At 71.2% G+C, this 50,623-nt stretch carries 41 protein-coding genes, 1 pseudogene and 1 riboswitch (1 of these 43 running past the window's edge); of the genes and pseudogenes, 28 read left to right on the forward strand and 14 right to left on the reverse strand.

The genetic code is table 11. The features are described from left to right. Positions 1–806, reverse strand: partial view of a (Fe-S)-binding protein gene (locus EIW28_RS22870; RefSeq protein ID WP_125250033.1) — the beginning only. Its footprint begins 1,366 nt before the window's first position; only the first 806 of its 2,172 coding nucleotides appear in the window; its start codon is at positions 804–806; its stop codon lies beyond the left edge, outside the window. 380 nt (positions 807–1,186) lie between these two features. On the opposite strand from EIW28_RS22870, the gene EIW28_RS22875 reads away from it, so the two are divergent. The 4 genes from EIW28_RS22875 (at position 1,187) to EIW28_RS22890 (ending at position 10,389) form a co-directional block, all read left to right on the forward strand. Further along, positions 1,187–2,881 (forward strand): FG-GAP repeat domain-containing protein, encoded by a 1,695-nt coding sequence (locus tag EIW28_RS22875; protein WP_158630513.1) that lies wholly within the window; start codon positions 1,187–1,189, stop codon positions 2,879–2,881. 260 nt (positions 2,882–3,141) lie between these two features. Further along, a complete protein-coding gene (locus EIW28_RS22880) occupies positions 3,142–4,872 on the forward strand; it encodes an FG-GAP-like repeat-containing protein (RefSeq protein ID WP_125250035.1) in 1,731 nt (576 codons plus the stop codon). Positions 4,873–5,027: 155 nt separating this feature from the next. Beyond that, positions 5,028–8,567, forward strand: a complete 3,540-nt coding sequence (locus tag EIW28_RS22885; protein WP_125250036.1) for an FG-GAP-like repeat-containing protein — start codon at positions 5,028–5,030, stop codon at positions 8,565–8,567. Positions 8,568–8,622: 55 nt separating this feature from the next. Beyond that, positions 8,623–10,389: an FG-GAP repeat domain-containing protein gene (locus EIW28_RS22890; protein WP_125250037.1), complete on the forward strand. Its 1,767-nt coding sequence runs from the start codon at positions 8,623–8,625 to the stop codon at positions 10,387–10,389. Positions 10,390–10,443: 54 nt separating this feature from the next. Here the strand turns inward: EIW28_RS22890 and EIW28_RS22895 are convergent, their stop codons facing one another. The 5 genes from EIW28_RS22895 to EIW28_RS22915 all read right to left on the reverse strand — a co-directional run bounded on the left by EIW28_RS22895 (position 10,444) and on the right by EIW28_RS22915 (position 16,479). Next, positions 10,444–11,520 carry a LacI family DNA-binding transcriptional regulator gene (locus EIW28_RS22895; RefSeq protein WP_125250038.1) on the reverse strand — a complete coding sequence of 359 codons (1,077 nt, stop codon included), beginning with the start codon at positions 11,518–11,520 and terminating at the stop codon, positions 10,444–10,446. A gap of 31 nt (positions 11,521–11,551) precedes the next feature. Then, entirely contained in the window at positions 11,552–12,976 is a 1,425-nt protein-coding gene (locus EIW28_RS22900; protein ID WP_125250039.1) for a GH1 family beta-glucosidase, read from the reverse strand. After that, a complete protein-coding gene (locus tag EIW28_RS22905) occupies positions 12,976–13,914 on the reverse strand; it encodes a carbohydrate ABC transporter permease (RefSeq protein ID WP_125250040.1) in 939 nt (312 codons plus the stop codon). Before EIW28_RS22905 ends, EIW28_RS22900 begins: the two co-directional genes overlap by 1 nt. Further along, complete coding sequence (locus EIW28_RS22910; RefSeq protein ID WP_125250041.1) at positions 13,911–14,846, reverse strand: carbohydrate ABC transporter permease; 936 nt, start codon at positions 14,844–14,846, stop codon at positions 13,911–13,913. The genes EIW28_RS22905 and EIW28_RS22910 overlap by 4 nt, the downstream gene beginning before the upstream one ends. A gap of 289 nt (positions 14,847–15,135) precedes the next feature. Further along, positions 15,136–16,479 carry an ABC transporter substrate-binding protein gene (locus EIW28_RS22915; protein WP_125250042.1) on the reverse strand — a complete coding sequence of 448 codons (1,344 nt, stop codon included), beginning with the start codon at positions 16,477–16,479 and terminating at the stop codon, positions 15,136–15,138. Between the two features lie 521 nt (positions 16,480–17,000). On the opposite strand from EIW28_RS22915, the gene EIW28_RS22920 reads away from it, so the two are divergent. Further along, entirely contained in the window at positions 17,001–19,613 is a 2,613-nt protein-coding gene (locus tag EIW28_RS22920) for a glycoside hydrolase family 48 protein (RefSeq protein WP_125250043.1), read from the forward strand. Positions 19,614–19,838: 225 nt separating this feature from the next. Here the strand turns inward: EIW28_RS22920 and EIW28_RS22925 are convergent, their stop codons facing one another. Then, the gene (locus EIW28_RS22925; protein ID WP_125250044.1) at positions 19,839–20,375 is read right to left on the reverse strand and encodes a DUF1349 domain-containing protein; all 537 of its coding nucleotides are present in this window, start codon (positions 20,373–20,375) and stop codon (positions 19,839–19,841) included. A 484-nt stretch (positions 20,376–20,859) separates the two neighbouring features. Here EIW28_RS22925 and EIW28_RS22930 point away from each other — a divergent pair, with 484 nt between their 5' ends. The 10 genes from EIW28_RS22930 (at position 20,860) to EIW28_RS22975 (ending at position 32,003) form a co-directional block, all read left to right on the forward strand. Continuing rightward, entirely contained in the window at positions 20,860–21,279 is a 420-nt protein-coding gene (locus tag EIW28_RS22930; RefSeq protein ID WP_125250045.1) for a hypothetical protein, read from the forward strand. Positions 21,280–21,495: 216 nt separating this feature from the next. Beyond that, complete coding sequence (dnaK, locus tag EIW28_RS22935; RefSeq protein WP_125250046.1) at positions 21,496–23,337, forward strand: molecular chaperone DnaK; 1,842 nt, start codon at positions 21,496–21,498, stop codon at positions 23,335–23,337. Next, on the forward strand, positions 23,337–24,137 hold the full coding sequence (grpE, locus tag EIW28_RS22940; protein WP_125250047.1) for a nucleotide exchange factor GrpE: 801 nt from the start codon (positions 23,337–23,339) through the stop codon (positions 24,135–24,137). Before dnaK ends, grpE begins: the two co-directional genes overlap by 1 nt. Before the next feature lie 93 nt (positions 24,138–24,230). Next, on the forward strand, positions 24,231–25,355 hold the full coding sequence (dnaJ, locus tag EIW28_RS22945) for a molecular chaperone DnaJ (protein ID WP_125250048.1): 1,125 nt from the start codon (positions 24,231–24,233) through the stop codon (positions 25,353–25,355). 74 nt (positions 25,356–25,429) lie between these two features. Continuing rightward, a complete protein-coding gene (locus EIW28_RS22950; RefSeq protein WP_125250049.1) occupies positions 25,430–25,690 on the forward strand; it encodes a hypothetical protein in 261 nt (86 codons plus the stop codon). Positions 25,691–25,731: 41 nt separating this feature from the next. After that, on the forward strand, positions 25,732–26,172 hold the full coding sequence (locus EIW28_RS22955; RefSeq protein ID WP_125250078.1) for a heat shock protein transcriptional repressor HspR: 441 nt from the start codon (positions 25,732–25,734) through the stop codon (positions 26,170–26,172). A gap of 124 nt (positions 26,173–26,296) precedes the next feature. Continuing rightward, positions 26,297–27,676 carry a hemolysin family protein gene (locus EIW28_RS22960; RefSeq protein WP_125250050.1) on the forward strand — a complete coding sequence of 460 codons (1,380 nt, stop codon included), beginning with the start codon at positions 26,297–26,299 and terminating at the stop codon, positions 27,674–27,676. Next, positions 27,673–28,692 carry a hemolysin family protein gene (locus EIW28_RS22965; protein ID WP_125250051.1) on the forward strand — a complete coding sequence of 340 codons (1,020 nt, stop codon included), beginning with the start codon at positions 27,673–27,675 and terminating at the stop codon, positions 28,690–28,692. The genes EIW28_RS22960 and EIW28_RS22965 overlap by 4 nt, the downstream gene beginning before the upstream one ends. Positions 28,693–28,840: 148 nt before the next feature. Then, complete coding sequence (locus EIW28_RS22970) at positions 28,841–30,166, forward strand: cell division protein DivIVA (protein ID WP_125250052.1); 1,326 nt, start codon at positions 28,841–28,843, stop codon at positions 30,164–30,166. A 220-nt stretch (positions 30,167–30,386) separates the two neighbouring features. Continuing rightward, positions 30,387–32,003 (forward strand): beta-N-acetylhexosaminidase, encoded by a 1,617-nt coding sequence (locus EIW28_RS22975; RefSeq protein ID WP_125250053.1) that lies wholly within the window; start codon positions 30,387–30,389, stop codon positions 32,001–32,003. A 199-nt stretch (positions 32,004–32,202) separates the two neighbouring features. Here EIW28_RS22975 and EIW28_RS22980 read toward each other — a convergent pair whose 3' ends face one another. Then, positions 32,203–33,111, reverse strand: a complete 909-nt coding sequence (locus tag EIW28_RS22980) for a C40 family peptidase (RefSeq protein ID WP_125250054.1) — start codon at positions 33,109–33,111, stop codon at positions 32,203–32,205. 36 nt (positions 33,112–33,147) lie between these two features. Then, positions 33,148–33,302, reverse strand: a riboswitch (cyclic di-AMP (ydaO/yuaA leader). Between the two features lie 206 nt (positions 33,303–33,508). On the opposite strand from EIW28_RS22980, the gene EIW28_RS25515 reads away from it, so the two are divergent. The 4 genes from EIW28_RS25515 (at position 33,509) to EIW28_RS23000 (ending at position 34,764) form a co-directional block, all read left to right on the forward strand. Next, positions 33,509–33,859, forward strand: coding sequence for a metal-sensitive transcriptional regulator (locus tag EIW28_RS25515; RefSeq protein WP_125250055.1), 351 nt, complete (start codon positions 33,509–33,511; stop codon positions 33,857–33,859). A 51-nt stretch (positions 33,860–33,910) separates the two neighbouring features. After that, positions 33,911–34,120 carry a heavy-metal-associated domain-containing protein gene (locus tag EIW28_RS22990; protein WP_125250056.1) on the forward strand — a complete coding sequence of 70 codons (210 nt, stop codon included), beginning with the start codon at positions 33,911–33,913 and terminating at the stop codon, positions 34,118–34,120. A 92-nt stretch (positions 34,121–34,212) separates the two neighbouring features. Further along, entirely contained in the window at positions 34,213–34,395 is a 183-nt protein-coding gene (locus EIW28_RS22995) for a hypothetical protein (RefSeq protein WP_125250057.1), read from the forward strand. A 12-nt stretch (positions 34,396–34,407) separates the two neighbouring features. Next, the gene (locus EIW28_RS23000) at positions 34,408–34,764 is read left to right on the forward strand and encodes a hypothetical protein (RefSeq protein ID WP_125250058.1); all 357 of its coding nucleotides are present in this window, start codon (positions 34,408–34,410) and stop codon (positions 34,762–34,764) included. A gap of 106 nt (positions 34,765–34,870) precedes the next feature. Here the strand turns inward: EIW28_RS23000 and EIW28_RS23005 are convergent, their stop codons facing one another. From EIW28_RS23005 to EIW28_RS23015, 3 genes are read right to left on the reverse strand one after another with little or no spacing between them, the layout of a single operon-like run. After that, complete coding sequence (locus EIW28_RS23005) at positions 34,871–35,758, reverse strand: sugar ABC transporter permease (RefSeq protein ID WP_125250059.1); 888 nt, start codon at positions 35,756–35,758, stop codon at positions 34,871–34,873. Beyond that, complete coding sequence (locus tag EIW28_RS23010; protein ID WP_125250060.1) at positions 35,755–37,296, reverse strand: ABC transporter permease subunit; 1,542 nt, start codon at positions 37,294–37,296, stop codon at positions 35,755–35,757. Before EIW28_RS23010 ends, EIW28_RS23005 begins: the two co-directional genes overlap by 4 nt. 39 nt (positions 37,297–37,335) lie before the next feature. Continuing rightward, a complete protein-coding gene (locus tag EIW28_RS23015) occupies positions 37,336–38,574 on the reverse strand; it encodes a sugar ABC transporter substrate-binding protein (RefSeq protein ID WP_125250061.1) in 1,239 nt (412 codons plus the stop codon). Between the two features lie 154 nt (positions 38,575–38,728). Between EIW28_RS23015 and EIW28_RS23020 the strand changes: the two genes are divergently transcribed. The 5 genes from EIW28_RS23020 (at position 38,729) to EIW28_RS23040 (ending at position 42,347) form a co-directional block, all read left to right on the forward strand. Beyond that, positions 38,729–39,730: a LacI family DNA-binding transcriptional regulator gene (locus EIW28_RS23020; RefSeq protein ID WP_125250062.1), complete on the forward strand. Its 1,002-nt coding sequence runs from the start codon at positions 38,729–38,731 to the stop codon at positions 39,728–39,730. A gap of 14 nt (positions 39,731–39,744) precedes the next feature. Next, positions 39,745–41,301 (forward strand): glycoside hydrolase family 13 protein, encoded by a 1,557-nt coding sequence (locus EIW28_RS23025; RefSeq protein ID WP_125250063.1) that lies wholly within the window; start codon positions 39,745–39,747, stop codon positions 41,299–41,301. Positions 41,302–41,485: 184 nt separating this feature from the next. Then, entirely contained in the window at positions 41,486–41,725 is a 240-nt protein-coding gene (locus tag EIW28_RS23030) for a FitA-like ribbon-helix-helix domain-containing protein (RefSeq protein WP_408612239.1), read from the forward strand. After that, positions 41,722–42,156: a type II toxin-antitoxin system VapC family toxin gene (locus tag EIW28_RS23035; protein WP_197717432.1), complete on the forward strand. Its 435-nt coding sequence runs from the start codon at positions 41,722–41,724 to the stop codon at positions 42,154–42,156. Before EIW28_RS23030 ends, EIW28_RS23035 begins: the two co-directional genes overlap by 4 nt. Then, the gene (locus EIW28_RS23040; RefSeq protein WP_125250065.1) at positions 42,153–42,347 is read left to right on the forward strand and encodes a FitA-like ribbon-helix-helix domain-containing protein; all 195 of its coding nucleotides are present in this window, start codon (positions 42,153–42,155) and stop codon (positions 42,345–42,347) included. Before EIW28_RS23035 ends, EIW28_RS23040 begins: the two co-directional genes overlap by 4 nt. Before the next feature lie 81 nt (positions 42,348–42,428). Here the strand turns inward: EIW28_RS23040 and fbaA are convergent, their stop codons facing one another. After that, positions 42,429–43,451, reverse strand: a complete 1,023-nt coding sequence (gene fbaA, locus EIW28_RS23045) for a class II fructose-bisphosphate aldolase (RefSeq protein WP_125250066.1) — start codon at positions 43,449–43,451, stop codon at positions 42,429–42,431. 187 nt (positions 43,452–43,638) lie between these two features. On the opposite strand from fbaA, the gene EIW28_RS23050 reads away from it, so the two are divergent. Continuing rightward, positions 43,639–43,839: a hypothetical protein gene (locus EIW28_RS23050; RefSeq protein ID WP_125250067.1), complete on the forward strand. Its 201-nt coding sequence runs from the start codon at positions 43,639–43,641 to the stop codon at positions 43,837–43,839. 66 nt (positions 43,840–43,905) lie between these two features. Here EIW28_RS23050 and EIW28_RS23055 read toward each other — a convergent pair whose 3' ends face one another. Then, a complete protein-coding gene (locus EIW28_RS23055) occupies positions 43,906–45,984 on the reverse strand; it encodes a S9 family peptidase (RefSeq protein ID WP_125250068.1) in 2,079 nt (692 codons plus the stop codon). Between the two features lie 150 nt (positions 45,985–46,134). Between EIW28_RS23055 and EIW28_RS25520 the strand changes: the two genes are divergently transcribed. Both EIW28_RS25520 and EIW28_RS23065 read left to right on the forward strand, forming a co-directional pair. Then, entirely contained in the window at positions 46,135–47,244 is a 1,110-nt protein-coding gene (locus EIW28_RS25520; protein ID WP_125250069.1) for an ATP-binding cassette domain-containing protein, read from the forward strand. Further along, positions 47,241–49,115, forward strand: a complete 1,875-nt coding sequence (locus tag EIW28_RS23065; RefSeq protein ID WP_125250070.1) for a YhgE/Pip domain-containing protein — start codon at positions 47,241–47,243, stop codon at positions 49,113–49,115. The genes EIW28_RS25520 and EIW28_RS23065 overlap by 4 nt, the downstream gene beginning before the upstream one ends. Before the next feature lie 189 nt (positions 49,116–49,304). Here the strand turns inward: EIW28_RS23065 and EIW28_RS23070 are convergent, their stop codons facing one another. Then, the gene (locus EIW28_RS23070; RefSeq protein WP_125250071.1) at positions 49,305–50,060 is read right to left on the reverse strand and encodes a TetR/AcrR family transcriptional regulator; all 756 of its coding nucleotides are present in this window, start codon (positions 50,058–50,060) and stop codon (positions 49,305–49,307) included. A 92-nt stretch (positions 50,061–50,152) separates the two neighbouring features. On the opposite strand from EIW28_RS23070, the pseudogene EIW28_RS23075 reads away from it, so the two are divergent. Beyond that, a pseudogene (locus EIW28_RS23075) lies at positions 50,153–50,530 on the forward strand (VOC family protein); the annotation flags it as partial. Positions 50,531–50,623: the final 93 nt, after the last annotated feature.

Genomic DNA, 50,623 nt, shown 5'->3' on the forward strand with positions numbered 1-50,623 from the left:
CCGTCGGCGTGCCGCTTGAAGTAGAGGTTGAAGAACGCCGTGACCCGGTGCCAGCCGATGCCCATCGACGGGATCAGGGCCAGCATCAGGAAGAACGTCCACGACACGAGGATGTCGAGCCCCGCTACGAGGGTGATCGCGGTCAGCAGCGACTCCTCCGACGCCCCGCTCCACACGCCCGCGATGAGCGAGGAGACCGGCGAGGTCCACTCGTGCTCGATGTCGCCCAGCGCCACCTTGAACGTGCGGATCGCCATGTGCGACAGGACGATCGTGGAGATCGTGGCCTCGATGTAGAACGCCATCCACTGCCGCGAGTTCTCGAACCGCGACGACGAGCGCCGCTGCCCGGCGTCCGAGGGCGTCCCCTGCGGCGGCACCCGGTGGGCGCGCGGCTGCCGGAACATCCGGATGACGAAGAGCGTGAGGATCGCCAGGCCCGTGAGCACGGTGAGCAGCTCCGAGACCAGCAGCCACGGGCCCCAGTGGCCCACGATCGGCAGGCTCCACTCCGGGTTGATCACCTCGAAGTACGACTGCGCGAGCGCCGGGAACAGCAGGAAGAACCCGAAGAACACGGCCCAGTGCGCCGCGCCCACCCAATGCCACTTGAGCATCCTGGTGTGCCCCAGGGACTCCCGCAGCATCGTCCTCACCCGCGTGCCGCGGTCGCCCTTCCTGGTCAGGTCCGGCGACCCGAGCCTGACGAGCGCGAGCATCCCCAGCCCGGCGCGGACGAACAGCCCGATGGCGAGCGCGGTGTACGCGAACGCGATCACGGCCGTGACGATCTGGACGACTCCCATGGCGACCTCTCGACGGTGCTTTCACACGTGCTGTCAGACGACAGTGCGGTGCTGCCGATCACGATACATGTTACTGGTCGGTAGCCACCTTGTCGAACGGCACGGTCGAATGGCAGGGGCGAATGGCAGGGGCGAATGGCAGGGCCGAATGGCACCGCCGAACGGCACGGCTGAACAGTGCGGGTCGAACGGCACGGTTGAACAGCACGGTTGAACAGCACGGTCAAGCGGCGCGGCCGAAGGGCGAGGCCGGACCGCGGGTCGGACCGCGGGGCCGGAACGCCTGCCGCAGATGCAACCGCTTGCGCCGGGCTCGCGTGTATGACAGGCCGCCAAGTCGGCTCCGCCCCGTCAGTCCCGACAACCCCACAGGACTTCGCATGCACGCCTCCCCGCCACCCCTCCCGCGCTCCCGCGCCGCGGCGGCCGTCGCCGCCGCGGCCGCCGCAGTCCTCCTCGGCGTCCAGGTCGCGGCGTCCGCCGCGCCCGGTGCGGCGGACGCCGGAGCCGCCCAGGCCCCCCTCGCCGGGAACGGGCTCAGGTTCGACTACGACCAGGACCACCTCCACGACCTCGTCACCGTCCGCCGCTCCGACGGTGCGCTCCTGCTGCACTCGGGCTCGGGCGCCGGGACGTACGCGGACGGCGTCGTCGTCGGCACCGGCTGGGGCGGGCGCGACGTCGTCATGGCCGGCGACCTGACCGGCGACGGCGTGCCCGACCTGCTCGCCCGGGAGACCGCGACCGGCGCGCTCACCCTGCACCCGGGCGACGGCGCCGGCGGCTTCGCGGCCGCGACCGGCGCGGGCACCGGCTGGAACGGGATGGGCGCCATCACCTCGGCGGGCGACTTCGACGAGGACGGCGACCTCGACCTCCTCGCCGTGCGCGAAGCGGACGGGCGCCTGTACTTCTACCCCGGCGACGGCGCGGGCGGGTTCGGCTCCCGCACCGCTATCGGCACGGGCTGGAACGTGATGGACAGGCTCGCGACCGTCGGCGACTTCAACGGCGACGGCTTCGACGACCTGTACGCCCACAGCGTCCGCGACGGCGTCCACTACCTGTACCCGGGCAGGGCGGACGGGTTCTTCGGGGCCCGCGTCTCCCTCACCCAGAGCCTCGACCCTGGTCAGCTCGGCACGGCGTTCACCGAGGTGACCGGCGGCGGCGACGAGGACCTCGTCGGGCTCGACCCCAGCTCCGGGGAGCTGCGGCACTTCACGCTCACCACCAGCGGCCGGGTCGGCGAGGTCACGTCCTCCGGCACCGGCTGGGGCCGGTACCGCCTCGCCACGGGCGCCGCGGACCGCGCGTACGACTTCGACGGCGACGGCAGGTCCGACCTCGTCGCCCAGCGCGGCGACACGATGTACGTCTACCCGGGCACGGGGGCCGGCGGGGTCGGCTCCCCGGTGTCGCAGGGCGTGGTCGTGTGGGCCGAGTTCCTCACCCACCTCGCGACCGCCGGGAGCCTCGACCACGACGAGACCGCCGACGTCCTCACCCGCGACTCCGACGGGCAGCTGGTCCTGCGCTGGAACGACGGCACCGGCATCGAGGGCACCGGGCTGGTCGTCGGCGGCAGCGGCTGGAACTCGATGGGCGTCATCGTGGCCGGGCACGATTACGACTCCGACGGACGGGACGACGTCATCGCCGCGGACGCCGGCGGCGCCCTGTGGCTCTACCCGGGCGCCGACCACTCCGAGCTCGGCCCCCGCGTCGCGATCGGCTCCGGCTGGACCTCGATGCGCGAGGTGACGGCCCCGGGCGACCTCGACCACGACGGCCGCGCCGACCTCCTCGCGATCAGGAAGTCCGACAACTGCATGTACTTCTACGCGGGCAGGGGCAACGGCACGTTCGCCGCCGGCGCCCAGGTGAGCTGCGGCTGGGGCGGCTACGACGAGGCCACCGCAGTCGGTGACCTCACCGGCGACGGCCGCGCCGACCTCGCGGCCCGCCGCGCCTCCGACGGCGCGCTGTTCCTCTACGCGGGCGACGGCAGCGGCGACCTCGGCGCGCGCACCCAGATCGGCACCGGCTGGAACGCGGTGGACCACATCGCCTGACGGCGGTTCGACGGAGGCCGCGACCGGACCGGTCGCGGCCTCCGTCGTCCTCCCCGGGCCGCCGGCACCTGACGTCCACCGTGGATACACCGGCCGTTCACGCCGGGACCGGTCGCCCCAGGGCGGTGACCGGGCCTCCCTCATCCGTTCGGCCCCTTTCGGAACCGAAGTGCGTCAAGTAGCACTGAGTGAGCGTCCTCTATACAAGGCCGCGGAGACGCGGCCGGAACCGGACCCCCTTATCCGACAGGATGCTTGCAATGCAACGGAACAGCACCCGGAGGCGCCGCCTCCTCCGAGCCGCGGCGCTCGCCGCCGGCGCGGCCCTGATCGCCGCGCCGGGCACCGCCGCCGCCCAGACCGCCGAGGCCGAGACCGCACCTGGCTCCGCACCCGACTCCGCGTCCGACGCCGCACCTGAGACCGCCGCCGCCGAGACCAGCCGCGACTACGACGGCGACGGCCACGACGACCTCCTCACCATCCGCCGCAACGGCCGGCTGATCCTCCACGCCGGCAACGGCGACGGCACCTTCGACCCCGGGGTCGCCCTCGGCCACGGCTGGGGCGCCTACGACATGAGCGCCGCCGGCGACCTCACCGGCGACGGCCTCCCCGACCTCCTCGCCCGCGAGAACGAGACGGGCGCCCTCTACACCTACCCCGGCGACGGCGCGGGCGGCTTCACGGCGCGCCTCCCCGCCGGCTCCGGGTGGAACACCTACGGCATGTTCACGGCCGCAGGGGACTTCGACGGCGACGGCGTCGTCGACCTCCTCGGCGTCCGCGAATCCGACGACGTGCTCCACCTGTTCCACGGCCTCGGCGACGGCAGGTTCGGCGCCCGCACCGTCGCCGGGTCGGGCTGGGACGGATGGGACTCGCTCACCACCCTCGGCGACGTCGACCAGGACGGCTGCGACGACGTCCTCGGCCGCGAGCAGGCCTCCGGGCAGTACACCGTGTTCCTCGGGAACTGCGCGGGCGGCTTCGGCGCGACCGTGGCCTCCGAGGCCGCGTTCACGCCCCGCGCCGGAGGCTACGCCTCCGACGTGGCGGGCGGCGGCGACTACAACGGGGACGGCCTCGGCGACGTCCTCGCCGTCGACGGCCGCTCCGGCGAGCTGTCCCTCACCACCCTCACCGGCGACCCCGAGCCCGTCGTCGACGCCGTCGGCCTCGGCACCGGCTGGAGCGACGAGCGGCTCCCCGCCGTCCCGGCGGACTGGAGCTACGACTACGGCGTCGACGGCAAGACCGACGTGTACGCGCGGCGCGCCTCCGACGGCGCGCTGATCTCTTACACCGGCAACGGCAGCGGCTCCTTCAGCAACGTCTACCAGGTCGGCACCGGCTGGGCGGGCCTGACGCTCGTCGAGACCGCCGGCGACGTCGACGAGGACGGCTTCCAGGACGTCATCGCCCGCAGCGCCGACGGCGTGCTGTGGCTCTACCGCGGCACCGGCGACGCCGGCGGGCTGACCGGGCCCGTGCGGATCGGCAGCGGCTGGAACAGCTTCGACGCCATCGTGTCCGGGCACGACTTCAACGGCGACGGCTGGACGGACCTCGTCGCGCGCAGCGCCGCCGCCGGGACGATGCACGTGTACTCCGGCCACGGCGACGGCACGTTCGAGCACTCGCTCCAGTTCGGCGTCGGCTGGGACGCCCTGCGCGACCTCACGATGGCCGGCGACCTCGACCACGACGGCCGCGCCGACCTCCTCGGCGTCCGCGAGTCCGACGGGTGCCTCTACCTGTACCGGGGCAACGGGAGCAGCGTCTCCGAGGCCGTGAAGGTCGGCTGCGGCTGGGACGGCCTCGACGCCATCGCCGCCGTCGGCGACTTCAGCGGCGACGGCCACGCCGACATCGTCGCCCGCCGCGCCGCCGACGGCCACCTGTTCTTGTACCGCGGCGACGCGAACGGGAACTTCACCACCCCGATCCGCATCGGCACCGGCTGGAACGGCGTCGACGCGATCGCCTGACGCGCCACCGCGACGGCCCGGCCGCCGACCCCGCGAGGGCGGCGGCCGGGCCGCCTTTCGTCTACCGTGGAACCGTACGCAACCGCGCGACTCCCAGACGCGTGTACGAGACGGCGCGTCCCGCGCCCCCACCCCCCGAACCCCAGGACACCCGCATGCACACACCCCATAGGCGACCGCACCGCACCGCCGCCCTCACCGCCGCCGCGGTGGCGGCGGCCCTCCTCGCCGTCCCGGTCGCCGCGGCCGCCCAGACCGGAGCGACCGACTGCGCCGCCCTCGGCGCCGAGCCCTCGGCGACCGGCCTCGTGGCCGCCCTGGAGACCGCCGTCGCCTGCCAGGTCGAGGTGCGGATCGCGAACGCCTCCAGCCCGCACGAGTCCCTCTGGGCGACCCCGGACGGCCGGATCCACCTCGTCCAGACCGCCGACCCCGTCCAGGACGACGCCGCCGGCGAACCCGCCGACACCACCCTCGTCGAGGCCGACGGCACACTCTCCCAAGCGAACTCGCCCGTCGAGTTCGCCTTCAACACCGCCGCCGGCGGCGACTGGCTCATGCGGACCGAGCTCGCGACCCTCGACTGGACCGGCGACCAGCCCGCGCCCGCGGCCTCCGGCAGCACCGCCGTCTACGAGGGCCTCGCCGCCGGCCTCGACCTCGAAGCCCGGGCCGCGGCCTCCTACGTGGACCTCCGCTTCACGGCCGCCGACCCCGGCGCGTGGCAGGCGCTGGCCGCCGGCCTGGTCCTCGACCCCGTGAACGACGCCTCGATCGAGGACGGGACCGTGTACGTGTACGACCTGGAGGGCGTCGACGGCGAGCAGACCAGCGCGTTCACCGTGCGCGACGCGAACGGGGCCGCGGTCGCCGCCACCCCCGCGTTCGACGGCACCGGGCCGCTCGCGCTCACCGTCGACGAGGCCTTCCTCGCCGACGCGGCGTACCCGCTCACCCTGAGCACCCAGTGGGTCCGGCACGTCTACGGCGTCGCCGAATGGGGCGCCGTCACCTCCGCCGACACGGACCTGACCCTGTTCCGCGGCGAAGCCGGACTCGACCAGCCCTACTTCGAAGCCGCAGGCGAGACCGGCGACGCCCTCGTCGGCGCCTACTGCGACGCGATCGCCGACGCCGCGTGCGAGACGACCGCGCAGGCCGCCTCCTACTGGAACTTCTGGAGCAGCCGCCCCCACCGGCTCACCCCCTCCTCGGCGCCGTCGCTGACGTACACGCTGGAATCCGCGGTCTTCAGCGTCGAAGCCGCCGCAGGGGCGGCGTGCGTCGCCCCCGACCTCGGGTACGTCCAGATCTACGAGCCCTCGTCGTCCTGGGCGCACCTCCCCGAGCCCTACGCCGGCCAGGCCCCGATCGCCGGCGAGTGCGTCGACGGCACCGCCGTATACGCGGTCGACCGCCTCAACATCGGCAACACCACCCTGACCGCGTTCGCCATGACCGAGAGCGCGGCGACCGCCCGCTTCGACGGCGGCACCGCCCGCCTCGACGCCTACTTCGCGATCGGCAGGAGCTACACCGTCTCCAGGAACGCCTGCCCGGCCGCCGACCAGGACGACTCGACCGTGACCTACGGGAAGTTCACCACCGACTTCTGGCGCCCCGACCTCATCGACCCCGGCCTCACCTGGACCGCCACCATCATCGACGACGCCACCGACGAGACCGTGTTCACCACCGCGCCCGCCGCGGTCGCCGAAGGCGCCAACCCGACCGCGACCGTCGAGATCCAAGACGGCGTCTTCACCCTCGTACACGAGATCACCGGCCCTGGTGGGCAGTCCAAGACCTGGTCCTGCGCCCTCCGCATCGACACCGACGCCCCCGACATCATCGACATCGACGTCGCCGAAGGCCCCCACTACGTCGGCGAGACCGTCCCCGTCCAGGTGACCATCGACGACGAGTCGTACGCGTACGGCTCGGTGCGCCTGTGGTGCTCGGCCTGGCTCAACTGCTGGGGCGGGCAGGACGTGACCAGCGGCGACCCGGTCGAGATCAGGGTCCAGGCCGTGAAGACCCACACCTCCGTCACGGTCTCGGCCACCGACAAGGCCGGGAACCAGACGGTGAAGACCTTCACCCTCACGGTCACCGCCCCGAGCAACGACTACGACGTCGACGGCTACCAGGACCTGGTCACGGTCCGCCGCGCCGACGGCAGCCTCATGTTCCACAGGGGCAAGGGCGCCGCGGGCTTCGAGTCCCCGGTGTCCCTCGGCACCGGCTGGGGCCCCATGGACGTCGTCATGGCAGGGGACCTCACCGGCGACCGCCTCCCCGACCTGCTCGCCCGCGACACCCGCACCGGCGTCATGTACACCTACCCCGGCGACGGCGAAGGCGGCCTCGAACCCCGCGTCCAGGTCGGCACCGGCTGGAACCTCATGGCCGACTTCACCTCCGCGGTCGACGTCGACGGCGACGGGAACATCGACCTCGTCGCCGCCTCCGACCGCACCGACAAGCTGTACCTGTACCCCGGCCTCGGGAACGGCCGCTTCGGCGCGCGCAGCACCATCGCGAACACCTCGCTCACCGAGTGGTCGGCCTGGGACAACCTCACCACCGTGGACATCTGCCGCGACGGGACCCCGGACCTGCTCCTCGACTGGACGCCGCTGTCGGACAGGTACGACATCCTCTGCCTCGACGGCGACGGCGGGATCGAGTGGACGCGGAGCCTCGACGAAGACCTCGTCCCCGGTTCCGAGGACGACGGCAACCGGTACGTCCAGATCGTCGGCAACGGCGACTACTCCGGCGACGGCGTGGGCGACCTCCTCGCCGTCGACGCCCGCACCGGGAAGATGGTGCTCCGCAGCTACGACGCCTACCCGTTCGAGCTCGAAGAGGCGATCACGGTCGGATCCGGCTGGGCCGGATACGAACTGCCCGTCGCCGAGGACGAGCGGTCCTACGACTACTACAGCGACGGCAACAGTGACGTCCTCGCCTGGCGCAAGTCCACCGGCGTCCTCTACCACTACCACGGCACCGGTGCGGGGCTCAGCGGCGTCGGCCACTTCACCGAGAACCTGGGCGGCGCCAACCTGGTCGAGACCGCCGGGGACATGAACGGCGACGGCCGCAACGACGTCCTCGTCCGGTTCGCCGACGGCGCCCTGTACGCCTACCCGGGAACCGGCCAGGCCTACTACGAGACCGGCCGCATCAAGGTCGGCACCGGCTGGAACGCCATGAGCGCCATCGTCTCCGGGCAGGACTTCAACGCCGACGGCAGGGTCGACGTGCTCGCCCGCGAGCAGGCCACCGGAAAGCTCTGGCTCTACCCGGGCACCGGCGCGGGCACGCTCGGGTCGCGCGTGCAGATCGGGTCCGGGTGGGAGAAGCTCCGCGACATCGTCGCCGCGGGCGACCTCGACCACGACGGCCACGCCGACCTCCTCGCGGTCCGCAAGTCCGACAACTGCCTGTACCGGTACGACAGCACCGGGACCGGCGCCCTCCAGAGCGGCGTCAAGGTCGGTTGCGGCTGGGCCGGGCTCGACGCGCTCGCGTCCGTCGGCGACTTCGACAACGACGGTCGCGCCGACTTCATCGTCCGCAGGACGTCCGACGGGAAGCTGTTCCTGTACAAGGGCACCGGCACGGGCGTCTTCACCGCCGCCGTCGCCGTCGGCTCCGGCTGGAACGCGATCGACATGATCGCCTGACCGCTGCCGCAGCCGCGGCAGTGCCAACTCGCTCGACACACCGGAGGACCACCCCATGCACCCGCCCCCTGGACGGCGCCGCCGCCTCACGGCCGCCGCTGCCGCCGGCGCCGCCGCCGCGCTGCTCACCGCACCCGCCGCCGGCGCAGCGACCGTTGCTTCCGAACCGACCGGCGGCCCCGATCGGGCGTCGTTCGCCGTCGTCGACGGCTCCGACAGCCGCTCCCTGCCCGCGGCGGCGAACGCGTACGACTACGACGGCGACCGCCTCCAGGACCTTTACACGGTCCGCAAATCCGACGGAGCCCTGCTCTTCCACGCCGGCAACGGCGACGGGACCTTCGCCGCCGCGGTCGCGAAGGGCACCGGCTGGGGCGGTTTCGACGTCGTCATGGCCGGCGACCTCACCGGCGACGGCGTCCCCGACCTCCTCGGCCGGGACGCGCGCACCGGGACGCTCTTCACGTACCCCGGCAACGGATCAGGGGGCCTCGGCGCCCGCATCAGCGCCGGCACCGGATGGAACGCGCTGGGCGCCTTCACCTCCGGCGGCGACTTCGACGACGACGGGGACCTCGACCTCTATGCCGTCCGCCGACCGGGGGACGTGCTGCGCTTCTACCCCGGCAACGGCGACGGCACGTTCGCGGCCCCCTGGGGCGTCGACCTCAACCAGGTGCCCGACCAGGTCTGGGACGAGGCGGCCGCCCTCGGCACCATCGGCAGCGTCACCGGCGAGGGCGGCCCGGACCTGCTGCTCTACACCTCGGACGGCGGCCTGCACCTCCTGCGCACCGAGAGCTCCACGATCCTCGACTATGAGCACTCGGTGTCCCGCGAACCCCAGGACAGGCAGCGGTTCCGGCAGATCACCTCGGTCGGCGACCAGACCTCCGACGGCGCCGCGGACCTCGTCGCGACCGACTCGCGCACCGGCGAGCTCGTCATGTTCGCCAGCGATCCGGTCTACGGCTTCACGATCGAGCCCGTCGCGGGCGGCGCCGGCGAGGCCGGAAGCTACCGGCTCCCGGCCACCGACCTCGACCGGACCTACGACTACGACCTGACCGGCACCGCCGACATCATGGCCCGCCGGACCGGCGGCACGGACATGGCCTTCTACCCCGGGACCGGCACCGGGTTCGGGCCGTCCGCGCCCCTGAACATCTACTTCGGCTGGGAGGACCTGATCGAGTCCGCCGGCGACATCGACGGCGACGGGTACGCCGACCTGCTCGCGAGGTCGACCGGCACGGGCGAGCTGAAGGTCCTCCCCGGCATCGGATCCCCCGGATACCTCGAGCTCCAGTCGCCGGTCGTCCAGGTGGGCACCGGCTGGCACCGGATGAGCGCGATCGTGTCCGGCCATGACCACGACGGTGACGGCGCGATCGACATCGTCGCCCGGGAGGCGTCCACCGGCGTCCTGTGGCTCTACCCGGGCGACGGCGACGGCACCGTCGGCACCCGCGTCAAGATCGGGACGGGATGGAACGGCATGCGGGAGATCACCGCCGCCGGGGACCTCGACCACGACGGGCACGCCGACGTGCTCGCGGTCCGGAACTCCGACGAGTGCCTGTACCTCTACCGCGGGAACGGCGACGGCACCCTGCGCTCCGCGGTGAGGGTCGGCTGCGGGTGGGCGGGTCTCGACGCGCTCACCGCCACGGGCGACTTCGGCAACGACGGCCACGGCGACCTCCTCGCGCGGCGCACCTCCGACGGCGGGCTGTTCCTGTACCGGGGCGACGGCACCGGCGGCTTCACGGCGGCCGTCCCCGTGGGCACCGGCTGGAACGCGATGGACCTCATCGTCTGACCTGCGGCACCGCGAGGGCCCGGCTCCAGCGGGAGCCGGGCCCTTCGCCGTTCGCTACGCGGACTCGCGGACCACGATCCTCGTGCCGAGGATCGTGACGAGGGGGCCGGCCTCCTCGCCGCGGATGCGGCCGCACAGGAGGCGGGCCATCTCGCGGCCCATGGTCTCGGTGGGCTGGTGGACCGTGGTGAGGGGCGGGTCGGCGACCTCGGCGAGGGGGGAGTCGTCGAAGCCGACGAGGGCGAGGTCGTCGGGGACGCGGATGCCGCGCTCGCGGGCGACGCGGAGCGTGGCGATGGCGAGGGGGTCGGAGTTCGCGAAGACGGCGTCGAGGCGGCCGGCGGTGTCGAAGAGGTGGCGGGCGGCCTTGATGCCGCTGGCCTCGTCGAAGCCCTCGGCGACGGAGACGAGGGCCTCCTCGACGGGGAGGCGGTGGCCGCGCAGGCCGTCGCGGTAGCCGTTGAGGCGGTCGACGCCGACGGCCATGTCCTGGGGGCCGGCGATGATGCCGATGCGCTGGTGGCCGCGCTCGGCGAGGAACTCGACGGCCTGGCGGGCGCCGGAGCGGTTGTCGCAGTCGACGTAGGCGACGGGCCGGAAGCCGACGGGGGTGCCGCAGAGGACGATGGGGATGCCGGCGTCCTCGAGGCGCTCGGGCAGGGGGTCCCCGGAGTGCGAGGAGACCATCATGACGCCGTCGACGTGCTGGCCCATGAGGTAGGACTCGAGGTCGGTGCGGTTGCCGTCGCGGGGGGCGAAGGTGAGCATGAGCCGCATGTTCTCCTCGGCGAGCTGCTCGGTGATGCCGCGCAGCACGCCCGCGAAGAACGGCTCGGACCACAGCCACTCCTGGGACTCGGTGACCACCAGCGCGACGGTGTCGGTCCGCTGGGTCACGAGGGTCCTGGCCGCCTGGTTGGGGACGTACCCCAGCTCCTTGATGGCGGCCAGGACCGCGGCGCGGGTGTCCTCGGCGACCTTGGGGGAGCCGTTGATGACGCGCGAGACCGTGCCCCGGCCGACGCCGGCGTGGCGCGCGACCGTGTCGAGCGTGGGGCGGCCGCCGCTGCGCCTGCGGCCGGCGCGCTCGGCGGGCGCCTCGCCTGGCGCCTCAAGTCGGGTCTCGGTCATCGTGCATCACCTCGGGCTCTGTCGCGTGGAACTATTCTGCCTCACGGTTCGAACGCGCGCGTCGCACCAGGTCGCCGTACCAGCGCCCGGAGTCCTTGACGGTGCGCTCGCCGGTCTCGAAGTCGACGTACACGAGACCGAACCGCTTGGTGTAGCCCCAGGCCCACTCGAAGTTGTCCGCGAGCGACCAGGCGAAGTACCCGACCAGCGGGACGCCCGCGTCGAGGGCGTCGGCGCAGGCCGCGAGGTGGCGGGCGACGTAGTCCTGCCGCTCGGGGTCGCGGACGCGGCCCTCGTCGAGCTTGTCGGGGAAGGCCGCGCCGTTCTCGGTGACCGCGAGGCGGACCTCCGGGTAGGTGCGGTGGAGGCGGGTGAGCACCTCGGTGAGCCCGGCGGGCTCGATCTCCCAGCCCATGTCGGTGACGGGGAGCCCGGCGGGGACGAAGCCGATGTGCTCGTTCGCCGGCCACGCCGAGCCCGCGCCGGTGGGGGCGGCGGAGGCCGACGCCGACCCGCCGTTCCCGGTGACGGTGAAGCGGCTGTAGTAGTTCACCGACAGGATGTCGATCGGCGCGTGGATGGTCTCCAGGTCGCCGTCGCGGATGAAGTCGAAGTCGGTGACGGCCTTGAAGTCCTCGACGACGTCCTCGGGGTAGGCCCCGCGCAGGGCCGCGTCGGTGAACCAGCGGTTCTGGACGCCGTCGACGCGGCGGGCCGCGTCGAGGTCGCCGGGGTCGTCGGTGGCCGCGTGGATCGGGTAGAAGTTGATGCCGATGCTGACGGTGGCCTCGGGGTCGGCGTGCTTGATGGCGCGCGCGGCCAGCCCGTGGCCGAGCATGAGGTGGTGGGCCGCGGCGATGGACGCGGCGGGCTCGCGCCGCCCGGGGGCGTGCTCGCCGGAGGCGTAGCCGAGGAACGCCGCGCACCACGGCTCGTTCACCGTGATCCAGTGCTTGACGCGGTCGCCGAGCGCGGTGTGCGCGATGAGGGCGAAGTCGGCGAAGCGCAGCGCGGTGTCCCGCACCGGCCAGCCGCCCTTGTCCTCGAGGGCCTGGGGGAGGTCCCAGTGGTAGAGGGTGATCCAGGGGGTGATGTCCTCGGCGAGGAGGGCGTCGACGAGGTCGGAGTAGTAGCGCAGGCCGGCCGGGTTGACCCGCCCGTCCCCGTCGGGGCAGATCCGGGGCCACGACAGGGAGAACCGGTAGCTGCTGAGGCCGAGGGACTTGATGGCGGCGACGTCGCCCGCGATGTTTCGGTAGGAGTCGATCGCGGTGTCGCCGTTGGAGCCGTCGACCACGCGGCCGGGCTCGTTCACGAACGAGTCCCAGATGGACTTGCCGCGCCCGTCGGCGTCGGTCGCGCCCTCCACCTGGTACGAGGACGTCGCCGCCCCCCATGTGAACCCTGCTGGGAACCGGGCCGCCAGTGCGGCGGCCCCTTCGTATCCGTTGCTCATTACTTGGACGAACCTTCCATGATGCCGCTGACGATCTGCCGTCCGAACACGACGAACAGGATCGCGATGGGAATGATCGAGATCAGCGTGCCGGTGAAGATCATCGACAGGTCCGCTGACCACGTTGCGGTCGACAGCTGCCGGATGGCGAGCTGGATGGTGGGGTTCTCGCCGCTCAGCACCATGAACGGCCAGAGGAATTCGTTCCAGTTGAGCATGAAGGTGAGCAGGGCGAGGACGACCATCGCCGGCCGCAGGGCCGGGAGGACGATCCGCCACCAGATGCCGAGCGTGGTGGCCCCGTCGATGCGGGCGGCCTCGATGATCTCGTCGGGGACGGCCTGCTCGACGTACTGGCGCATCATGAAGATCCCGAACCCGTTGATCAGGAACGGCAGGATGACGGCCTGGAGGGTGTCGAGCCACTGGAGCTCGACCATGACGATGTAGAGCGGGACGATGCCGAGCTGCTGGAGCGGCACCATCATCGAGAACAGGACCGTGCCCATGAGGACCTTGGAGCCGCGGAACCTGAGCTTGGCGAACGCGAAGCCGCCGAGGGTGGAGATGAGCACGACCGAGAACGTGACGATGCCGGTGATGATCATCGAGTTCCGCAGGCCCAGCAGCAGGTTCGCCTCGGGGTCGGTGAGCGCCTGCTCGAGGTTCGTCAGCAGGTTCGGGCCCGGGAGCAGCGCGGGCGGGAAGCCGGCGGCGTTCGCGGTGGTGGTCGAGGCGATGACGATCATCCAGTACAGGGGGAAGATCGACAGGGCCGCGACGGCGAGGAGGCCGAGCCGGGTCAGGACGGTGGGCGCGTAGACGCCCTCGCCGGACTCGACGGGGCGTCGCTTCCGGGCGCGGCGCGGGGGCTTGGGCGGCTTCGCCGGGGAGGCGGCGGCCGGCGCGGCGGGGCGCGGGGCGGTGGCGGTGCTCATTTGTTCCCCTGGATGCGGTTGACGATGAGGAAGTTGATCGCCGCGACGACGCCGATGACCAGGAACAGCAGCCATCCGGCCGCGGCCGAGACGCCGTAGTTGCCGTGCGTGCGGAGGATGTCGACCAGGACCATCGCGGTGGTCTGGTACTGCCCGTCGGTGCCGCCGAGGAGCCTGCCGGAGTCGAACATCATCGGCTCGACGAACAGGGTCATGCCGCCGACGGAGGACACGAACACGGTGAAGATGAGGACCGGCTTGAGCTGGGGGACGGTGATCTTCCAGAACTGCTGCCGGGGGGTGGCGCCGTCGACCGTCGCGGCCTCGTAGAGGTTGCGCGGGATGGTCTGCATGGCGGCCAGGAAGATGAGGGAGTTGTAGCCCATCCAGCGCCAGTCCACCATGGACGAGATGGCGATCCAGGAGCTCCACCGCTCGGCCTGCCAGTCGATCTTCTCCATGCCGATGAGCTCGAGGAAGCCGTTGACCATGCCGTACTCCTGGCCCCAGATGCGGGCGAAGATGACGCCGACGGCGACGACGGAGGTGACGATGGGCGCGAGGATGAGCATCCGCCAGAGCATCGGGCGGCGCAGGCGCTTGTTCAGGGCGTTCGCGACCAGCATCGCGCACACGAGCTGCGGGACGGTGGCGAGGAGGAACATGCCGAGCGTGTTGAACACCGACCAGTTGAAGCGGTCGTACTCGAACAGCAGGAACTTGTAGTTGTCCAGGCCCACGAAGGCGGGGTCGGCGCCGCCGAGCTTCCAGGCGTGGAGGGAGGCGTACAGCGTGTACCCCATGGGGAAGACGCCGAAGATCGCGAAGAGGATGAAGTACGGCGAGACGAGCGCGTACGGGGTGGCCTTGATGTCGGCCTTGGAGGCCCAGAGCCGCCACTTCGGCGATCGGGCTGCGGTTTCGGTGGTCATGGACTTTCCTTGCGGTCGAGAGCGGTGAGCTCATCGGCTGGCGCGGGCCGCTTCCGGAGGAAGCCGGCCCGCCGCGGGTTGGGGCGCGGCGGGCCGACACGGTGCCGCCGGGAGGGGGTGGAGACCGGGTCCTGGGGCGGGGCGCCGGGCCGATGCCGGGCATCGGTCCGCCGCTCGGTCTCGCCCCGGCGGCACGGGGCCGAGTGCGTCCGGCCGGGGGCCGGCGCGCGTTCGGCCCGGGGCCGGTCCGGCGGCGGCAGGGTGCCGCCGGACCGGCCCGCGGGAGCGGTTAGAGGCCGCTGCCGGCGAGTTCGATCGCCTCTTCGGCGGCCGACTGGATCTCGGTGAAGGCGTCCTCAGGGGCGAACGTGCCGTCGACGACGCCGTTCAGGACGGTCTCGACCGCGCCCTTGACCGGCGGGTGGTAGTACGAGTAGGTCAGCGGCGGGAAGTTCTGCACCGAGGCGGCCAGGATCTGGCCGGTCGGGGCGTCGCTGAAGTACGCGTTGGTGGAGTCGGCGACCTTCGGGTCCGCCTGCGCCGCAGGGGAGGACGGGAAGTTGCCGACGGCCTCGAAGACCTTGACCTGCTGCTCGGGGGCGCTCAGCCACGCGGCCAGCTCGGCGGCCTCCTCGGGGTGCTGCGACTGGGCGGGGACCGCCAGCCACGAGCCGCCCCAGTTGCCGCCGACGCCCGGCGCCGCGGCCATGTCCCACTTGCCGGCGTTGTCCGGGCCGGAGTTCGGCTCGATGACGCCGCTGGGCATCCAGCCCGGGCACGGCATGACGGCGAAGCCGCCCTCGGCCTGGGCCGCGATCCACTCCTCGCTCCAGGAGACGAAGTTGCCGATCGCGCCCATCTCGTGGAGTTCGAGGATGGTGCCGACCGACTCCTGCACCGCCGGGGAGTCGAGGGTCAGGTTGCCGTCGGCGTCGACGTACATCTGGCCGTCGCCCTGGCCGGCGAGCTGGCCCAGCAGCATGTTCTGGAGCTGGGTCGGGCCGTCGAGGAAGGCGACGCCGGTGTCGGCGTCCACGTACTGCTGGGCGAGGGCCTTGAAGCCGTCCCAGGTGGACCACGCGGCGGCGAGCTCCTCGCGGTCGGTCGGCAGGCCCGCGGCCTCGAAGAGGTCCTTGCGGTAGCACATGCCCATGCCGCCGACGTCGGTGCCGAAGCCGACCTGCGTGCCGTCGGGGCTCTGGCCGAGGGCCCACTTCCAGTCGACGTAGTCGCTCGCCCGGTCGGAGTAGTCCTTGCCGAGGTCGTACCAGTGCTCGGAGTTCGAGAAGAGCTGGACGACGCCCTGCTCCTCGATCCCGACCACGTCGCCGGCGCCGGAGCCGGTCTCGAGCGCGGTCTCCAGGGTGGGCCGGTACTCGGCGTCCCAGTTGACGCCGTCGCCTTCGATGACCACGTCGATGTCGTCGTGGAGGGCCTCGTACTCGGCCTCCAGCCCGGCCTCGGTGTACCCGAAGGTGCCGAACAGGGAGACGACGAGCTCGATCTTGCCGTCCTCGGTGAGGCCGTCGTCGTCGGCGCCGCTGCCGCCGCACGCGGCTGCGGTGAGCGCCAGCGCGCCCGCGGCGGTCGCCGCGAGGGCGATCCGGCCGTGCTGTCGATTGAGGAGATGCATCTTTGCGGGTTCCTTCCAGGCGCCTCGGCGGCGCCATGTGTTTCAGAGGGGTTGAGGGACTCGATTCCGGTTGGTGCCCTGAGCGGTGGTGGTGCGGGCCGCCATGAGTGCGCGGCGGCCCGCGGACTGAAACCGCCGAGGCGATCGCCCTTGGGAGCGATACCAGGATCGTACGGGAGCGTGTTCCATGACGCAAGCCCGGGTGTGAGGGTCGTTACGACTTCGTTGCCCTCGTGATCTTGAGGTGCGGATCGAGGATCGCGAATCCGTAACTATGAAACCGGAATACCACCTCAATTAGCAGGGAAAACACCTGGCAAATGGCAACGGTTTGCCTCGTCTGAGGAGAAATTTAGAGATGTCAATGTATTGACATTGAGGGCGGCTGCTTGGGAGCATGGCCTGGGAGCGCTTCCGCATCTCGGTCCGTTTCGTTCCACTCGTGCGATTCACTGGCCGTGAACCCGGCATGAGCGCTCCCATGAAAACGGACATACCACCCACGTTCAGGAGTAGCCAACATGGATTCCGACAATCTGGCCCCGCCGCGCCGGCGGGGCCGTCGATGGCGCCGGACGGCCGCGGTCACGCTGCCGCTCGCGCTCGTCGGCACGTTCGCCGCGGTGGCCGCGCCGCCGGCCTTCGCCGCCCAGTACTGCGGCGGCGTCCAGTACAACGTCGTCTCCAGCTGGGGCTCGGGCTTCCAGGCCAACGTCGTGCTCACCGCGGGCACGGCCGGGCTCAACGGCTGGGACATCGAATGGGACTTCCCGGCCGGCACCACCGTCCAGAGCGCGTGGAACGTGGGATGGAGCCAGAGCGGCACCACCTTCACCGGCTCCGACGTCGGCTGGAACGGCAATATCGCGGCCAACCAGAGCCGCGAGGTCTTCGGCTTCATCGGCGCCGGCCCCTCGACCGCGCCCACCGGCATCACCGTCAACGGCGAGTCCTGCGACGGCGAGGAGCCGGTCGAGCCCGAGCTCGAGGTCGACCGCGCGAACGTCGTCGTCGACGCCGGCGCGACCTCCTCGATCGAGGTCGGCTTCTCGGCCGCGACCTCGGCCGCCGCCACGGTGACCACGACCCGCACCTCCGGCTCGACCGACATCTCGGTCGCCTCGGGCGGCTCGCTGTCGTTCGCGGCCGGCGACACGAACCCGAAGCCGGTCACGTTCAGCGCCGCCGCCGGCGCCGAGGCCGGCGAGTCGGCCGTGTTCACGGTCGCCTCGCCCGGCTACGCGTCGCTCCAGGTGACGGTCACCGTCGCCGACCTGGGCGAGGTCACGGAGAACGAGGAGCGCTTCCTCGCGATGTACGACCAGCTCACCGGCGCCGACTCCCCGTACCTGCACGAGACGGGCGTCCCCTACCACTCGGTGGAGGAGCTCATCGTGGAGGCGCCGGACTACGGCCACGAGACGACCTCCGAGGCCCTGAGCTACCTCCAGTGGCTGGAGGCGGCCTACGGCCAGGTCACCGGCGACTGGTCGGGCTACAACGAGGCGTGGGACATCACGGAGCAGTACGCGATCCCGGACCTGAACCCGACCTCGTACAACCCGTCCTCCCCGGCCTCGTACGCGCCGGAGTCGGGTGACGTCACCGACTACCCGACCCAGCTCGACTTCAACGCCTCGGTCGGGACGGACCCGCTGGGCCAGGAGCTGCGGAACACCTACGGCTCCAACCAGATCTACGGCATGCACTGGATCCTGGACGTGGACAACGCCTACGGCTTCGGCGAGTGCGGCGACGGGACCACCGAGCCCGCGTACATGAACACGTTCCAGCGCGGCTCGGCCGAGTCGACGTGGGAGACCGTCGCGCACCCCTCGTGCGAGACGTTCGACTTCGGCGGCCCGAACGGCTACCTGGACCTGTTCGTGGGCGACTCGCAGTACTCGCGCCAGCAGCGGTACACCGCCGCCCCGGACGCCGACGCGCGCGCCGTCCAGGTCGCGTGGATGGCCCAGCAGTGGGCGCAGGAGCAGGGGCAGTCGACCGCGATCTCCGGGTCGCTCGACAACGCCTCGAAGATGGGCGACTTCCTGCGGTACTCGTTCGCGGACAAGTACTTCAAGCAGATCGCCGGCGACTGCATCGGGATCAACAACTGCCCCGACGGCAGCGGCAAGAACTCGTTCCACTACCTGCTCTCCTGGTACTACTCCTGGGGCGCGGGCATGAACGGCGACTGGTCGTTCCGCATCGGCGGCTCGGGCGTCCACCAGGGCTACCAGAACGTCATGGCCGCGTACGCGCTCTCCGAGGGCGGCCTCCAGCCGAACTCGCCGACCGCCGACGACGACTGGGCCGCCAGCCTCGACCAGCAGCTCGAGTTCCTCGAGTGGCTCCAGGTGCCGCAGGGCTCCCCGGGCGCCGGCGCCATCGCGGGCGGCGCGACGAACAACTGGGGCGGCCACTACGGCACCCCGACCACGAACGCCGAGTTCGAGGGCCTGTACTACGACGAGCAGCCCGTGTGGCACGACCCGCCGTCGAACCGCTGGTTCGGCTTCCAGGTCTGGGGCATGGACCGCGTCGCGCAGTACTGCATGGAGACCGACGACCCGCGCGCCTGCAACCTGCTCAACGAGTGGGTGGCGTGGGCCCTGTCGGAGTCGGAGATCAGCGCGACCGACTACAGCCTCCCGGGCGACCTGGAGTGGAACGGCGAGCCGGGGGCGGGCCTGTCCGCCTCGGTGATCAACATGTCGAAGGACCCGGGTGTGGCCGGCGCCTTCGCGAAGATCCTGTCGTACCACGCGGCGGCGACCGGCAGCACGGCCTCGCAGACGGCCGCGGCGAACCTGCTGGACTCCCTGTGGGCCGCGAACGACGGCGTCGGCGTGACGCAGACCGAGGCCCGGGCGGACTACTGCCGCTTCGGCGACGAGGTCTACATCCCGCCGGGCTGGACCGGCACCATGCCGAACGGCGACGTGCTCGAGAACGGCGTCACCTTCATCGAGACCCGGTCGTTCATGACCGAGTTCGAGGGCTGGGACCAGGTCCAGGCGTACATCGACGGGGGCTGCACCGGCCCCGCGCCGGAGTTCAACTACCACCGCTACTGGCACCAGGTCGAGGTCGCGACGGCGTTCCAGACGTACGCCGCGCTCTTCGAGTAGGAGCCCGATGAACGGCGCGGCCGGTCGCCGATGTGACCGGCCGCGTTCGGCTGCGCCGTGTTCGATTGCGCCGTGTTCGGCTGCGCCGCCGCGGTTCTCGTGCCGCAGCGCTGAGCACACAGGTCCGGCCCGCCCGGAAGTTCCGGCCCACCGGGCCCGACCTCTATGCTCAGCGGCGTCCAGCACCCCTCTGCTGGACCGCTGAAGCGTTGCGCCGCAAGGGCTTCACTCGACGTCGATGTCGAGGTCCATGCCGGCGTCCCAGAAGGTCTCGGCGACCGGGCGGGTGCTGGCGATCCCGGCCATGGCGGGGACGCCGCCGGGCAGGTACGTGGAGGCGATGGTGGTGTAGTCGACGCCGTCGTCGGCGTGGGAGACGGTGACGGTGTCGCCGGACCTGATGAGCCGCAGCCAGATCTCGTCGGACTCGGTGTCGACGGGGAACAGCGACCAGTCGGTGCGGCCGCGGGTGGTGACGGTGCTGATGAGGTGCTGGCCGCCGAGGTACTCCGCGCCGGTGCGGACCCAGTTGGACTCGTCGACGCGGATGGCCAGGGACGCCTCGGCGTGCTGGTGCCGGTGCTCGGGCCGCAGGCGCAGCGCGATCTCGCCGTCGCCCTTGAGCTCGAGGCCGTAGATGTAGACGTGGTCGCGCTGGGGCTCGCTCCCGGCGCTGCGGACGAGGGTGGTCTTGTTCTCGAAGTAGGGACTGATCACTCCACCGTCAACCGTCCATTGTACTTCTTCTGAAGGAGACTGCATGGTTCCATGATGCCACACGCGAAAAGGTCGTTTCTAGACATAACGGTCGCGGTAACCCAAAGTTAATCCCTCGTTAGACTCGGTTACAAGGCCGAAATACCAGCTCAACGCCCATTTGCATGCGGCGAAAGCGGTTTGCGTTACGCCGCTTGGACAGCGTTGGCATATTCACTGGAGTCTTGTTTCGGATCGATTGTCCCGCAAGCGGACTCATTGCGCGTGAATGGCGCGCCGTCCCTTCCGTCCCGGGGTTTGAAGGCGACCGGTCCAGGCTACTACCGATGCGCCAATGCCGCCTCCCGAATGGGAGCGGCATTCCCGTTCCATGTGATTCGCGCGCGAATGCGAGTTCGCCTCCGGTCAAGCGGCGACGGGGCGGACTAGGCTGCCGAGGGCTCATACCCGTGTCCTCTCGGGCTACTCGACCGTTAATCCGGATAGAGGAGTACGCAGGCACGGAAGCGAAGGCGAATGAGGAGATAGCGTGAGCATGCAGCATTCAGCGAGGCCGGGAACGCAGCAGTCGGAAGCGCCCGAGGGGCGCGGCCTGCCGCGGCAGGACCGCACCGCTCCGCCTCGCCGCTCGCGCCACACCGCCGAACCCGCCCAGGGCTCCATGGTCGTCCCGATCCCCGCCCGCTCCCGTCGGGCCCGCCGCGAGCAGCCCTCGAAGCTCTTCTCCCTGGAGGAGCCGCCGCCGCTGGAGGCGCCGGCCGGGATCACCGAGATCACCGGGTGGAACCTCGCCGCCGTGATGTGGCGCGACCACCTGCCCGAGCAGCTGCTCGGCATCGACTGCGCCTCCTGCAAGCAGGCGTGGCCCTGCGACACCTGGAAGATCGCGGACGACCTGCTCACCGAGTGCTGCGAGGCCGCCGGCGGCGCGCCCGCCCCCACCCGCTAGCCCCGCCGGTCCCGCCCGCCCCGAAGTTGAGTCGACCCGACTCAACTTTAGTGTATTTCGTCACAATACCTGTGATCGCCTTGACAGTCCCGGCCGCCCTGATGAACATTGAGTCTATCCGGCTCAACTTGGTTCGGGGTTCCCGCCCGGCCGCTTGAGACAGAGACAAGTCCCCGGCAGGCGGGGGCATCTGTTCGACTACGTCAGGAGATCAACATGGCACGTGCGGTCGGCATCGACCTCGGCACGACGAACTCCGTGGTCAGCGTCCTCGAAGGCGGGGAAGCCACGGTCATCACCAACGCCGAGGGGGCCAGGACCACCCCGTCCATCGTCGCCTTCGCCAAGAACGGCGAAGTCCTGGTCGGCGAGGTGGCCAAGCGCCAGGCGGTCACCAACCCCGACCGCACCATCCGCTCGGTCAAGCGCCACATCGGCACCGACTGGGCCGTGGACATCGACGGCAAGTCCTACACCGCGCAGGAGATCTCCGCGCGGATCCTCATGAAGCTCAAGCGCGACGCCGAGGCGTACCTGGGCGAGAACGTCACCGACGCGGTCATCACCGTCCCGGCGTACTTCTCCGACGCCCAGCGCACCGCCACCAAGGAGGCCGGCGAGATCGCGGGGCTGAACGTCCTGCGCATCATCAACGAGCCGACCTCGGCCGCGCTCTCCTACGGCCTGGACAAGGGCGAGGAGGAGCAGACCATCCTCGTCTTCGACCTCGGCGGCGGCACCTTCGACGTCTCGCTGCTGGAGATCGCCGACGGCGTCATCCAGGTGAAGGCCACCTCCGGCGACAACCACCTCGGCGGCGACGACTGGGACGACCGGGTCATCCAGCACCTGGTGAAGACCTTCAACGGCCAGTACGGCGTGGACCTGTCCAAGGACAAGATGGCCATGCAGCGCCTCAAGGAGGCCGCCGAGAAGGCCAAGATCGAGCTGTCGTCCGCGACCCAGACCTCGATCAACCTGCCGTACATCACCGCCGGCCCCGACGGCCCGCTGCACCTCGACGTGTCGCTCTCGCGCGCCGAGTTCGAGCAGATGACCTCCGACCTCCTCGACCGCTGCAAGAAGCCGTTCGAGCAGGCCGTGAAGGACGCCGGGATCAACGTCTCCGAGATCGACCACGTCATCCTCGTCGGCGGCTCCACCCGCATGCCGGCCGTGTCCGACCTGGTCAAGCGCCTCATCGGCCGCGACGCGCACAAGGGCGTGAACCCGGACGAGGTCGTCGCGATCGGCGCGACCCTCCAGGCCGGCGTCCTCAAGGGCGAGGTCAAGGACGTGCTGCTCCTCGACGTCACCCCGCTGTCGCTGGGCATCGAGACCAAGGGCGGCATCTTCACCAAGCTCATTGAGCGCAACACCACGATCCCGACCAAGCGCTCGGAGGTCTTCACGACCGCCGACGACAACCAGCCGTCGGTGCTCATCCAGGTCTTCCAGGGCGAGCGCGAGATCGCGGCGTACAACAAGAAGCTCGGCACCTTCGAGCTCACCGGCCTCCCGCCGGCCCCGCGCGGGGTCCCGCAGATCGAGGTCACCTTCGACATCGACGCCAACGGCATCGTGAACGTGTCCGCGAAGGACTCGGCCACGGGCAAGGCCCAGTCGATGACGATCTCGGGCGGCTCCAGCCTCGCCAAGGACGACATCGAGCGGATGATGTCCGAGGCGCAAGAGCACGCCGAGGAGGACCGCCAGCGCAAGGAGGAGGCCGAGGCCCGCAACATGGGCGAGTCCCTGGTCTACCAGACCGAGAAGCTCCTGGCCGAGTCCGGCGACAAGATCCCCGAGGACCTCAAGGGCAAGATCAACGACGCCACCGGGTCGCTCAAGGGCGCCCTCGGCGGCTCCGACATCGAGGCGATCAAGCGCGCCACCGAGGAGCTGTCGAAGGTCAGCCAGGAGGCCGGGCAGGCCATGTACGCGGCCGCGCAGGCCGACCAGCAGGCCGCCGCCGGCCCGCAGCAGTCGGCCGGCGCCGCGGGCGCCGACGACGTGGTCGACGCCGAGATCGTCGACGACGACAAGGACCAGAAGTAGTGGCCGAGGAGAAGAAGGACGCCGACGACGCGCAGCCGCCCGAACAGCCCGACGAGGGCGCCTCGGACGAGGCCGAGCTGACGGTCGACGACATCCTGGCCGCCGCCTCCGACGACGGCCAGGCCGCCGACGACGCGGTCGCGGTCCTCCAGTCGACCCTGGAGGAGCGCACCCGGGACCTCCAGCGGGTCACCGCGGAGTTCCAGAACTACCGCAAGCGCGTCGAGCGCGACAAGGCCCGCGCGGGCGAGCTCGCGACGGCCGGGGTGCTCCAGAGCCTCCTGCCGGTGCTCGACGACCTCGACCGGGCCCGGGACCACGGGGACCTGAACGGCCCCTTCGCGTCCGTCGCCGACCAGCTCGTCAACGCGCTCGCGAAGCAGGGCCTGGAGTCCTTCGGGGTGAAGGGCGACCCGTTCGACCCGCAGATCCACGAAGCGGTCGCGCACATGCAGATGCCCGACGTGGACGGTCCGACCTGCATCGACGTGATGCGCTCGGGCTACCGCCTCGGCGAGAAGCTGCTGCGCCCGGCCCTGGTCGCGGTCGCGGAGCCGTCCGAGGACGCGGAGCCGCTCCAGGAGCCGCAGCCCGAGCCGGAGGACGTCGAGGCCGCCGAGGCCGAGGCGGCCGGCGACGCTGAGGCGCCCGCCGAGACCGAGCCGGTCGAGGGCGACGAGGCGGACACGGTCGTGGAGGGCACGGTCGAGGCCGAGGAGGCCGGGACCGGCGACGAGGCCGGGGAGCCGGAGGCGTCGGAGGACGCCGAGGAACCCAAGGGCAAGAAGAAGAAAAAGTAGGAGCACCGTCCGGTCCGCCTCCGATCGCGGAGGCGGGCCGGCGACGAGGGCGGGGACCCGGTCCCCGCCGGGACTGAACGGAGGAGGCGTCCGGTGGCATCGCAGGAGTGGCTCGAGAAGGACTTCTACGCCGTGCTCGGCGTGCCGCAGGACGCCTCCAAGAAGGACATCGAGAAGGCGTACCGGAAGCTCGCCCGCGAGTGGCACCCGGACCACAACCCGGCTGCCGACGCGGAGGAGAGGTTCAAGGGCATCTCCGAGGCGTACTCGGTGCTCCACGACGACAAGTCGCGCCGCGAGTACGACCAGATCCAGCTGATGAAGTCGGGCCGGGGCGGCTTCGGCGGCGCGCACGCCGCGGGCGGGATCAACCTCGAGGACCTGTTCGGCGGCGGCGGCGCCTCGTCCGGGTCGTTCTCCGACCTGTTCGGGGGCCTGTTCGGCGGCGGCGCGGGCCAGCGGCGCCGCGGCGGTGCCGCGCGCGGGAACGACCTGCGCACCAACGTCACCCTCGACTTCGCCGACGCGGTGAAGGGCTCCACCACGGAGCTGCGGATGCGCGCCCCGGGGGAGTGCGAGACCTGCCACGGCTCGGGCGCCCGGCCCGGCACCGCGCCGTCCACGTGCCCGAAGTGCAGCGGCCGGGGGCTCGTCACCGAGAACCAGGGCGCGTTCAGCTTCGCGCAGCCGTGCCCCGAGTGCGAGGGCACCGGCACCGTCGTCACCGACCCGTGCCCCGACTGCGGCGGCACCGGGGCCACCACGAAGGACCGCGTCATCACCGTGCGCGTGCCGGCGGGGATCGCCGACGGCCAGACCATCCGGCTCGCGGGGCGCGGCGCGCCGGGCGAGCGCGGCGGGCCGGCCGGGGACCTCCTGGTCCGGGTGACCGTGCGCTCGCATCCGCTGTTCGCCCGCGACGGCGACAACGTGACCCTGCGCCTGCCGGTGTCGTTCCCCGAGGCCGCCATGGGCGCCAAGGTGAAGGTCCCGACCCTCGACGGGCCGGTGACCCTGAGGGTCCCGGAGGGGACCCCGACCGGGCGCGTGCTGCGCGTCAAGGGCCGCGGCGTCCCCGGCAAGGGCGACCTGCTCGTGACCGTCGACGTCGACGTCCCGAAGGCGCTGTCGCCCGAGGCCCGCGAGGCCCTGGAGAAGTACGCGGCCGCCGCTCCCGCGGCCGACCGCGCGAAACTGGAAGAGCTGACCGGCCAATGACGTTGCACCAGGAGCAGCACGCCGCCGCGCCGCGGGCGCGGCGCGCTGACGCGACCGCACCTGGAGGAGCCGACATGACCGCACGAGCGCTGCCGAGCCGCGCCGACGCCGACCCGGCCGCGCCCCGCGACCGCACGGGCGCGAACGCGGGCGGGCCGACCCGCCCGCCGGGCCGCCGGCCCGCGATCGCCGCGGCCGCGTCCGCGATGCGCACCCGCGCCCGCGCCGCCCTGTGGCGCAAGGTCCTCTGGGACGGCGCGTTGCACGACAGTGCATCGAAGCAAGGCGCCCCGCGCGGGCGCACCGGCGACACCGATCCAGGGAGGGAACCGTGACCGCCTCGGACCGCACCGGTCCGCCCGACCGGCCCGCAGACATGGCCGCGCACCACCAGGTGCGCGTCGAGATCTCCTACCGCCAGCGGGGGATCGACGACGACATCGACTTCGACGCCAAGATCCTCGCGATCTCCGCCGCCGCCGAACTCGCCGGCATGCACCCGCAGACGCTGCGCCAGTACGACCGGCTCGGCCTCGTCGAGGCCGCCCGCACGCCCGGCGGCGGCCGCCGCTACTCCGCGCGCGACGTCTCCCGCCTGCGCGAGATCCAGCGCCTGAGCCAGGACGAGGGCGTCAACCTCGCCGGGATCAAGCGGATCATGGACCTCGAACGCGAAGTGCAGGCGATCCGCGCCGAGGCGCAGGCGGTCGTCGAGGAGCTCCAGCGGGCCCGCCGCCAGCTCGCCGAACTGCGCGCGATGACCGGCCCGTTCGGCCGCTCCACCGACATCGTCCTGTGGCGGGGCGAACAAGGATGAGCGCTTGCCCGCCCGAGACGTCCCGTTAAGATCGGCCCATGCGACGCAAACGACGACGGCATCGAAGTCCCCGCCCCCGCGGCGGCGGCCTCCGCGCAGCGGAGCCTCCCAGGGGGCGTGAGCGGTGCTCATAGCGATCGGACTGGCGATCATCCTGGCAGTCACCGCCGCCACGGGCTTCTTCGTGGCGCTCGAGTTCGCGTACACCGCCGTCGACCGGTCCAAACTGGAGGAACTCGCGGCCGGGCCCGACGCCCGGCGCGCCGCCCGCGCCCGCCGGGCCCTGAAGATCTGCGCCCGCCTCTCCTTCGCCCTCTCCGGCGCGCAGCTCGGCATCACCGTCACCGCCCTGTTCGTCGGCTTCTTCGCCGAGCCCTACCTCGGTGAGGGCCTCGCGCAGCTCCTCGGCGTCGCCGGCATCCCCGCCGCCGTGTCCGTCACCGCCGGCACCGTCGTCGCGTTCGTCATCGCGAACGTCGTGCAGATGATCCTCGGCGAGCTCGGCCCCAAGAACCTCGCGATCGCCCGCACCGAGGCCCTCGCGCTCGCGCTCGCGGCCCCCACCAGCACCTACCTCACCGTGTGCGGGCCCATCATCCGCTTCTTCGACGCCGCCTCCACGAAGTTCCTCAACCTGCTCGGCATCCAGCCGGTCGAGGAGCTCGAGCACAACGCGACCGCCGAGGACCTGCACCGCATCATCGACGTCTCCCGCGACGAGGGCGCCCTCGACGAGGAGCTGTCGGTCCTCCTCGACCGCGGCCTCGACTTCTCCGACACCGTCGCCGAGCAGGCCATGACTCCGCGCGTCGGCGTCCAGACCCTCCCCGCGGACGCGACCGTCGCCGACGCGGTCGCCGCGCTCGCCGACGGCCACTCCCGCTTCCCCGTCGTCGGCGACGACATCGACGACCTCCGCGGCGTCGTCGGCATCGGCCAGATCATCGCCGTCCCCCGCGAGGACCGCGCCGCGGTCACCGTCGCCGAGATCGCCGACCCCGCCATGCTCGTGCCCGCGTCCCTCCCGCTCCCGCAGCTCCTCGACCAGATGCGCGGCCGGCACCGCCAGCTCGCCTGCGTCGTGGACGAGTTCGGCGGCTTCGCCGGCATCGTCACCCTCGAGGACCTCGCCGAGGAGCTCGTGGGCGAGATCCGCGACGAGCAGGACCGCTTCGAGGCCGTGCCCGTCGCCCTCGCTGGCGGCGGCTGGCTCATCCCGGGGCGCTGGCGCGTCGACGAGGTCGCCGACGCCACCGGCATCCAGCTGCCCGAAGGCGAGCACTACGAGACGATCGCCGGACTCGTCATGGCCGAGCTCGGCCGCGTCGCCCACGCCGGGGACACCGTCGAGGTGGCCACGTCGGCGGCCGGGGAGTTCTACGACGAGGACGGCGACGGCGAGGCCGACCCGGTCCCACGCAGCGTCAAGCTCGTCGTCGTCTCCTCCGCCCGCCATGTGCCGCAAGCGATCGAGCTGCGGCCGGTCCCCCAGGAGGAGTCGTGAGCACCGGCTCCGCGCTGCTGATCTCGGCGATCCTCCTGGCCGCCAACGCGTTCTTCGTGGCCGCCGAGTTCGCGCTCGTCGCCTCCCGCCAGCACCGGCTCGAACAGGACGGCTCCGCGGCCGCCCGGGCCGCCCTGCGCGGCACCAGGAACCTCTCGCTCATGCTCGCGGGCGCCCAGCTGGGCATCACCGCGTGCACCGTCGGCCTCGGCGCGCTCGCCGAACCGGCCCTCGCGCACGCCATCGAGGTCCCGCTCGAGCACCTCGGCCTGGAGGCCGCGGCGCACCCGATCGCGTTCGCGATCGCGCTCGCCGTCGTCGTGTTCCTGCACATGGTCGTCGGCGAGATGATGCCGAAGTCGTGGGCGATCACGCACCCCGAGGCCTCCGCGATGGCGCTCATCTGGCCGTTCACCGGGTACGTGTGGCTGACGAAGCCGATCCTCTTGGGCCTCAACCACGGCGCGAACGCGATGCTGCGGCTGTTCAAGGTGGAGCCCGCGGACGAGAAGGCGCAGGCGCACTCCCCGGAGGAGCTGCGCTACCTGCTGCGGTCCTCGGCCGCCGCGGGCGTCCTCGGCGAGGAGGAGCACCAGATGCTCGCCCACGCGATCGAGGTGCAGCGCCGCGGCGTCGGCGAGGTCCAGATCCCCTGGGCCGACGTCGTCACCATCCCGGCGGCCGCGACCGCCGTCGCCGCCGAGGAGCGCAGCCGCGCCACCGGCCGCTCCCGCCTGGTCGTCGTCGACGCCGACGAGCGCCCCGTGGGCCTCGTGCACGTCCGCGAGGCCGTGCAGGCCGAGCCGGACGCCGCGGTCGCCGACCTCGCGGCCGCCCCGCTCCTGGTCGCCGCCGACACCACGGTCGCCGGCGCCGTCACGCTCATGCGCCGCCAGCGGTCCCAGCTCGCCCTCGTCACCGGCGCCGACCGCGAGGTCACGGGCCTGGTCGCGATGGAGGACCTGCTCGAGGAGATCATGGGCGACTTCTACGACGAGACCGACAAGACCGCGTAAGAGCGGAGACCAGAGGGGCCCTCGGCTGCGTCGGGGCCCCTCTGGACGTTTTCGGCGCGACACGCGCACTGGGCGTGTCCGTCGCGGGTTTCGGGCCCTTCAGGCGTGATCATGATTCATCAACCGTTTCCTGTGACTCTGGAAGACCATGTCGAAATTCTTCGAGGAAACCGGGCCCGAATTCGCCGTCTCCATGCGCGGCTACGACCGCCACCAGGTCGACGAGTTCACCTCCCGGCTGTATCAGAACATCAAGACCCACGAGCAGCACCGCGACGAGGCCGCGCGGGCGCTGGAGGCCGCGGAGCAGCAGCTGCGCCGGGCCGAGGAGCGCATCGGCGCCCTGGAGCGGCGCGTGTCCGAGCGCGCCACCCAGATCGCCGAGGCCGAGCAGCCGACCCTCGCCGGGCTCGGCGCGCGCGTCGAGAAGATCCTGCGGGCGGCCGAGCAGGACGCGGGCGTCCAGAAGGCGGACGCGAAGCGCCAGGCCGCGGCCATGCTCCAGGAGGCCCGCAGCGAAGCGGACGCGATGATGCGCACCGCGCACGCCGAGGCCGCCGAGATCACCGCGACCACCGACCAGGACGTCACCGAGATCCGCGCCCGCGCGGTCAACGAGACGACCGAGCTGCGCGAGAACGCCCGCCGCAACCACGACCTCGCCGTCGCCGACGCCCACCGCGAGGCCCAGATCGCGCAGAGCCAGTCCCGCGCCGCCGCCGAGAAGACCCGCTCGCAGGCCGAGCGGGAGATCGCGGTCATGCGGGCCACCGCCGAGCGCGAGATGACCGAGCTCAAGGCCCTCGCCGCCCGCGAGGCCGACCAGCAGCGCAGTGCCGCCCACCAGCTCCTGTCGGAGGCCGCCGAGTTCCGCAAGAAGAAGACGCAGGAGCTCACGCTCGCCGAGGCCGACCGGCGCGAGCGGGCCCAGAAGGAGGAGGCCGACCGGCACCAGCAGGCCATCGCGACCGCGCAGCGGATCGTCTCGGAGGCCGAGGACCGGCTCGCGCTCGCCGAGGAGCGGGCCCGCGCGGCCGAGAACCGCGCGATCGAGCGCCGCGAGGAGGCCGACCAGCAGGCGAAGGACGCCGTGCAGCGGGCCGCCGAGCAGGCCAAGTCGATCCGGGCCGAGTCCGACACGGAGGCGGCGCGGTTGCGGCGCAGCGCCGAGGAGCGGGCCGCCGAGCGCGTCCAGCCCCTCGCCGAGGAGGTCGCGGCCTTGGAGCGCCAGCGCGACAGCGCCGGCTCGAACCTCACCGACCTGCGCCGCCAGCTGGGCCTGGTCTCGGGCGAGGAGGAGAAGACGGTGTCCTCGTCGCTGTCGAGCGCGTTCGACTCGCCGTCGACCGGTTCGGGCTACGACTCGCCGTCCGCCGGCGTGTTCGCGTCCGAGTCGGCGCCGCTGCCGATCAACCGGCAGCGCGAGTCGCCCGAGGACCTGGACGCGACCCAGCACCTGCCGAAGGTCCACTAGCAAGCCCCGCCGCGCGCCGCGGTCGCCGTGCCGAGCAATCCGCGCTCCGCACTGGCCGACCGCGGCGCGGCCCTATATTATAAATAAACTGAACTAATTCGGTGGGAGCGCCGCCCCAGCCCGGGGCCGGGGCCCGTCGAACCGGTTCCGCTCGGCGCGGCCCCCCTCCGGCGGCGCCCGATCCGGACAACTGCACCACGACCACAGGAGCCCCCGCACTATGCAGCGCCGCATCTCGCTGATCCCTCAGCCGCAGCAGCTCACGGCCGCCGCCGGCGACCTCGACCTGAGCACCCTCGACGCCATCGCCGCCGACCCCGAGCTGCACCCCCTCGCCTGGCTCCTGTCCGACCTCCTCAACCGGGGCACCGGTCTGCGCCTGGCCGTCGCGCCCCCGTCGCAGGGCCGGGTCCTGCGCCTGCGCCTCGACGGCGACCGCCCCGCCGACCTGACCACCGCCGCCGAGGCCTACCGCCTCGAGGTCACCCCCGACGGCGTCGACCTCGCCGCCGCCCACCCCGCCGGCATCTCCCGCGGCATCGCCACCCTCCGCCAGCTCCTCCCCGCCGACGCCCTCCGCGAGGCCCCCGCCGCCGCCCCGGTCGTCCCGCTCGTCTCGATCGCCGACGAGCCGCGCCTGCGCTGGCGCGGCGTCATGCTCGACGTCGTGCGGCACTTCCAGCCCAAGGACTTCGTGCTCAAGATGATCGACCGGGCCTGGCTCCACCGGCTCAACGTCGTCCACCTGCACCTGACCGACGACCAGGGCTGGCGCTTCGACGTCCCGTCCCGGCCCCGGCTCGCCGAGATCGCGTCCTGGCGAGCCGAGACCAAGATCGGCCACGCCCGCGACGAGGCCGCCGGCTACGAGCCCACCCCGCACGGCGGCATCTTCTCCGTCTCCGACCTGCGCGAGATCGCCTCCTACGCGCGCGAGCGCCACATCATGATCGTCCCCGAGGTCAACCTGCCCGGGCACGCCCGCGCCGTCCTCGCCGCCTACCCCGAACTCGGCGCGGGCCAGCACAAGCCGGTCTCCCCCACCTTCGGCGTGTTCGAGGAGGTCCTCGAACCCACCCCCGAGGCCCTCGACTTCGCGCTCGAGGCGTACACCGCCGTCGCCGAGGTCTTCGACGGCCCCTTCGTCCACATCGGCGGCGACGAGGTCCCGATGACCCAGTGGGAGTCCTCCCCCGTCGCCCGCGAACTCATGGAGCGCGAGGGCATGGAGGACGTGCGCGGCGTCCAGGCCTGGTTCACCAAGGCGTTCTGCGACCGCCTCACCGCCATGGGCAAGCGCGTCATCGGCTGGGACGAGATCCTCGACGGCGGCGCCCCCGCCGAGGCCGTCGTCCACGTCTGGCGCAGCGAGGCCTACGTCAAGAAGGCCGTCGCCGCCGGCCACCTGGTCGTCGCCTCCCCCGAGCCGTACGCCTACTACGACCACTACGAGAGCGACGATCCCGAAGAGCCCCTGCGCATCCACGGCCTCACCACCGTCGACAAGGTCGCCGGCTGGGACCCCGTCCCGCCCGGCGTCGACGCCGACCGGGTCCTCGGCATCCAGTGCCAGCTCTGGTCGGAGTACCTCCCGACCCCGCGCGACGTCGAGTACGCCGCGTTCCCGCGCCTCTCCGTCCTCGCCGAGGTCGGCTGGACGGACCTCGACGTGCGCCGGGCGAACCCGGTCGCCGAGCGCCTCGAAGACCACCTCGAGCGCCTGCACGCCATGGGCATCGACTACCGGCCCCTGACCGGGCCCGAGCGCTGGCAGCGCGGCGGCACCGGCCGCCGCGCCCGCTACGACTGGACGTTCGAGGAGCACCGCCCCGAGTGACCCCGGCCCTCCGGGAAAGCGAGCAGCCCTTGCGGCCCGCGTGAGCGGATCGCAAGGGCTTCTTTACGATGGAGCGGTCCCCGGCGGCGGTGGGGCTATTGCGGGGTCAGCAGCAGGGTCAGCAATGGGAGCGCCCGCGCCGCCGCCGGGGAGTCTGCGCCCCGGCCGGAGGCCGGGGGAGCAACCTGCGGCGCGAACGCTACGGCCGGCCGTACCCGTCGATCCCCATGACGTCGATGTCCGCGATCTTGACGACCGTGGTCGAGTTCGGGGCGTGGATGATCTCGCCGTTGCCGATGTAGATCGCGACGTGGCTGAGTCCGTTGTAGAACACGAGGTCGCCGGGCTGGAGCTCGTCGCGGGAGATCCGCGCCGTCTCGTTCCACTGCATCTCCGTGTTGTGCGACAGGGACACCCCGGCCGCGCCCCACGCGCCCTGCGTCAGGCCCGAGCAGTCCCACTCATCGGGGCCGGAGGCGCCGTACACGTAGTCGTCGCCCAGCTGGTCGTACGCGAACGCCACGACCGCCGAGTCGCCGGTGTAGTCGCCCCACTCCTCCTGGTACTCCTCCTGGACCGCGTCGTCGTACTCCGCCTCCAGCGCGTCGATCTCGTCCTCGATCTCCTCCTGCTGCGCCTCGATCTCCGCGAGGATGTCGTCGGCGCTGGCCTGGAGGGCCTCGAGCTCGGCGCGGCGCGTCTCGAGCTCCTCGATCTGGGCGAGGGAGTCCTCGAGGGCCGCGTTGTCGGCGTCGCTCAGGTTCGAGAGGTACATGAGCCGGTCGGCGAAGTCGCTGGGGTCGCCGGCGAGGACGGAGTTCACCATCGCGAAGTCCCCGCCCGCGTAGGCGGTGGTGGCGATCTGGCTCATCCGGTCCTGCGCCTCCAGGCTCGCTGCCTCGAGCGCGGGCAGCTGCGCCTCGATGTCGGCGATGAGCTCGTTGGCGTCCTCGAGCTCCTCGCGCTTGGCGTTGTAGTCCTCGATGACCTTCTCGAGCTCGGAGTGCTGCGCGTCGATCTCGGCCTGGATCTCCTCGCTCGTCTGCGCGGACGCCTGCGAGGAGGTGAGCACGGCCGCCGTCACGGGCAGCAGTGCTGCGGCGGCCACTGCCGCCGCGATACGCCGGGTACGCACCAAGGGATGCGCTCCTTCCTTTGGCCGCCTACCGGGTTAGCTGTCGGGTTCGGGCGGAAGGAAGGATCGCCCTACGCGCGCACCGCGCGATTCACCCCGCCGGCCTTGCTTGAGCGGCCGACTGCTGGTTCCCCGGCTCAGCGAAGCTGGGGCGCTTCACCGACTCGACGGTGTCGCGCGGTGGATACGGGGTGTATCGCAAGTTTCCGACGCGACGGCTTCACGTTAGAGGGCGTTCTCAACGGTGACAAGGGCAGGGGGAGAATTTCTCGCACAATGGCACGGAATACTACGGGCCGCTGCTCCGGGCTGACGAGCAGTTGCCGACATACCCCGCAGGGGTATACACTGACGACTGGAGGGAAGCGACATGGCTAGCGAAGAGACCCCGCACGGCTCGCACGCGCCGAGCCCTGACGGCGGCGACGGTCACGACCACTACTGGTACCACGGCGACAAGGCCGCGCTCACGCGCCGCCTCAAGCGCATCGAGGGCCAGATCCGCGGCATCCAGCGGATGGTCGAGGACGACCAGTACTGCATCGACATCCTGACCCAGATCTCCGCCTCCACCAAGGGCCTCCAGGCCGTCGCGCTCAACCTCCTCGAAGGCCACCTGGCCCACTGCGTCGCCGAGGCGCAGACCTCCGGTGACCCGACCGCCGCCGAAGCCAAGGTGAAGGAAGCCTCGGACGCGGTGGCCCGCCTGCTCAGGACCTGAGCACCGCCGGGCCGGCACCCGGCCCGCCCGCCTCGACAAGGAGAAGCCGAAATGGAAACCGTGTACGTCGTCAAGGGCATGACCTGCGGCCACTGCGCCGGCAGCGTCACGCAGGAGATCGCCGCCCTCCCGGGCGTCGAGCACGTCGACGTCGCCCTCGACACCGGCAAGGTCACCGTCAAGAGCGAGACCGCCCTCACCGAGGACCAGGTCCGCGCCGCGGTCGACGAGGCCGGCTACGAGCTCGTCGGCGTCGCGTAACGCAGCCTTGTGGAGGCCCTGGACACCCGTTCACCGGGTGTTCAGGGCCTCGCCGTTGCGGCCGCCGCGACCCCCTGACGTACAGTCGATGCATGGCAGTCTCCGATGACGACCGTTCCGTCGAGCTCGACGAGGACTTCTCGGTGCTCCCGGACCAGACCTCCGACGACACCGACCGCGGCTGGGGCGAGACCCCCGCCCCGCGCCGCTCCCGGCGCGAACTCTCCCCCCGCGACCTCGACCTCCTGGCCGAACGCCCCCCGCACTGGTCCTGAGGCGGCATTGCGATGGCAGACGCATTCCCGCCCCACGAGCGCATCGAACTCATCGCGCGCTCCATCCTCCTCCGCGCCGGCATCGCCCGCTTCCACGAGGAACGCCGCGCCAACTGGGACCGCCTCGCGAAGGCCCACCGCCCCGACGACGTCCTCGCGCGCCACCAGAACGCCGAGGACCTCCAGACCCTCGACGACGCCCTCCGCCTCATGGACCGCGCCATCGACCTCCTCGAATCCCCCGTCGAGGACCGCGTCGCCATCGTCGCCTTCGGCATCGAGCAGCTCCAGCACCGCGTCACCGAACTCGAGGAGTACGCCGACCTCAAGGAGCCCATCGGCCTCCTGCGCGAGCTCATCGAATCCTGAACCGGGCCGACGCGAAGGGCCCGGACCCAGGGGAGGGAGGCTCCCCCTGGTCCGGGCCCGTCGTGCGCCCCCGGAAGGGGCGCGGGTGTCGAGCAGTGGTCTTGTCTTAACCCTTCACTGCCCCGCCGGTGAGGCCCGAGACGATGTAGCGCTGGAGGCTCATGAACACCGCCACCGTCAGGATCGACGTCAGCAGCGTCCCCGCCGCGAAGATGCCGAAGTACGACGCGGGCGAGTTCTCGGCCGTCAGCGTCTTCAGGCCCACCGCGAGGGTCATCTCCGGCCGGTCCGTCAGGAACAGCGACGCCAGGATGAAGTCGTTCATCGTCCCCACGAACGCCAGGATCCCCGAGATCGCGATGATCGGCGCCGCCAGCGGCAGGATCATCCCGAAGAAGATCTGCGCGTGCGAGGCGCCGTCGATCGTCGCCGCCTCGTCGAGCTCCTTCGGGATCGTGTCGAAGAAGCCCTTCATCAGCCAGGTCGACACGCCGAGCGCCCCGCCCATGTACACCAGCATCAGGCCCAGCTTCGTGTTCAGGCCCGCCACCGGGTAGAACTCGCCGATCGACCCGAAGATCAGGTACAGCGCCACCACCGCCAGGAACGCCGGGAACATCTGGATCAGCAGCAGGAACAGCAGCATCGGCCGCCGCCCCTGGAACCGGAACCGGCTGAACGCGTACGCCGCCAGCGACGAGATGAAGATCGAGATGAACGCCGCCGGCACCGCGATGATCAGCGAGTTCGCGAACCACGACGCGAACGGCACGTTCTCGTCCGTGAACAGCTTCTCGAAGTTGCCCAGCGAGAACGAGGTCGGCAGCAGGTCCGTCGACGACAGCGTCCCGTTCGGGTTGAACGCCGCCGACACCACGTACACGATCGGGACGAGCCCGAACACGAGCGCCGCCAGCGCGACGGCGTGCCGCCAGCCGGTGTCGCCGGCCCACTTCAGGAACGGGTTGCGGCCCTTGCGCTTCACGGCGGTCATGAGTACACGTCCTCCTGGTTGCGGGTGAAGCGGAACATGACCGCCGAGATCGTGGCGACGATGAGGAAGATGAACACGCTGATCGCGCTGGCGAAGCCGTAGTCGGCGCTGGAGGAGCCGAACGCCTGCCGGAACGCGTACGTGATGAGCAGGTCGGTGCCGCCGACCGAGTCGCCGGCCTTGAACGGGTGGCCGCCCGAGAGCAGCTCGATCGCGTTGAAGTTGTTGAAGTTGAACGCGAACGAGGAGATCAGCAGCGGCGTGAGCGCGATGAGCAGCAGCGGCAGCGTGATCTTGCGGAAGGCGGTGACGCCGGTCGCGCCGTCGATCCGGGCCGCTTCGAGCGAGTCCGACGGGAGCGCCTGGAGCGCGCCGAGGGAGATGAGGAACATGTACGGCCAGCCGAGCCAGGTGTTGGCGATGAGGGTCATCGCGCGGGCCGACCAGGTGCCGCCGTACCAGTCGACGTTCAGGTTGAACAGCTCGTTGACGAGGCCGAAGTCGCGGTTGAACATCTGCGCCCACACCATGAGCATCGCGAACGACGGCATCGCGTACGGCAGGATCATGAAGGCCCGGTAGACCTTCGTGCCGCGCATGCCCGGCCGGTTCAGGGCCATCGCGGTGCCGAGGCCGATCGCGAAGGTGAACAGGACCGAGCCGGCCGCGAACATGACGTTCCACGCGAAGACGCCGAGGAACGGGCCGCGGATGTCGGGGTCGGTGAGGACGTCGAGGTAGTTGTCGAAGCCGATGTTCACGCGCCAGCCGACGAGCGCGGGCTCGCCGTCCTCGGTGAGGAAGGTGCCGGTCTCGTCGTCGGCGTGCCACACGGTGCCGGTCTCGGCGTCGGTGATGCAGTCGCACGCCTCGTCGTAGGAGCGCGTGGACTGGCCCTCGAAGGCCGAGAGGCCCTGCACCCTGATGCCGGACTCGGGCCCGGTGGGGACGGCGAGTTCGGCGAGCTCGGCCTGGCGCTCGTTGAGCTCGGCGAGCGTCCACACCGTGTAGTCGGGGGCGGCGGTGATGCGCCCGGTCGGGTCGGTGGTGGCGCCGTCGAGCTCGGTGAGGCCCTCTTCCGTTCCGGCCCAGGTGGATCCGTCGGCCTGGTCGGTGAGCAGGAGGGTCAGCTCGCCCGCGGAGGACTCGCCGACGGCGAGGAGGTAGATGGCGCCGCCGGGGGTCTGCTGCACGCCCGCGGCGATGATCGCCTCGGTGGCCTGCTCCTTGTCGACCCGGTGCCCGTCCCCGTAGTTGGAGAAGGAGGTGCCGACGGTGAGCACGACCGGGAGGATCTGGAAGGCGATGAGCAGCAGCGTGCCGGGCACCAGGTATTTCAGCTGGATCGCCCGGCGCTGGAGGTACACGTAGAAGAGGACGGCCGCGACGGCCGCCTCCAGCGCCAGGCCCCACCACGCCTCGGCGGCGATGAGCGGCAGCGCCGCCCAGACGGCCAGTGCGGCGACCACCGCGAGCACGCCGATCTTGGCGATCAGGCCCGCGGTGGTCGCTGAGCCGGTGGACCGTTGTTCGAGCACGGTGCGATCCTTCGCTCGTCGAGGACTGTCCGGTTGACCTTAGGAGCCGGCGACGGCGTCGCGGATGGCCTGCGCAGCGGTGGTCGCGGCCTCCTCGCCGGTGGAGACGCCGTCGATCGCGTCGGCCTCGGCGCGGCCGAAGGGCTCCCAGACGGCGTTCATCGCGGGGATGTTCGGCATCGGGACGGCGTTCTCGCCGGCGGCGGCGAAGCCCTGGACGTCGGCGTTGTCGGCGGCGTAGGCCTCGGCGGCGGCGGTGAGCGCCGGGAGGCGGCCGCCGGCTTCGGCGAGCTTGAGCTGGAGGTCCTCGGTGAGGACGTAGTTGGTGACGAACTCCTGGGCGAAGACGGCGTTCGCGGCGGTCGCGGAGACGTAGAAGCCCTGGACGCCGAGGAACGGCGAGGCCGGGCCCTGGCCCTCGAAGCCGGGGATGGCGGTGACCTCGTAGTTGAGGCCGGCGCCCTGCACGTCGGTGAGGGCCCACGGGCCGGAGATCATGAACGCGGTCTTGCCGTCGACGAAGAACGGGATGGTGTTCGTGGCGTCGATGGTGGTCTTGAGGACGCCCGCGGCGCCGAGCTCGGCGAACTTCTCGAACGCGGCGATGCCGCCGGGGGAGTCGACGCCGACGTCGTTCGGGTCGAGGTTGCCGGCGCCGTCGTCCTTGAACAGGTAGCCGCCGAAGGACGCGAACAGCGGGTAGGCGCTGTAGGCGTTGCCGTCGACGCCGACCTCCATGGTGAGGACCTCGTCGGTGCCCGCGGCCTGGCCGGCGGCGATGAGCTCCTCGAAGGTGGCGGGGGCGTCGGGGGCGAGGTCGGTGTTGCGGATGAGGCCCAGGTTCTCCATGGCGTAGGCGACGCCGTAGAGGTTGCCGTCCACGGTGAACGCCTTGACGGCGGCCTCGTTCAGGGCGGCCTGCTGGTCGGCGCTGAGGGTGACGGGGGCGATGACGCCGTCCGCGGCGAACTGGCCGGACCAGTCGTGCGCGCCCACGACGATGTCGGGGCCCTGGCCCTGCTCGGCGGCGGTGAGGAAGTCCTCGCGGAGGGTCTCCACGTGCTCCTCGACGGTGACCTTCACGCCGACGGTGGACTCGAAGTCCTTGACGAACTCCTTGAGGACGGGGGTGCGGGTCTCGTCGGCCCAGATCACGAGCTCGCCGGAGAACTCGGTGGTCTCCTCGGTCCCGTTGTCGCCGTCCTCGGAGCCGCAGGCGGCGGCCGCGCCGAGCGCGGCGGCGGAGACGGCGGTGATACCCAGGGTCCTTCTGCGCATGTCTTCTTTTCTCCTCATTGAGGGGCCCCGGGGCGGGGGCCGCTGGTCCGGGGACTCGCGTCCCGACTTCCTACGACATTAGCAAGATGTTTCAGAATCAGGAAAGCCTTGCAACCAAACTGTTGCCAAGTTTCAGATAGGCTAGTCTGTCATCATGCGGCTTCGACTCTCTGACATCGCCCGGCAGGCCGGGGTCAGTGAGGCAACGGTGTCCCGGGTCCTGAACGACAAGCCCGGCGTCGGTCAGCAGACCCGACAGTCCGTCCTCACTGCCCTCGACGTGCTCGGCTATGAACGCCCCCAGGCCCTCCGCAAGCACGCGATCGGCCTGATCGGCCTGGTCGTGCCCGAATTGGAGAACCCGATCTTCCCGTTGTACGCCCAGACGATCTCGAACGTCCTGGCGGGTTCGGGCTACACCCCGGTGCTGTGCACCCAGACCCCCGGCGGCGTCTCCGAGGACGAGTTCGTGGAGATGCTGCGGGAGCGGGCCGTCGCCGGCATCATCTTCGTTTCAGGCTTGCACGCGGACACCACCGCGAGCACCGCACGCTACCAGGAGCTCAAGGACAAGCGGCTGCCGGTGGCCTTCGTCACCGGCCACCCGGAGGGCGTCGAGGCCGCCTCGTTCTCCTGCGACGACACCGTCGCGGCCCGGATCGCCGTGGAGCACCTCGCGGGCCTGGGCCACGAGCGGATCGGCCTGGTCTCCGGCCCGGACCGGTACTGGCCGGTGCGCCGCAAGATCTCCGGCTACCGCGCGGCCATGCAGGGCGTCGGCCCCGAGCTCATCGAGCTCACCCTCTTCGGCGAGCAGGGCGGCCACGCCGCGGCCTCGCGCCTCATCGACCGCGGCGCGACCGCGGTGGTCTGCGGCTCGGACATGATGGCCCTGGGCGCGATCCGCGCGGCCGAGGAGCGCGGCCTGAGCGTCCCGCAAGACTTTTCAGTCGTGGGCTACGACGACTCGCCGCTCATCGCCCACACCAACCCCCCGCTCACGACCGTGCGGCAGCCGGTGCGCGACATCGCCACCGCCGCGGCGCGGGCCCTGCTCGACGAGATCGCCGGGCAGCCCACCCCCTCGTCGGAATACCTGTTCCGGCCCGAACTCGTCGTACGCGGGTCCACCGGTGCGGCACCCCGAGAAGACTGAAAGGGAACTCACCGATGAGTGAACACTGGTGGCGCGACGCGGTCATCTACCAGGTGTACCCGCGCTCCTTCGCCGACGCGGACGGCGACGGGATGGGCGATCTGGAGGGCATCCGCTCGCGCATCCCGTACCTCGCGAAGCTCGGCGTGGACGCCATCTGGCTGTCGCCGTTCTACGCCTCGCCGCAGCACGACGCGGGCTACGACGTCGCCGACTACCGCGCGATCGACCCGCGGTTCGGCGACCTGGGCGACTTCGACCGGATGCTCGCCGACGCGCACGCGGCCGGCATCCGGCTCATCGTGGACCTGGTGCCCAACCACACCTCGTCCGAGCACGAGTGGTTCCGGGCGGCCCTCGCCGCGGCCCCCGGCTCGCCCGAGCGAGAGCGCTACCACTTCCGCGACGTCGACCCGGCGGCCCCGGACACGCCGCCGAACAACTGGCAGTCGATCTTCGGCGGTCCCGCGTGGACGAAGACCGAGGACGGCCGGCAGTGGTACCTGCACCTCTTCGACTCCTCCCAGCCGGACCTGAACTGGGAGAACGCGGAGGTGCACGAGGAGTTCAAGTCGATCCTGCGGTTCTGGCTCGACCGCGGCGTGGACGGCTTCCGCATCGACGTCGCCCACGGCATGGTCAAGGCGAAGGGCCTGCCGGACACCGGCGGCGACGGCACGATCGAGATGATCGGCACCACGCAGGCCCCGTTCTTCGACCAGGACGGCGTGCACGACATCTACCGCACGTGGCGCCCGATCATCGAGGAGTACGACGGGGACCGCATCTTCGTCGCGGAGGCGTGGACGGACTCGGCCGAGCGCCGCTCCCTGTACCTGCGCCCCGACGAGCTCCACCAGGCGTTCAACTTCGACCTGGTGCTGGCGCCGTTCAGCGCGGTCGACTTCCGCAAGGCGATCGACTCGGAGATCGCGAACAACGCGGGCGTGGGCGCGCCGTGCACGTGGGTGCTGTCGAACCACGACGTGCAGCGCCACGTCACCCGCTACGGCGGCGGCGCGACCGGGCTGGCCCGGGCGCGGGCCGCGACGCAGCTGCTGCTCTCCCTCCCGGGCGTCGTGTACGTCTACCAGGGCGAGGAGCTGGGCCTGAACGAGGTCCTGGACCTCCCGGCGGAGGTCCGCCAGGACCCGTCGTTCCACCGCACGAACGGCGAGCAGATCGGCCGCGACGGCTGCCGCGTCCCGCTCCCGTGGGCGAAGGACGGCGTCTCGCTCGGCTTCGGCCCGGCGGGCGAGCCGTGGCTGCCGCAGCCGGCCGACTGGGCGGAGCTGTCGGTGGAGGCCGAGGACGGCGTGGCGGGCTCGACCCTCGAGTTCTACCGCGCGGCCATCGCGATCCGCAAGGCCCACAAGGCGACCGGCCTGACCTGGCTGGCCGACCCGGGCGAGAACGCGTTCGCGTTCGACAACGGCGCCCTGGTCGCGGTCGTGAACTTCGGCGACGAGCCGGTCCCGGTCGCCTCCTACGGCACCGAGGTGCTCCTGGCGAGCGCCGACCTCGTCGACGGCACCCTCCCGGGCGGCGCGGCCGTCTGGTTCGAGAAGTAGCGCAAGCGCAAGGGGGCGGCGGGCCGGACGGCCCGCCGCCCCTGTTCCGTTCCGGCGGCTGGACCCGGCGCTGCTCATGAAGAACACGCCGAATGTTCGTCGTGTCCTACCCGGAATTCAGTGCTAGCATCGGTAGCGTGAGGGGGTGAATGCGATGACTCATGTACCTCCCAAGACCCGCGACATGTCCATCCGCGGGCTTGACGCGCAGGTGTACGAAGCGATTCGTGTGCGGGCTGCGAAGCACGGCCAGTCCATGGAGGCCGAGATCCGAGAAGTCCTGACCCGCTTGGCCGACGGCGAGTTCGACCGCGGCGCAGAGGGGATCGGCTCGCTCATCCGCTCCTACGTCGAGGACGTCGGCGGGGCGGACCTCGAACTCCCGGCCCGCGACGAGCCCGACCGTGCACTGGACCTGTCTTGATCGTCGTCTTCGACACCAACGTCATCTCCGAGATCATCCGCGAGAACGGCGATTTCGGCATCGTCCTCTGGAGCAACAGGTACACCGCAGAGGCCCTGACCACATCGGTGTGCATCGCCGAACTCAGGTGGGGCGTGGCGCAGCTTCCGGCGGGCCGCAAGCGCGCCGCCCTCGAGATCGCGGTGGACAAGATCGAGATCGAGGCGTTCCGCGACCGCATCCTGCCGTTCGACGCGCGAGCGGCGGCGCACTACGGCCGAATCCGGCAGGCGCGGAAGGCGGCCGGTCGGCCGATGAGCTCGACCGATGCGATGATCGCGGCGATCTGCGCCTCCCGCGGAGCCGCGCTCGCCACCAGGAACGTCAAGGACTTCGAGGGAACCGGGGTGCCACTCCTCGACCCTTGGAAGGATCAGAGGACACCGGAGTGAGCCAGCTACAGCGGGGCTACGAGGCGGCGGCCTCGCACAAGTTGATCGTGCGCGACATCGATCCCGAGCTGTTCGACTGGCTGAGGAGGAGAGCGGCGGGCAACGGCCGTTCGATGTCCTCGGAGGCGAAGGCGATCTTCGCGCGACTGCGTGCGGAAGATGCGGCTCGGATATGCACCCGGATCGAATGACCTGCGGGCGTGCCGGTCGGCCGCCCGGAAGCGCCGCGAGCCCGGGCCGTGGGGACGGCCCGGGCTCGCGGCGTCTCGCGCTTACTTGATCTTGTTGCCGGCGGAGCGGAGCTGCTGGCAGGCCTCGATGATGCGGGCGGCCATGCCGGCCTCGGCGAGCTTGCCGTAGGCGCGCGGGTCGTACGCCTTCTTGTTGCCGACCTCGCCTTCGACCTTGAGGACGCCGTCGTAGTTCTTGAAGATGTGGTCGACGATCGGACGCGTGAACGCGTACTGGGTGTCGGTGTCGATGTTCATCTTGATGACGCCGTAGTCGACGGCGTCGGAGATCTCCTGCGCGGTGGAGCCGGAGCCGCCGTGGAAGACCAGGTCGAACGGCTTGTCCTTGCCGGTCTCCTTGCCGATCTCGTCCTGGATGTCCTTGAGGATCTCCGGGCGCAGGTGCACGTTGCCGGGCTTGTAGACGCCGTGGACGTTGCCGAAGGTCAGCGCGGTCATGTAGCGGCCGTTCTCGCCGGAGCCGAGGGCGGCGACGGTGGCGCGGGCGTCCTCGACGGTGGTGTAGAGCTGCTCGTTGATCTCGGCCTCGACGCCGTCCTCCTCGCCGCCGACGACGCCGATCTCGACCTCGAGGACGACCTTGGCCTTCGAGGTGCGGGCCAGGAGCTCCTGGGCGATCTCGAGGTTCTCGGCGAGCGGCACGGCCGAGCCGTCCCACATGTGCGACTGGAAGAGGGGCTCCTCGCCGCGGGCGACGCGCTCCTCGCTGATGGCGAGGAGGGGGCGGACGAAGCCGTCGAGGTGGTTCTTCGGGCAGTGGTCGGTGTGGAGGGCGACCTTGACCGGGTAGTTCTTGGCGATCTCGTGGGCGGCGGCGGCGAGCGCGGCGGCGCCGGTGACCTTGTCCTTGATCGTCGGGCCGGAGAGGTACTCGGCGCCGCCGGTGGACACCTGGACGATGCCGTCGGACTCGGCCTCGGCGAACGCGGCCAGGGCGGCGTTGAGGGTCTGGGTCGAGGTCACGTTGATGGCCGGGTAGGCGAAGGAGCCGGCCTTCGCCCGGTCGAGCATCTCGTTGTATTCCTCGGGTGTTGCGATAGGCATGCTGCCTGCTCCTTAGACAAGTCGTTGATGAGCGCCCCGACCGGGGGCCAGACCCAGACGCCGCTGTCTGATGGCCTCGAACTTATTGCGTCGAGGTGAAGTATTGCCCACGATCATGTGAAGCCATGACTCAGGCTACCTGGTGGTTCACTGGCCGGACGGGGCCCTCGCCACTACGGTGGAGTTTATGAACTATCAGCAGGAATGGGCGGGCGACTTCGACGAGTTGTCCGAGTTCGACCTGGCCGACTCGACCGAGCCCGCGCGCGACGGCGACCCGGAGGCGCCGGTGACCGACCCGGACCTCCCCGACGAGGCCGATCCGGCGGACGCCGCCGAGCAGCTCGCCGACGTGCCGATCGACGAGGACGACGAGGCGCCCGCCTAGCGACACGGAGCAGGGCCCGGTCCCGCAGTCGCCTGCGGGGGCCGGGCCCTGGTGCATTTCCGGTCCTTACGCCTTACCCAGCCGGTCGAGGATCCATGCGAGGTTGAACGCCTCCTCCTCCCAGGCGTCGTAGCGCCCGGAGCGGCCGCCGTGGCCGGCCTCCATCTCGGTCTTGAGGAGCACGTCGGAGGACGGGCTCTCGTGGCGCAGCTTCGCGATCCACTTCGCGGGCTCGTGGAAGCCGACGCGGGTGTCGTTCAGGCTGGTGACCGCGAGGATCGCCGGGTAGGTCGCGCCGGTGACGTTCTCGTAGGGCGAGTACGACTTCATGTACTCGTACACCTCGGGCGACTCGAGCGGGTTGCCCCACTCCTCCCACTCGATGACGGTGAGCGGCATGGTCGGGTCGAGGATGGTGTTGAGCGCGTCGACGAACGGGACGTCGGCGAGGATGCCGGCGAACCGCTCGGGGGCGAGGTTCGCGACCGCTCCCATGAGGAGCCCGCCGGCGGAGCCGCCGCGGGCGACGATCCGGTCGGGGGCGGCCCAGCCGACCTCGGCGAGGTGGTTCGCGCAGTCCACGAAGTCGGTGAACGTGTGCTTCTTGTGCAGGAGCTTGCCCTGCTCGTACCACTGCCGGCCCATCTCGCCGCCGCCGCGCACGTGCGCGATCGCGAAGACGACGCCGCGGTCGAGGAGGCTCAGGCGCGGGATCGAGAAGTACGGGTCGATCGAGTGCTCGTAGGAGCCGTACCCGTACAGCAGGCACGGCGCGGTCCCGTCCGCGGTGACGCCGGCCTTGGCCACGATCGAGATCGGGACCTTCGTGCCGTCCTGGGCCGTGGCCCACTCGCGGTACTGCACGTAGTCGGCCGGGTCGAAGTCGCCGAGGACCGGCGTCTGCTTGCGCAGGTGCAGCTCGGCCCCGTCGATGTCGTAGTCGTACACCGAGGACGGCGTCACCAGCGACGTGTACCCGAGGCGGATCTGCCGCGACTCGTAGTCGGGGTTCTCGCCCAGGCCGACCGCGTAGATCGGCTCGTCGAACGCGATCTCGGTGAGGTTCCCGTCCGCGTCGAGGATGCCGACCCGGGAGAGCCCGGCGCGGCGCATGGAGACGACGACGTGGTCCTCGAACGCGTCGGCCGACTCCAGGCGCACGGCCTCGTCGTGGGCGATGACCTCGTGGAACTGCGTGGTGTCCGCGACGGGCGTCCACCCGAGCGTGAAGTTCTCGGCGTTCCGGTTGTGCAGCACCCAGAACCGGTCGCCCTGGTGGTCGACGGACAGCTCGACGCCCTGCTCGCGGCCGCCGCCGAACACGGTGAACTCGCCGGTGGGGTCGGCGGCGTCGAGGTAGCGGACCTCGGTGGTGATCTTGGAGCCGGAGACGATGAACAGGTACCGCTCGGAGCGGGTCAGGTCGATCCCGGTCCAGAACCGCTCGTCGTCCTCCTGGTAGACGAGCACGTCCTTGTCCTCGTGCTCGCCGAGGACGTGCCGCCACACCTGGTGCGGGCGCCACGCGTCGTCCACTTTGGTGTAGAAGAACACGGAGCCGTCCTGCGACCACGCCCCGCCGTAGAACACGTTCGGGATGTCGTCGGGGAAGTCGTCGCCGGTGCGCAGGTCCTTGAACCGCAGGGTGAAGCGCTCGTCGCCGGAGTAGTTGACGGCGTAGGCGAGCAGGTTCCCGTCGGGGGAGACGTCGCAGGTGCCCAGGGAGAAGAAGTCGTGGCCCTCGGCGAGCTCGTTGCCGTCGACGAGGATCTCCTCGCCCTCGACCGCGACGCCGGCCTCGACCTGCGGCGGCGTGTCGCCGGCGGCCTTGACGCGGCACTGGATGCCGTACTGCTTGCCCTCTTCGGTGCGCCCGTAGTACCACCAGCCGCGCTTGCGGACGGGGACGGAGAGGTCGGTCTCCTGCGTGCGGCCCTTGATCTCGCCGAAGATCGACGTGCGCAGGTCCGCGAGGTGCGCGGTGCGCGATTCGGCGTAGGCGTTCTCGGCCCGGAGGTAGTCGAGCGTCTCGGGGTCCTCGGGGTTCTTCAGCCAGGCGTACGGGTCGTCGACGGTGTCGCCGTGGTGGGTTCGCGCGTGTTCGCGGCGGGGCGCCGCGGGTTTCGCGGGTTGCGTTTCCGACATGCCTCAACTGTAAGGGCCCCGCGCGGGCAGCGCCGGTCACAGCACGCCCGCCCGCAATCGATCATAAGTTACTCATGAGTAATATACGGGCGGTCAGAAACCCGTGAAAATGCCCGAACCGGGGCGCACTGGCCTGTGAGGATAGTGTCCATGAGCGACAGGAGCGACGACGGCGGGCCACTGCCCGAAACGTCCGCACACGACAGCGGCGAGCCGGAGATCACCGGCGCCGAAGCGGACGCACCCCCGGGCGCCGACCCGCGGCCCGCCCGCGCCGCCGGCTCGGGAGCGACCGACGCACCGGACTCGAACGCCGCCACCGCGTTCGAAGCGGGCACCGTCCCCGCGACCGGGCTCGACGCCGCACCCACTGCTCCCGGCGACACCGCCGCTGACGCACTCGTCCCGGGCGAGACCGCGCCCGCGATCGAGCCCGACACCACCGCTCTTGCTGCGCCCGCCCCGGGCGAGCGCTCCAGCGCGACCGCCGCCGAACCGACCGCCGTCATCGAACGCCCGCGCGAGGGCGCCGCCGTCGCCCCGCCGCGCCTCCCCGGCGCCGACCGCACCGCGCTCCTCGAACACCCCAACGGCCACCCGTTCCTCGACGCGCGGCACCTCACCGCGACCGGCCGCCAGGGCACGATCTTCGCCGACGTCACCCTCACCGCCCGCCCCGGCCAGGTCGTCGCCGTCACCGGCGACGGCGGCGACGGCCGTACCTCCCTCCTCCTCGCCCTCACCGGCCGCTTCCGCCCCGACTCCGGCACCCTCCGCGTCGACGGCCGCACCCGCCCCGGCCATATCCGCCGCCGCTTCACCATCGCCCAGGCCGGACCGCCGATCCGCTTCGCCGAGTACCACACCGTCGCCGCCTGCATCAAGGAGACGACCGCCGTCTCCGGCGGCGCCGCCACCGCCGCCAACATCCACGCCTGGCTCGACCGCCTCGCCGTCGGCGTCGACACCGGCGACACCTACGGGTTCCTCCCGCGCATCGACCAGATCCGCTTCGCCATCGCCTGCGCCGCCGCCTCCCGCACCCCCGCCATCGCCGTCGACGACGCCGACACCGGGCTCGACACCGCCGGCGCCGAACGCGTCTTCGAAGCCCTCCGCACCGTCGCCGACGCCGGCCAGCTCGTCCTCGCCGCCTGCACCCTCACCGCCCCGCCCGCCGACACCGTCGTCGACCTCCGCGTCCACCACCGCGACCCGCACCCGGACCACCGCCCCGCCGAGAACGGAGGCCTCCGATGAGCCAGTTCCTCCTGAGCCCGTTCAAGCTCGCCGCAGCCGAACTGCGCCGCTTTCGCGGCCACCCCATCCGCACCCTCGCGCTCGTCGCGATCGTCCTCATCCCGCTCGTCTACGGCGGCCTCTACCTCTGGTTCGCCTGGAACCCCTACGGCAAGCTCGACCAGATGCCCGTCGCCGTCGTCAATGAGGACCAGGGCGCCCAGGTCGACGTCGACGGCGAGACCCAGCAGATCAACGGCGGCGACCAGCTCGTCGACCAGCTCAAGGAAGACCGCATCTTCGACTGGCGCTTCACGGACGCCGCCGACGCCGCCCGCGGCCTCCGCGACGGCGACTACTACATGGTCATCACCGTCCCCGAGGACTTCTCCGCGCGCCTCGCCAGCCTCTCCGGCACCGACCCCGAGCAGGCCACCGTCGAGTTCGACCTCAACGACGCCAACGGCTACGTCGCCGGCATCATGGCCTCCACCGTCGAAGCCGAACTCCGCAACCAGATCAACACCGCCGTCTACGTCACCTTCGCCACCACCATCTTCGGCGACCTCACCCGCCTCCACGACGGCCTCACCGACGCCTCCGCCGGCGCGAGCGACCTCGCCGACGGCCTCGCCACCGCCCAGAGCGGCGCGAGCGACATCGAGTCCGGCCTCGCCGACCTCACCACCGGCGCGCAGCGGGTCGCCGACGGCGCGGACCAGGTCAGCGACGGCGTCGACCAGGCCGTCGCCGTCGCCCAACCCGTCGTCCAGGCCCTCGCCGACAACTGGACCCAGATCCAGGCCGGCGCCTCCAGCGCCGCCGACCTCGCCGACCGCGCGAACACCGACCTCGACACCGTCTACGCGACCCTCTGCACCGACAGCCCCGACGCCGACCCCGACGCCTGCGCCGCACTCGAGGACTTCATCGCCGAAGCCGACAGCGCCAACGCCGACATCCAGAACGCCGACGACCAGATCCAGTCCACCTCCACCGACACGCTCGACCAGGCCTCCGACGACCTCACCGCCCTCCAGACCGGCGCGAGCGACGTCGCCGACGGCGCCTCCCAGGTCGCCGCGGGCGCCGCCACCGCCGAAGACGGCGCGAGCGACCTCGCCGACGGCCTCACCACCCTCCACGACGGCGCCGACACCCTCGCGACCAGCCTCGCCACCGCCGCCGACTCCGTCCCCAGCACCAACCCGGCCGACGACGCCGACAACGCCGAGGCCTACGGCAGCCCCGTCGCCGTCACCGAGCACAACCTCAACCCCGCCGACACCTACGGCCGCGGCCTCGCCCCGTTCTTCATCGCGATCGCCCTGTGGGTCTTCGGACTCATGGCCTACCTCGTCCTCTCCACCGTCAACCAGCGCGCCCTCGCCGGCCCGCTCCGCTCCCTCCCGATCGCGGTCGGCGGCTGGCTGCCCGGCGCCCTCCTCGGCGTCCTCTCCGCCGTCGTCCTCTACCTCGCGGTCGAACTCGGGCTGGGCCTCGACCCCAAGGACGCCCTCGACACGGTCGGCCTCTCGATCCTCGTGATCCTCGCGTTCTCCGCGATGGCCCACCTGTTCAAGCTCGCCTTCGGCACCGCCGGCAGCCTCGTCCTCGTCGTCCTGCTCATGCTCCAGCTCACGAGCGCGGGCGGGCTCTACCCGGTCGAGACCACGCCCCGGTTCTTCCAGGCCCTGCACCCGCTCCTGCCGATGAGCTACGTCGTCGACGCCCTCCGCGTCACGATCAGCGGCGGCGAGACCTCGCATGTGGTGCGGGCCGTGATCGTCCTCGCCGCGTACCTGGTCGGCGCGCTCGCGCTCTCCACCCTCATCGTGGCGACGCGCCGGAAGTGGAAGCCAGACAGCGTGAACGAACCCCTGCAAGTCTGAGCAGCAGGCCCGGCCCGCAGCGCGGGCCGGGCCAAGCGCTCACCGCCCGGGCCAAGCTCACCGCCCGAGCCAAGCGCTCACCGCCCGGTCCCGCTCACCGCCCAGTCCTGTTCACCGCCCGTCCCGCTCCCGCCCGCTCCCGCTCACCACCCGATCCTTGCGCCGAGTCCCGCCCGCGCCTGCTCCTCATTACTCATCTCGCTCGATCAGCGGCGCCAGAGCGTCCAGGGTCCGCTCGAGCCCGAACGAGAAGGCGTGCTCGGCGTCGTACGCCGAATCATGCGCTTCCCCGGCGGCCTGCCCGACCCGCACGGCGGTCGGGAACCGCTCGGGGTCGAGGACCTTCGCGAGCAGGGGCCCGTTCGCCTCCCACCACTCCTGGTCGCTCATCGCGCTGGCGGCGCGCTCGGCATCGGCTTGTGCCGCGTCTTGGGCGGCGATGCGCACGAACCCGAGCAGGTACGCGAGGACGTCGTCCATCTCGACATCGCTGAGCCCCAAGCCTTCCAGGGCCTGGAGTTCGTGCTCGTACTTGGCGCACTGCCCGGGCCCGAGCGGCGGCCGGCTGGGGGAGGCGGCCGCGGCCCAGGGGTGGCGGCGGTAGAGGGAGTAGCCGTCCCGGGCGACCGCCGCGAGCCGCTCCCGCCACGGGAGGCCGGCCACGGGCGTCCGCTCCATCGAGGCGAACAGGGAGTCGATCATCAGGGCGACGAGCTCGGTCTTCCCGGGCACATAGGTGTACAGCGTCATCGGCGCCTTCCCCAGCTCCTGCGCCAACCGCCGCACCGTCAGCGCCTCGAGCCCTTCCCGATCCGCGAGCTCGACCGCGGCGGCGACGACCGCGTCGACGGTCAACCCCTTCCGCGGCCCGCGGCTCGCCTCGGGCCCGGCCCTCCACAGCAGTTCGAGCAGATTCGGCTTCGGGGTCTCAGTGGCAGCAGTCACGCGAAAATCCTACCCGGAAAACTTGTACACCGTACGACGTACTAAGTACAATATACAACGTACGAAGAACCGAGCCCCGCCAAGGAGCGCCCATGCGAATCACCTCGTCCGCCGTCTCCCTCAACGTCACCGACCCGACCGTCTCCGCCGAGTTCCTCAAGCGCCACTACGGCTTCACCGAGGACATGTCCGCAGACGGCTTCGTCTCCCTCTCCCGCCCCGACGCCGGCTTCAACGTCATCTTCCTGCGCACGGGCCTCGCCACCTTCAAGCCCGAGAGCGCCAAGGGCCACGCCGACGGCCTCCTCCTCGCCTTCGTGGTCGACGACATCGACGCCGAATACGAGCGGATCAAGTCCGAGGGCGTCGAGATCACGACCCCCATCGAGACCGAGGAATGGGGCGAGCGCTACTTCCAGACCGCCGACCCCAACGGCGTCGTCATCCAACTCGTCCAGTGGATGACCGAGCCCGCCGCCAAGTTATCCACAAGCCATCCCACCAGGCAAAATGATCAACCCTCGCGAAGTTATCCACAGGCGGGAAATCAATCCTGTACAGAT

The organism is Glycomyces terrestris (genome assembly GCF_003933745.1).
Taxonomy (GTDB): domain Bacteria; phylum Actinomycetota; class Actinomycetes; order Mycobacteriales; family Micromonosporaceae; genus Glycomyces; species Glycomyces terrestris.

What these genes read in the sequence shown, in the direction of transcription:
- EIW28_RS22875 (WP_158630513.1), top strand. Translation starts at nt 1,187, where the DNA reads ATGCACGCCTCCCCGCCACCCCTCCCGCGCTCCCGCGCCGCGGCGGCC.
- EIW28_RS22880 (WP_125250035.1), top strand. Translation starts at nt 3,142, where the DNA reads ATGCAACGGAACAGCACCCGGAGGCGCCGCCTCCTCCGAGCCGCGGCG.
- EIW28_RS22885 (WP_125250036.1), top strand. Translation starts at nt 5,028, where the DNA reads ATGCACACACCCCATAGGCGACCGCACCGCACCGCCGCCCTCACCGCC.
- EIW28_RS22890 (WP_125250037.1), top strand. Translation starts at nt 8,623, where the DNA reads ATGCACCCGCCCCCTGGACGGCGCCGCCGCCTCACGGCCGCCGCTGCC.
- EIW28_RS22895 (WP_125250038.1), bottom strand. Translation starts at nt 11,520, where the DNA reads ATGACCGAGACCCGACTTGAGGCGCCAGGCGAGGCGCCCGCCGAGCGC.
- EIW28_RS22900 (WP_125250039.1), bottom strand. Translation starts at nt 12,976, where the DNA reads ATGAGCAACGGATACGAAGGGGCCGCCGCACTGGCGGCCCGGTTCCCA.
- EIW28_RS22905 (WP_125250040.1), bottom strand. Translation starts at nt 13,914, where the DNA reads ATGAGCACCGCCACCGCCCCGCGCCCCGCCGCGCCGGCCGCCGCCTCC.
- EIW28_RS22910 (WP_125250041.1), bottom strand. Translation starts at nt 14,846, where the DNA reads ATGACCACCGAAACCGCAGCCCGATCGCCGAAGTGGCGGCTCTGGGCC.
- EIW28_RS22915 (WP_125250042.1), bottom strand. Translation starts at nt 16,479, where the DNA reads ATGCATCTCCTCAATCGACAGCACGGCCGGATCGCCCTCGCGGCGACC.
- EIW28_RS22920 (WP_125250043.1), top strand. Translation starts at nt 17,001, where the DNA reads ATGGATTCCGACAATCTGGCCCCGCCGCGCCGGCGGGGCCGTCGATGG.
- EIW28_RS22925 (WP_125250044.1), bottom strand. Translation starts at nt 20,375, where the DNA reads ATGCAGTCTCCTTCAGAAGAAGTACAATGGACGGTTGACGGTGGAGTG.
- dnaK (WP_125250046.1), top strand. Translation starts at nt 21,496, where the DNA reads ATGGCACGTGCGGTCGGCATCGACCTCGGCACGACGAACTCCGTGGTC.
- EIW28_RS22950 (WP_125250049.1), top strand. Translation starts at nt 25,430, where the DNA reads ATGACCGCACGAGCGCTGCCGAGCCGCGCCGACGCCGACCCGGCCGCG.
- EIW28_RS22955 (WP_125250078.1), top strand. Translation starts at nt 25,732, where the DNA reads ATGGCCGCGCACCACCAGGTGCGCGTCGAGATCTCCTACCGCCAGCGG.
- EIW28_RS22970 (WP_125250052.1), top strand. Translation starts at nt 28,841, where the DNA reads ATGTCGAAATTCTTCGAGGAAACCGGGCCCGAATTCGCCGTCTCCATG.
- EIW28_RS22975 (WP_125250053.1), top strand. Translation starts at nt 30,387, where the DNA reads ATGCAGCGCCGCATCTCGCTGATCCCTCAGCCGCAGCAGCTCACGGCC.
- EIW28_RS25515 (WP_125250055.1), top strand. Translation starts at nt 33,509, where the DNA reads ATGGCTAGCGAAGAGACCCCGCACGGCTCGCACGCGCCGAGCCCTGAC.
- EIW28_RS22990 (WP_125250056.1), top strand. Translation starts at nt 33,911, where the DNA reads ATGGAAACCGTGTACGTCGTCAAGGGCATGACCTGCGGCCACTGCGCC.
- EIW28_RS22995 (WP_125250057.1), top strand. Translation starts at nt 34,213, where the DNA reads ATGGCAGTCTCCGATGACGACCGTTCCGTCGAGCTCGACGAGGACTTC.
- EIW28_RS23000 (WP_125250058.1), top strand. Translation starts at nt 34,408, where the DNA reads ATGGCAGACGCATTCCCGCCCCACGAGCGCATCGAACTCATCGCGCGC.
- EIW28_RS23005 (WP_125250059.1), bottom strand. Translation starts at nt 35,758, where the DNA reads ATGACCGCCGTGAAGCGCAAGGGCCGCAACCCGTTCCTGAAGTGGGCC.
- EIW28_RS23015 (WP_125250061.1), bottom strand. Translation starts at nt 38,574, where the DNA reads ATGCGCAGAAGGACCCTGGGTATCACCGCCGTCTCCGCCGCCGCGCTC.
- EIW28_RS23020 (WP_125250062.1), top strand. Translation starts at nt 38,729, where the DNA reads ATGCGGCTTCGACTCTCTGACATCGCCCGGCAGGCCGGGGTCAGTGAG.
- EIW28_RS23025 (WP_125250063.1), top strand. Translation starts at nt 39,745, where the DNA reads ATGAGTGAACACTGGTGGCGCGACGCGGTCATCTACCAGGTGTACCCG.
- EIW28_RS23030 (WP_408612239.1), top strand. Translation starts at nt 41,486, where the DNA reads ATGTCCATCCGCGGGCTTGACGCGCAGGTGTACGAAGCGATTCGTGTG.
- fbaA (WP_125250066.1), bottom strand. Translation starts at nt 43,451, where the DNA reads ATGCCTATCGCAACACCCGAGGAATACAACGAGATGCTCGACCGGGCG.
- EIW28_RS23050 (WP_125250067.1), top strand. Translation starts at nt 43,639, where the DNA reads ATGAACTATCAGCAGGAATGGGCGGGCGACTTCGACGAGTTGTCCGAG.
- EIW28_RS23055 (WP_125250068.1), bottom strand. Translation starts at nt 45,984, where the DNA reads ATGTCGGAAACGCAACCCGCGAAACCCGCGGCGCCCCGCCGCGAACAC.
- EIW28_RS25520 (WP_125250069.1), top strand. Translation starts at nt 46,135, where the DNA reads ATGAGCGACAGGAGCGACGACGGCGGGCCACTGCCCGAAACGTCCGCA.
- EIW28_RS23065 (WP_125250070.1), top strand. Translation starts at nt 47,241, where the DNA reads ATGAGCCAGTTCCTCCTGAGCCCGTTCAAGCTCGCCGCAGCCGAACTG.